Below are 57,671 nucleotides of genomic sequence, written 5' to 3'. Positions count from 1 at the left end.
GCATCATCGAAGGCATTCCGGGGTCACCACGCATCGGTACGGAAAGGCGAGGCAGGCAAGCCCGCCGCGTTGATCAGGTCGGCGTCGGTCGGATTGTCGGACCAGCCATAGCGCAGGGCCACCGGCGTCTTCACGGCATCGCTGCGCACGACGACACGACCGTCGACGAGCGAGGCCTCGGCCGGATGGAAGACGCGATCGGCACCGGCCAGCGCGAAGCCATGCACGCGCGTGCCGCCTCCGCGCACGGCGAGCGCGCTGCCGCCGCCGTCGAAGACGAGGGTCGCGGTGCCGGCCGAGAACTGCGCCTGCGAATGGACTGGCCCGTGGTAGACCAGCGACTCGCCGTACGCGACGTGCCGCGCCGCCAGCGCAAGCCGCTTGCCCACATCCTGCTTGTTGAGCGGATGGATGTCGGCCGGATTGCCGATATCGATGGTCACCACCTGTGCGGTGGCCGGCACCGACAGCGTGGCCGATTGCGATTCGCGCAGCACCGCCCACGGGCTCTGGTCGCCCTGGTCGACGCCGGAAGAGAAATTCGCCAGCTGCACCCACAGGAACGGCAAGTCGGGGGCCTGCCACTGGCGGCGCCACTGCTGGATCATTGCCGGGAACTGGGTGCGGTACTTGCGCGCATCCGCAACCGTGTTCGCATTCGATTCGCCCTGGTACCAGATCACGCCGCGGATGGCATACGGCTGCAGCGGATGGATCATGCGGTTGTAGAGGAGCGTGGGATGTTGGTTCTTGTCGTCGACCAGCGCCACGGTCACGCGCGACGGGCGGAACGACCAATCCGCCAGCGCGCGCGTGTCGCCGCCCGATGGCTGTACGAAGACCTCCGCGGGCTCACCGTGGATGCCGCCGCCGCCGCCGAAGTCCGACACGCGCACCGCCACCTGGTTCACGCCAGCGCGCAGCGCGGAGGCAGGCACGCGATAGCGGCGTGGCTGGTTGTACTGCATGCGCGTTTCGCCCACCTGCACACCGTTGACCCAGGTGATGTCGGAATCGTCGATGCGCCCTACGCCCAGCGTCACGCCGGCGGCGGCTTCCTCCGCGCTCAGCGTGAACGTGGTGCGGTACCACGCCACCCCATCCAGGCCATTCCAGCCCGTCTTCTCCCACAGCGCGGGAACCGTGATCGGCACCCAGTCACGGATATCGAGGTCACGCTTCTCCCAACCCGTGTCGTCCGCCGGCCAGGACGTCCAGCGCGCCAGATGGGCGTGCGTCTGTTCCAGCGCGCGCGCATCGGCCTCACGCAGCTGTTCGGACTGCGCCCTCAATGCCACCGCATCCACGCCTTGCGTGGGAGCGTCCATCCAGGCCTCGATACGGCTGCCACCCCACGTACTGTCGATGATGCCGATCGGCACGCCGGTGACCTTGCGCAGCTCGCGCGCGAAGAAGTGCGCAGCAGCCGAGAACTTCGGCGCGGCCTGCGGCGACGATGCGATCCATTCGCCGCCTTCGAGCTGCGCCTGCGGTTCGCCGGCCCACGATTTGGGGATCTTGAAATGGCGGATCTGCGGGTCGGTCGCGCGTGCGGCTTCGATCTCGGGATCCGCGGACTGCGCGATCGGCCACTCCATGTTCGACTGCCCGCTGGCCAGCCACACGTCACCGACCAGCACGTCGCGCAGCACGCGCGGTTGCGTGCCATCGTCGATGCGCATCACGTGCGGACCGCCCGCCGTCTGCGCGGGCAGCGCCAGCGACCAGCGTCCATCGGCTGCAGCCTGCGCTGTGGCCTCGCGGCCGGCGAAGGTCACGTGCACGCGCGCGCCTGGCGCGGCCTCACCCCAGACGCGCACCGGTTGGTCGCGCTGCACGACCATGCCGTCGGCGAAGATGCGCGGCAGCTCGACCGCCTGCACGGCAGGGATGGCCAACAGGCCCAACAACAGCGGGACAGCTCGAATCATTCCGGATCTCCGTACCAGATGCCGCGTCCTTCGGTGCCGAAGTAAACGCGGCCGTGCAGGCGGGGATCGCCTGTCACATGGCGGATGATGCCGCCGAATCGCAGTGCGTCACTATCGATGCGGCGCCAGCGGCGCCCACCATCGTCCGAACGGAACAGGCCACGCTGCCCACGCACTTCGCCGAACACGAACAGCACGGGCGCGTCGCCCTCCTTCGCCGGCTTGCCCAGGCCCACGGACATGACGTTGTCTACACCGGGCACGCGCTCCAGCTTGCCAGGCGCGAGGTGCAGCAGGCCGCGCCACGATGCGGCGATCCAGGCTTCGCCCGTCTTCTCCGGGTGTGGCCGGATCTCGGCGCGATACCAGTCGCCGATCTCGCCGACCGGCGCGCGCACTTCCTCGAAGGCGACGCCGCCGTTACCGCTGACGTAGAGCTTGCCGCTGATCGCATCGAAGCCGTAGTAGATCCCTTCATCGACGCGGTCGGCTTCCACCACCGCGGTTTTCGGCAGGCCTTTCACCGGTTGCCAGCGCCCTCCCATGTCGGCGGTGATCCAATGGCGCTCACCGTTGCGCGGAAGCCAGATCGCGCGCTTGCCATCGGCTGCGAGCGTGATCTTCCCCGCGCCTTCGCCATCGGCCGGCTCGGTCGCGAAGGCGGTCCACGTACGCCCGCCATCGTTCGACCATGCACCACGCACCGCGCCTTCCGGCCGGTTGTGGAAGTAGCCCGTGCGCACCATCACCTGCGGGGCGCGGCCGGCGAAGGCCAGGCTTTCCGTGTTGGAGAAGCGCACACCGGCGAAGCGCTGTTGCGAGACATCGAGATTGTCGTGGACGAAGCCGTCGACGTCGCCGAGGCCGCTCACCAGGTGCGCGCCTTGCGGTGGACTTGTCAGCGCCAGCGGCACCGTTTCCTCGAAGCCCGTCTGTTCGAAACGCCACGCCATCTCGGCGCCCGCATCGAAGGCCTTCGCATTGGTGGACGCCCACACGCCGTAGCCAGTGACGAACAGCAGGCGGTTGGCATCGAAGGGATCGATCTCCAGGTCGGCCATCCAGTGCGGCTTGGCGTCCTGCGTCCACGGTGCCGACGCATGGTCGAACCCGGACCGCGGGAACAGCGCCGCCCACGTGCGTCCGCCATCGAGGCTGCGATAGATGTCGTCGTGCGGTTGGTACCGACGGAACGTACTGGCGATGATGATGTCGGGATTCGTCGCATCCACCGCCACGGCCCCCCAGCCAAAGCCGGCATCGGCCTTCGAGCGGCGCACGGGCGTGATGTCTTCCCAGCGATCGCCGGCGGGGTCGAGGCGCCAGACGGCGCCGTCAGCCATGTTGTTCGGCCCGGGCTCGTCGCCGTAACTCAACAGCCAGCGGCCACGCGCATCGCGCACCATGTGGCTCGGGCGCAGTCCGACCGGCTGGCCGGGCACGGCCTGCCACGTCGCGCCACCATCGCGCGAACGATAGAGGCTGGTTTCGTTCGTCGAGACGCCGGCGTAGATCGTCTTCGACGGCACGCCTTTCGTGCCATCCACCGGATCGAACACGACGAACGCGATGCCCATCGGACGCAGCTCGCGCCACCCCATCGCCCAGGCCGACCGATCCTTCGCGATCGCGGGAAAGCCGGCGCTCTCGCGCCACGTCGCGCCAGCATCGTCGCTCCGCCACAGGCCGTTGGCACGCGTGCCGAACAGCAGCACGCGGCCGTCGTTCGGATCCACCGCGAGGCGCTCCCCGTTGCCGCGCCCCTGCTCGTTGCCACCGAGCTTGAACGGCAGCGATGTCCGCTGGAACGTCGCCCCGCGATCGGTCGAACGCAGGATCACGCCATCCTGTCCACGCTCGTGCAGATAGGTGCCAACGGCAAGATAGAGGCGATTCGGATCGGACGGATCCAGCGCCAGGCTCTCCACGCCGAAGCGGCCGCTGTCGTCATGGCCCATCCAGTCCATCAGGGGTTGCCAGCGCTGTTCGCGCGGCTGCCAGCGGTACGCGCCACCGATGTCGGTACGGGCGTACAGCAAGCCTTTCTCGTGCGGATGGAAGACCAGGCCGCTGACGAAACCGCCGCCACCGATGGCGACATTGCGCCAGCGGTAGCCGGTGACGTCGTCCTTCGCCGCCGCGCCGGGCACCAGCAGGAAAACGAACAGCGCGAGGGTCAGGCGAAGCGTGAGCACGGAATCTCCTGTCGGGGAACAGCGGTGCGCCGGCAGGAAGCACACCTCGGGCGCCGCATCGGGCGTGCGCCGGTCCATCGAAGGAACGGCCGGCGACACCGGCCGTTCCTGGTACCGCGTCAGAATGTGAAGCGAAGCGTCGCGGCGTAACGGCGGTCGTTGACGTACCACGACGTGGTGCGCTTGCCGGCGCCGTTCTGGTCCATCAGCGTGCGCTGCTCGGCGTTGTTGAGGTTGTTCATCTCAAGGCCGAACTGCACGTTGTCCGAGAACTTGTAGAAGATCGACCCATCCAACTGACCGAAGCTGTCGCTGTACACCGGCAGCTTCCACGGGATGCCGCCGTCGCCGCCGTTGTAGCCGTTCGGGCCGATCGACAGCAGATATTCGCTGCGCCAGTTGTAGGCCAGGCGAACCTGCCACGGGCCCTTTTCGTAGAACGCCGCGACGTTGTACGAGTTCTTCGACAGGCCATCGGCCGGCAGGTCGTCGAACAGCGATCCGTCGGTATCGACGGGCACGGCATTGGAGGCCGCCGGGATTCGCGTCGAGCTATCGATGTAGGTGTAGTTGGCGGACATGCCGAGCCCATCGAACGGCGCGGGGAGGAAATCGAAGAACTGGTTCCAGCCGATCTCCGCACCCTGGATCTTCGCCTTGCCGACGTTCACCAGACGGGACACGCGATAGTCGTAGTCGTTGCCGTCGACGCCCGGATAGGCGAGCAGCTCGGTCTGTTGGCGGAAGTAGTCCTTGATGTCCTTGTAGAAGAAGTTCACCCAGGCCATGCCGCCGCTTTCCGGCGCGAAGTACCACTCCAGCGACAGGTCGAACTGATTGGCCTTCATCGGCGTCAGGTACGGGTTGTCGGTGGAACTGCCGGTGAGTTCCAGGTCTTCCGGACCGAGCTCGTCGCCCGGCTGTGGGTTGACGCCGTCGCGGACGGCCACGCTGAGCACCTGGTAGGCCTGCATGTCGCTGAAGGCAGGCCGTGCGATGGCCTTCGATGCGGCGAAGCGGACGATCCAGTTTTCGGCCGGTTCCCACTTCACGTTCGCACTGGGCAACACATCGGTGTACGAGTTCTCCGCAGAGATCGGCTCCGACTGGCCCGTGCCCAGGTACGGCGCGAACGCATTGTTCGGATAGACCAGGTAGCCCTTCGCGCTGTTCTCCGTACGGACCACGCGTACGCCGACGTTGCCGTCGATGCGCGCCTCGTCCATCGCGAAGTTCAGCATCGCGTAGGCGGCGTAGGTGCGCTCGGTCTGCACGTTGCCCCACTGCGGGTCGGCGAGGTTGCGCGGCGTGATCTGGCCGTAGCAACAGGTGTAGTACGGGATCGCCGCGCCGTGGATGTCGAGGTAACTGTTCGGGAAATTGAGCGCGGTAGACAGCACCGGCGAGTAGAACGAGCCCGGCGTCGAAGCGCCGCCACGGTAGAAGTTGTCGAAGGTGATCAGGTTGGTCAGGCTGGAGTTGACCGTGCCGTTGAGGTCTAGGCCCGGCAGCGGCACGCCGCCCGGCAGCGCCCACCACTGCATCCAGGGCTGGAACACCGGCTGCCAGTCGTAGCCGGTATCGATGCTGTGCGCATCGCGGTCGGTGACGCGCACGCCGACCTTGAAGGAATCGAAGAAATTGCTGTCGAAGCTGTGCTTCAGGTCCGCGCGCCAGGCGACTTCGTCGGCGGTGTTGTCATCCTGGTGGTCCATCGTGAACCCCCAGTAGTAGTTCGCAGGGTTGGCGGTGAACTGGTTGTCCACGCCGATCCGCGGCACGCCATGGCCCAGGTCGATGTCGATGTAGGGCACGTTGAGGCCGAGCGACACCGTGGAATCCAGCGCCTCGGTATTCGCCTTGATGTACTGCAGGTCGGTGGAGAACTCGGTTCGATCGCTGAACAGCCACTTCAGGCCGAACGAGTAGTCGGTGGTGTCGGACTTGCGGTGCGAGGCACGGATGTCCGTGCCCATCGGGATGTCGCCATTCGACCGCAGTCGGCCCGAAACGAACACGTTGCCATCGAGTTCGTACGGCTGACTGGCATCGACGCGCACTTGCAGCGGATCGTTGGAGACGAAGATCGCGTCTTCGTACCACAACTCGTCGTATCGGCTCTGGAAGGCGGTGGCGAACAGCTCCAGGTTGTCGTTCGGCCGCCATTGCAGCGCAACGTAGGCGCCCTGGCGTTCGCGCTCGTATTCCAGCGTGCGCCAGTCGGCGCCGCGCGGCAGCCACAGGCTTTCGTTGGTGCCGTCGTTGTTGAGGTCGGAGTTGGCGGTATTGAAGAACGGCCGCACGAACATGCCGTCGGTGCGGGTCGCCAGTTCGGAATGGGCCAGGTTGACCAGGATGCCGAACTCGCCCGCATCGGTGTCCCAGCGATTGCTGAAGAGCACCGAGCCCGAGGGCTTCAGCTGGTCGGCGAAGTCGCCCCTGTTGGCGCTGAACGACATGCCGAACCGGCTGCCTTCGATATCGAACGGCATGAAGGTGCGCAGGTCGACGGTGCCGCCGAGGCCGCCTTCGATCATGTCCGCCTTCTGGTTCTTGTAGACATCGACGCCGGCCATCAACTCCGCAGGCACGTCCTGGAAGCTGAGGCTGCGGCCGCCGGACGCGGAAAAGCTGTCGCGACCGTTCAATTCGGAGCGGACTTGGGTGAGGCCGCGCACCTGCACGCCACCGCCTTCTGCGGAGAAGTGCTCCGGATCGCCGACGGTCAGGAAACGGTCGATGGTCACGCCGGGAATGCGCGACAGCGTTTCCGTGACGCTGCGATCGGGCAAGGCGCCGATGTCGAGTGCGGTGACCGAATCGACGAACGTGTCGGCGTCGCGCTTGATGTCCTGCGCGCGATAGACGGAACCGCGGATACCGGTGACGACGACCGCATCGAGTTCGGTGGTCTTGTCGCCTTCCTTCGCCTCGGTCGTGGCCTCCTGCGCGAACGCAGGCGTCGACAGCAGCAACGCGATGCCGAGAGCGAGGACGGTGGGTTGAAGGTGGCGGCCGGCGGAACGGCCCGCACGGGGGCCAGCCGCGATGCGGCGCTGACGCGTTGACATGGATGTTCCCTCCCAGGACACATGGCAAACGATTGAGTTGTGGTCCTGCCCGGACGTCTTCGCGCCCCGTGGCCGGATGAAGCGGTGACGGCTGCGGCCCCCGGCCGCCGTCGTCGATGTTTCGGTCTTTCCCGTGGGGCGCCGCGATGCCCGGAACCTGCCGGCCACGGTGTCTGGCGCTCACCTGGCGGCCGTGGGACCGCCTTCCTGTGACTGCGGCGGGAGCATAGGCGGCGCTGACATGCCGTACCAATGAAATATTGATCGCCAGCTATACCGAACTCGAATAGGTCCTCGGACTCAACCGCCGCCGCCATCGCCTGAGGGCGGCACCGTGCCCGTCTGGGAGGGTTCCAGGTCGGTATAGAGGCGACGGGCCGTGCTGCGGAGGGCGTCCAAGACGCGCTCGGCGCCCGGGGACAGCAGCTGATCACGCCGGCGGATGATGCCGAAGAACTCCATGCGCACGCCCAGCTCGATCGGCAACACGCACATCTGCCCTGTCTGCAGGTACGGGCCGACCGACTCGGCCGGCAGCGCCGTCAACAGGTCGCTATGGCGCAGTAGATGGATGATCACCGGCAGCGACGCGGTTTCGACGATGTTCTGCGGTGGCGGCTGGCCGTGTTCGAGGAACACCGCATCCAGGCGCGACCGCAGCACGCTGGCGGCCGGGGGCATGATCCAGCCGTAGTCGGCCAGGTCGGCGTGGGTAATGCGCGGACGCCGGGTCAGCGGGTGGCCGGCGCGCACGATGACGGCGTGCGGCTCGTCGGCCAGCGGCTCGAAATCCAACTCGCCCGCGCCTTCGGGGCCCATGATGCGACCGACCACGATGTCGAGCTGCCCATCCAGCAGCTTGGCCACCAGCGGCCGGCTGTAATCCATCTCGACCTTGATGAGGATGTCGGGGAAATCGCGCTTCACCGCCGCGATGGCCTGCGGCACCAGGGTGGTACCGGGATTCACCACGGTACCGATCGCGGCCTGGCCCATGCGCCCACTGCGCAGCGCGGCGATCTCGTCGTGGGCGCGACCGATCTCCGACAGGGCCGAGCGCGCGCGGCGTATCAGCACCTGGCCGTACCAGGTGGGCTCCACGCCACGGGCATGGCGTTCGAACAGGGGCACGCCCAGCAGGCTCTCCATCTCCGCCAGCAGCTTGGACGCGGCGGGCTGGGTCATGTTGGCGGCCTCGGCGGCGCGCAGGACCGAGCGCTGTTCGTACAGGTGCAGCAGCAGGGAAAGATGGCGGGTCTTCAGGCGCGTGGCGCCGAACCAGCCGGTGGTGGGGTGGACCATGGTCGCCTCCGGGCACGAGCTATTCGTGTGCGGAATAGCCTATGACAAAAATTTCATTTGTCGTACATAGATGCCCACGCGAGGCTATGCCACGCTTCATGCGCGGGTCGGCAGCCATGCCTGACCGCCCGCGAGGGGAGGCCCCGGGGACGGCCGGCACAGGTCCGCCACGGGACATCCCCGCATCCGATCACCGCCGGGAGGAGGGCCCCATGGCGACATCGCAATCCGACGGCACGTCGCGTGCCGGCGCCATCGTCGCGTCCACGCCGGACGGAATCCGTCTCCCATGAGCGGCCGCCTGTCCGGGAAGGTCGCGCTGGTCACCGGTGCCGCCAGCGGCATCGGCGCGGCCACGGCGCACCTGTTCGCACGCGAGGGCGCCACCGTGGTCGGCCTCGACAAGCAGGCCGCACCTGCGGCCGATGACGGCGTGCAGCATCGCATCGCCGACATCACCGACGCCGGCGCCGTCGACGCAGCCGTGCAGGCGGTGCTCGCCGCGCATGGCCGCATCGATGTGCTCGTCAACAACGCCGGTGCGGATGTGTTCTCCGATCCGCTCACCCTGTCCGACGAGGATTGGGAACGCTGCCTGTCGCTCAACCTCAAGGGCGCCTGGCACCTCTGCCGCGCGGTGCTGCCGGCGATGCAGGCGCAGGGCGCGGGCAGCATCGTCAACATCGCGTCGGTGCATGGCCACAAGATCATCGCCGGCTGCTTCCCGTATCCGGTGGCCAAGCACGGCCTGGTCGGCCTGACCCGCGCGCTCGGCATCGAGTACGCCGCGCGCGGGATCCGGGTGAACTCGATCTCGCCGGGGCTGATCCTGGTGCCCCGCATCGAAGCCTGGTTCGCGCGCGAACCGGGCGCTCGCGAGAAGCAGGCGGCACTGCTGCCGCCCAAGCGCATCGGCACGCCCGAGGAAGTGGCGTTCACCGCGTTGTTCCTCGCCAGCGACGAAGCGCGCTTCATCAACGCCACCGACATCACCATCGATGGCGGCCGTTCGCAGCTCTACCACGACTGATCCGCATGGACGCGCCCGCCCTCCCCTTCGCCCTGCCGCTGATCGCGATCCTGCGCGGCATTACGCCGGCCGACGTGCCCGCGCACGTGGGCGCGCTGGTGGAGGAAGGCTACGACGCGATCGAGATCCCGACCAATTCGCTGGACTGGGCGCGCAGCGTGCGCATTGCCGCGGAGGCGTTCGGCGATCGCGCATGGATCGGAGCGGGCACCGTGCTGACGACGGCGGATGCGGATGCATTGCGCGCTGCCGGTGGACGCTGGATGGTCACGCCCAACACGCGCCCGCCGGTGATCCGTCACGCGGTCGAGCGCGGCCTGCAGGTCGCCGCCGGTGTCGCCACGGCGAGCGAAGCCTTCGACGCGCTCGATGCCGGCGCGCAGATGCTCAAGCTGTTCCCCGCATCCGTCTACGGACCGGCGATGGTGCGCGCCCTGCGCAGCGTGCTGCCGCCGGTTCCCCTATTCGCCGTCGGTGGCGTCACGCCCGACACCCTCTCCGGCTACCTCTCAGCCGGCTGTCAGGGCGCCGGCATCGGCGGCGAACTTTACAAGCCCGGCCAGCCGGTCGAGCGCACGCGCGAGCACGCGCGGCGCTTCCGTCAGGCCTACCTGGACCACGCCGCATGAAGATCGTCCGCGTCAGTACCTTCCACGCCGCACCGCGCTGGCTCTTCCTCAAGGTGGAGACCGACGAGGGCGTGACCGGCTGGGGCGAGCCGGTCATCGAAGGGCGCGCCAGCACCGTGGAAGCGGCCGTGCACGAACTGGCGGACTATCTCGTCGGCCAGGACCCTGCGCGCATCAATGATCTTTGGCAGGTGCTGTATCGCGGCGGCTTCTACCGCGGCGGCGCCATCCTGATGAGCGCGATCGCCGGCATCGATCAGGCGCTGTGGGACATCAAGGGCAAGGCGCTCGGCGTGCCCGTCTACCAACTGCTCGGCGGACGCGTGCGCGACCGCATGAAGACCTACCGCTGGGTCGGCGGCGACCGTCCTGCCGACATCGTCACGCAGATGCAGCGCTACCAGGCGCAGGGCTTCGACACGTTCAAGTTCAACGGCACCGAGGAACTGAAGCTGATCGACAGCCCGCGCGCGATCGATGCCGCTGTCGCCAAGGTCGCTGCGATCCGCGAAGCGATGGGCGACCGCGTCGATTTCGGCATCGACTTCCACGGCCGCGTCAGCGCGCCGATGGCACGCGTGCTGCTGCGCGAACTGGCGCCGTTCAAGCCGCTGTTCGTCGAAGAACCGGTGTTGCCCGAACAGTGGGAGTACTACCGCCCATTGTCCGATGCGACCTCGATCCCGCTCGCCGCCGGCGAACGCATGTACTCGCGCGCCGAGTTCAAGCCGGTGCTCGCGGCAGGCGGCCTGGCGATCCTGCAGCCCGACCTGTCGCACGCCGGCGGCATCACCGAGTGCGTGAAGATCGCGGCGATAGCCGAGGCGCACGACGTGGCGCTGGCGCCGCATTGCCCGCTGGGCCCCGTTGCGCTGGCCGCGTGCCTGCAGGTGGATTTCGTGTCGCACAACGCGATGCTGCAGGAGCAGAGCATCGGCATCCACTACAACACCGGCGCGGACCTGCTGGACTACGTGCTCAACAAAGAGGATTTCCGCTGCGACGACACCGGCAGCATCGCCGCACTGCCCAAGCCCGGCCTGGGCGTGGAGATCGACGAGGACCGTTTGGTGGAAGCGCACCGGCAGCCGCCGCGCTGGCGCAACCCGTTGTGGCGGCATGCCGATGGCAGCGTGGCCGAGTGGTGATGCGGTGACGACGGCGCTGGCGACCCTGGCCGTCGACAGCCGCTGCGCGCTGGGCGAAGGCATCCTGTGGTGCGACCGCCGTCGCGTGCTGTACTGGACCGACATCCTCGCCGCCGAATTGTGGCGGCACGACCCCGACAGCGGCCACACGCATACGTGGTCGCTCCCCTCGCCGCTCGGTTGCCTCGCACTCGGCGAGGATGGGCGCCTGCTGCTGGGCCTGGCGAAGGGGCTCCATGCGAGCGATGTGGAAGCGCAATTGTCCGCGCGCGACCTCGCCCTGGAGCCGCTGACCGATGTCGAGGCCGGCGACCCGATGACCCGCATCAACGACGGCCGCGCGGATCGTGAAGGCGGCTTCGTGTTCGGCACCAAGAGCGAACACGCCGATCTGCGTCCGGTGGGCCGCTTCTACCAGTACACCGCGACGCACGGCCTGCGTGAACTGGCCTTGCCGCACGCCGCCATCCCGAATTCGATCTGCTTCGACGCCACCGGCACGCGGATGTACTTCTGCGATTCGGTGACGCCGCGGATCCTGCATTGCCGTTACGACGCGGCGACCGCGGCCGTGTCCGACATCGCGGTGTTCGTCGACCTCGACCTGCCCGGCGCCGAACCCGACGGTTCCATCATCGACGCCGAAGGCGCGCTGTGGAACGCGCAGTGGGGCGCTGGGCGCGTGGTGCGCTACCTCCCGGATGGCCGCATCGACCGGATCGTACGCGTCCCGGCGCCACAGCCTTCGTGCAGCGTGTTGCGCGAGGACACGCTGTACGTGACCAGCGCACGCGTCGGACTCGACGCCGCCGCGCTCGCCGCCTCGCCGTTGTCGGGCGGCGTGTTCGCGCATCGCACCGGGCGCGTGCTGGCGCGCGGCGTGGACCGGGTGCGCCTGCCATGATCGCCGTCGACTGGGGCACCAGCAGCCTGCGCCTGTACCGGATGGCCGACGACGGCCAGGTCCGCGAGCGCCGCCGCAGCGACCAGGGCGTGCTGGCGTGCGCAGGTCGTTTCGGCGACGTACTCGCGCAGGAAATCGCCGGCTGGGACGACACCGACATCCTGCTGTGCGGCATGGTGGGCGGACGTGGCGGCTGGCATGAGATGCCGTACCTGTCCTGCCCGGCCGGCAACCAAGCGCTGGCGCTCGGCATGCAACGCTTCCATCCGCCGGGCTTCGATGGCCGCGCGCTGTGGCTGGTTCCGGGCCTGCGCGACAGCGACTCGGACAGCGTGCCCGACGTGATGCGCGGCGAAGAAACGCAGCTCGCCGCATTGCTCGATGCCTTGCCGGGCGGAACGCACGTCGTCTGCCTGCCCGGCACCCACAGCAAGTGGGTCACGGTGCGCGACGGCCAGGTGCACCGCATCGCCACCGCGATGACCGGCGAACTCTTCGCGCTGCTGCGCCAGCACAGCATCCTCGGCCGGTTGATGCCGGCCGGCGATGTGCGCTTCGATGGTTACGCGTTCGACGCCGGGCTGAAGCGCAGCGCCGACGCCGGCGGCTTGCTGCACCACTTGTTCGGCGTGCGCACGACGGGCCTGTTCCAGCAATTCGCCGAACCAGCGCTGCCTTCGTATCTCTCCGGCCTGCTGATCGGCCACGAGTTGCGCGCCTCGGGCTTGCTCTCGCATGCGCCACGCCCGGCGCAGGTGCACCTGATCGGCAACGACCGCCTGCTGGCCTCCTACGCGCACGCACTGACGACGCTGGGCGTCGGCGTGCAGCGCCATCCCGAAGACCTGTCCGCGCGCGGCCTGCATGCGCTGTGGGCACGGCGGACCGCGACCGCCCCCTACTAGAGGAAGACCGGATGCTGAAGCACTGCGCATGGATCCTGGCGGCATCGTTGCTGATCGGTCCCGCATGGGCGGGCGATGCGGTCTTCAGCGAAGTGCGCTACCACGGCGACGATGGCGGTCCATCGGTGGGTGCGGACGAGTACCGCAATCCGGTCGTCGCGGGCTTCTACCCCGACCCGTCCGCGATCCGCGTCGGCGACGATTTCTATCTGGTGAACTCCACGTTCGGCTACTTCCCGGGCCTGCCGGTCTTCCACAGCACCGACCTGGTGTCATGGACGCAGGTCGGCAACGCGATCCATCGCCCCGGGCAGATCAACTACGGCGAGAAGGAAGAACTGACCCGCGGCCTGTTCGCCGCCACCCTCGCCCACCACGACGGCACCTTCTACATCGCCAACACCTGCTTCTACTGCGACCGCGGCAACTTCGTGGTGACGGCCAAGAATCCCGCGGGCCCGTGGTCGGACCCGATTTGGCTCGGTGTCAGCGGCATCGATCCTTCGCTGTTCTTCGACGAAGACGGCAGCGCGTGGGTGGTCCACAACGATGTTCCCGATGGGAAGCTCCGTTACGACGGCCATCGCGCCATCTGGCTGCAGCGCTTCGACTTCGGCACGCGCGAACGTGTCGGCAAGCGCATCCTGCTGGTAGACGGCGGCGCCGATCCGGCGACGAATCCCGAACACGTCGAAGGCCCCCACGTCTTCAAGCACGACGGCTGGTACTACCTGACGGCGGCCGAGGGCGGCACCGGCGAGCAGCACGCGCAGATGGTATGGCGCAGCCGCGCGCTCACCGGTCCGTATCAACCCTCGCCATCGAATCCCGCGTTGACCCAGCGCGACCTCGACCCGAAACGCGCCGATCCGGTGACGTCCACCGGCCACGCGCAGTTCGTGAAGCTCAAGGACGGCACGTGGTGGGCGGTGTTCCTCGCCACCCGTCCGTACCGCGGCAACCAGTACAACCTCGGCCGCGAAACCTTCCTGCTGCCGGTGACGTGGAAGGACGGCTGGCCGGTGGTCCTGCCCCGCGGCGAACGCGTGCCGATGGTCGCGAAGCGCCCGGACTTGCCACGCAATGCGCAACCGTTGCCCACCAGCGGGCCGATGACGTGGACCGAGCGCTTCGACGCGCCCGCGCTGCCACTGTCGTGGATGACCCTGCATCCGCCACAGAGCCGCTGGTACACCACCGGCGTGCGTGGCCTGACGATCACGCCGGGCACGATGCCGCTGGGCGCCTTCGGCACGGTGCCGGGCCAGCCGTCGTACATCGCCCACCGCGTGCAGCATCACGTGGCCACGCTGGACACCACGCTCGCCTCGTTCGAGCCCGCTGTCGGTGAACTGGCAGGACTCGTGCTGCTGCAGAACGAGTACGGCCACTACGTGCTCGGCGTCGAACGCGATGCGCGCGGACTGGCGGTGTCGCTGTACCGGCGCAGCGGCCGCGAGGGCGGGAAGGAAGGCGATCGTCTGGCGCGCATTCCGCTGGACGAAGGACACGGCCCCGTGTCGCTGCGCTTCCGGGTCGACGGCCCGCGCCTGGACGCGTCGTACTCGCTGACCGCTGGCGACTGGAAGAGCGTCGCCACCGGCCTGGACGCCAGCCTGCTGAGCGTGGAGACGGCGGGTGGCTTCATCGGCAATACGTTCGGCCTCTACGCCGTGCGTCGCTGACCGCGAGATCACGGAGTCCGCATGCCAGGCACCTCGCGTCGCGCATTGTTCAAGGCCGGACTCGCCGGCCTGGCCACCTGGCCGCTGTCGTCGCGCGTGGCGGCAGCCACGCCGTGCGCACCGGCGTCGCCGGCGCACGCCACCGGCGTCGAAGGCCAGCGCAAGGCCGACCTCGGCGACGGCACCTATCTCAATCCCATCGTCGCCGGCGATCGTCCCGATCCCACGATCCTCAAGGACGGCGGCGACTACTACATGACGTTCTCGTCGTTCGACGCCTATCCCGGCCTGGTGATCTGGCACTCGACCGACCTCGTCACCTGGACGCCGCTCGGCCCTGCGCTGCGCACGCACGTGGGTACGGTGTGGGCCGTCGATCTCTGCAAGCATGGCGACCGCTACTTCATCTACCTGCCGGCGCTGGCGAAGGACGAGGCGTGGAAGATCCACGCGATCTGGGCCGACGACATCCGCGGACCGTGGAGCGAACCGGTGGACCTGCACATCGATGGCTGCATCGATCCGGGCCACGCGGTCGGCGAAGACGGACGGCGTTACCTGTTCGTCAACGGCATCCGCAAGGTGCGCCTCTCCGACGACGGCTTGGCGACCGACGGCACGCTCGAAACCGCCTACCAGCCTTGGCGCTATCCGGAACACTGGATTACCGAGAACTTCGCGCCCGAAGGCCCCAAGCTGACGCGGCGTGGCGACTGGTTCTACCTGGTCACCGCCGTCGGCGGTACGGCCGGCCCGGTCACCGGCCACATGGTGATCGCCGCGCGTTCGCGTTCGATCGACGGGCCGTGGGAACACTGCCCGCACAATCCGCTGGTGCGCACGCTGGGCGAAGCCGAGCCCTGGTGGTCGCGCGGCCACGCGACGCTGGTCGATGGACCGGCCGGCGACAGCTGGATGGTCTACCACGGCTACGAGAACGGCTATCGCACGCTCGGCCGGCAGACGCTGCTGGAGCCGATCGAATGGACGGACGATGGTTGGTTCCGTGCGCGCGGTGGCGATCTGTCGGCCCCGTTGCCGGTGCCGCGCGGCGGCAAGGCGGGGATCGCCGGCGTCGCGCTGTCGGACGATTTCTCGAGCGATCGCCTCGGCACGCAGTGGGCCTTCCACGCGCCGCGACCGGACGAGATGCGACGCGTACGGTACGGCACGAAATCCCTCCGCCTCACTGGCGCAGGCCGGTCGCCTGCGGATGGCAGCCCCCTCGCCTGCATCGTCGGCGACCGTGCCTACCAGGCCGAGGTCACGCTGACCCTGGTCGATGGCGGCGAAGGCGGTTTGCTGCTGTTCTACAACCCGAAGGCCTTCGTCGGCCTGGGCTTCGCGGCGGACGGGCTGCGCGTGTTCCAGTACGCGGAGGAACAGACGTGGGCGCGGCAAGCGATGCCGACCCGGCGCGTGCGCATCCGACTGACCTACGACCACCACGTGGTGACCTGGCACCACTCTCACGACGATGGCCGCACCTGGACGCGGTTGGACACGCGGATGGAAGTGTCCGGCCTGCACCACAACGTGTTCGGCGGCTTCCTCAGCCTGCGCGTCGCGTTGTACAGCGCCGGCCCGGGCGCGGTGGAGTTCAGCGACTTCCGCTACCGCGCGCTCGCCTGAGCATCACGCCATCGGCATGTCGTGATGGAAGTGCCGCTTGAACGGCACCTCGCCGTCGCGCGGCGCGTCCAGTTCCTGCGCATATCGATGGCCGGCGTACACCGCGTGCGCGATCAGCCCCGGCGCCAGCGCATCGCCGATGCAGGCCACGCTGCGGATGCCTGCATCCGCCCACTCAGTCTCGCGCGCCTTCAATGCCTGGTAGAGCGCATCGTCGGGCAGACGGGCCGTCACCACCACGACCGCGTCGCAGTCGAGCGAAGAAGCCGCGCCGCTCCATGCGTGCTCCAGCGCAAGCGTGGTTCCCGTATAGCCGGTGACCAGGTGCGATACGCGCTGCACGACGCCCAGTTCGGCCATGCGCCACTGGATATGGCGGTAGTCCAGCGTGTTCGCGCTCCATGAGGCGATGGTGTCGTCCGGGGTGAGGTACGTGACCTCGCAACCGCGCAGGCGCAGCGCCTCGGCGACGACGCTAGCGGTGTAGAAGTAGTCGTCGTCGTAGACCACCACGCGGCCTTCGGGCCAGCGCCCGTCCATCAGGTCGTCCGGCGTGAACACATGCGCGTTGTCGGCGAAGTCGGCGATGCCCAGCCCATGGCTGCGCCCGAATCCGTCCCGCCGCCAGTGGCATCCCGTGGCGATGACGACGTGGTCCGCACCGAAGTCGAGCACATCCTGGTCCGTCAGCGCGGAGTCGAGGTAAGTGCTGACGTTCGCCAGCTTGCCGATCTGCCCGAGCCGCCAGTCGCGCACCCGCGCCCATTCGGCCAGACCCGGCAGGCGCGCCTCACGCGTGACCCGCCCGCCCAGTTCGCGTCGCGCGTCGGCCAGGTGCACCTCGTAGCCGCGCTGACCCAGCGCGCGTGCAGCTTCCAGGCCGGCCGGCCCGCCGCCGACCACCAGCACGCGCGCATCGCTCGCCTTCGGCGCGATCCGCTCCGGATGCCAGCCCTTGCGCCATTCCTCGCCCATGCTGGGGTTCTGCGTGCAGCGGATCGGCGAGATCGTCATGTCGCCGGACACGCAGATGTTGCATCCGATGCATTCGCGGATGTCGTCAACGCGGCCTTCTTCGATCTTGCGCGGCAGGTACGGGTCGGCGATCGAGGGCCGCGCGGCGCCGATCAGGTCGATCACGCCGCGGCGGATCTGCGAGACCATCGTGTCGGGCGAGGTGAAACGGCCCACGCCGACCACCGGCTTGGTCGTCGCCTTGCGGACGAAATCGACGAAGGGCTCCTGCGCGCCTTCGCGGGCGAAGCGCGAGGGCACCGAATCGTTGTACCAGGCGGCCACGTTGACGTCCCATAGGTCGGGAAGCTCGGCCAGCATCCCGACGATGTCCTGCGCCTCGGCCAGTTCCACACCGCCCGGCCCCAACAGTTCCTCGGTAGCGAAACGCAACGCGACGGCGCAGCGATGGCCGACCGCCTCACGCGTGTCCTGCAGCACTTCGCGCAGCAGGCGGATGCGGTTCTCCAGCGAGCCGCCATAGGCGTCGCTACGCTGGTTGCGGCGACGCTGCAGGAAATGCATCGGCAGCGACAGGTCGTGCGCAGCATAGACGTAGATGATGTCCATGCCCGCCTTCATGCCGCGCACCGCCGCCTCGCGGTGCCAGCGACGGTACTCGGCGATGTCGCGCAGGTCCATCGCGCGGGCCTGCGAGGGATAGCCGTACTTGGAGGGCTGGTGCGACGGCGCCAGCAGCACTTCGCGCGAGTACAGGTTGGAGGCGGTCGGTCCGTTGTGCGACAGCTCCAGCGCGGCCAGCGCGCCGTGCGCATGCACCTTCTCGCACATCAGCGCGAGCGCGGGGATGTCGCGGTCGTCCCACAGGCGGGCTTCGACGTAAGGCGTGAGATCGCTGCTGGGATGGATCTCGCACTCTTCCGTCGAGATCACGCCCCACCCACCTTCGGCCTTCACTTCGCGCATGGCCGCGTGCGCAAGCGGCATCGCATGGCCCATGCCGTTGCAGTGCGGCACCTGGAAGAAACGGTTCTTGGTCGTCACCGGGCCGATGCGCACCGGCTCGAAGAGGATGTCGTAGCGCGGATCACGCATGCGGCACCGCGTTGCCCGGGCGACGGCGCAGGAAGAAGTACAGCGGCAGTCCGGCGACCATCAACGCCAGCGCCAGCCAGAAGGGCTGTGCGCCCATGCCGATGAAGGCGAACACCGTGTACGCCGTGCCGATGACGGCAGCGACCAGCAGGTCGCGTCCCGCATCGCGCTGGCCGCGCCACCAGAGCACGCCCAATGCAAGCGAGCACCCCAGGTAAAGCGGCAGATTGGCTGCCGTCACCACGGTACTGAGGAAGGTGAAGCCCGCCACCGCGGATTCGCTGTAGTTCATCAGCACCATCGCGCTGGCGAGCAGGGCCGTCAGCACCAGGGCGCCGATGGGCGCGCCGAAGCGATTGGTCCGCGCGAATACCTTCGGCATCGTGCCGTTGTCGGCCATCGTGCGCATCATCTCGCCACTCAACAGCGTCCAGCCGTTCAAGGCACCCAGGCCACTGACGACGACGAACAACGCGATCCACCGCCCGGTTCCCTCGCCGGCGAAACGCTCCATCACCAGCGCGAACGGTGCGCTGGATTGCGCGAGTTCGGCATGCGGCAGCAGCAGCAACGGCACGGCGGACACCACGAGATAGATCGCTGCGGTGATGCCGGTGCCGGTCATCGTCGCGCGCGGGATGGTGCGCCCGGGGTCCTCGACCTTCGCGGCGGGAATCGTCGCCGATTCGATGCCCAGCATCGCGAACAACGCCAGCGTCGATGCCGCCATCGCATCACCGAGGCTGATCGGCTTCGCCGGCGGATGCGCACCGAACGATGCCGGCGATTCGATCAACGTCCACGCGCCAAGCGCCGCCACGGCCAGCATCGGCATCAGCTTCATCACCGTGGTCACCACCTGTACGCGCCCGCCACTGCGCACGCCCAGCAGGTTGATGCCCACGAACAGCCACAGCACGCCCAGGCACACCACGGCCGGCTGCACGCGCGCCAACGGCGGGAAGATGGCGGCTGCGTACCCGGCCACGCCGGTGGCCAGGGCGGCGAGGGTGATCCAGTTCGATACCCAGTACGACCACAGCACCGCATACGCCGGCAAGTCGCCCAGCGTGTGCCGCACATACCCATAAGGGCCGTCCGCGTCCGGCAGCAGGCGTGCCAGCCGCGCGAACACGCGCGCCAGCGCCAGGCAACCCAGCACCGTGATGCCCCAGCCCAGCAGCGCGTTGTAGCCGAATGGCGCCAGCGAGGCGGGTAGCACGAAGATGCCCATGCCGATGGTGTTGCCCACCACCAGCGCGGTGCACGTCCAGAAGCCGATCTTCCTGCGGTCGTGTGGTTGCATGGGCGGTCAGTCCCGCGCCACCTGCACGCCGCCCTTCACCACGCCGCGTACCTGCTGCAGGCAGGCGATGTCGGCCAGCGGATCGCAGGCCAGGGCGACGAGATCGGCGAATTTGCCCGGGGTGATCGAGCCCAGCTCCTTTTCCTTGCGCAGCAGGCGCGCCGACTCCAGCGTCGCCGCGCGAATCGCCTGCAGCGGTGTCATGCCGTAGCGGACCATGTAGGCGAACTGGCGCGCATTATCGCCATGCGGATACACGCCGCTGTCGGTGCCGTAGGCGATGTTGACACCCGCGGCGACGGCCTTGCGGAAGCCCTCGCGCTGCGCCTCGGTCGTGTCCAGGTTCTTGCGCAGGATCTCCGCGGACCAACCGTCGCGCCGGCCGACCGTATCGATGTAGTCGCCGTTGTAGATGTCGGCGACCAAGAAGGTGCCGTGCTGCTTCATCAAGGCGATGGCTTCGTCGTCCATCAGCGAGCCATGCTCGATCGACCGCACGCCTGCACGTACCGCGCGCTTGATGCCTTCCGCACCGTGCGCGTGGGCGGCGACGAAACTGCCGCGACGCCCGGCCTCTTCCACCGCTGCGCGGATCTCGGCCTCGGTGTACTCGGATTGTCCCGGCTCGGTGCCGTCGGCGAGCACAGCGCCCGTGGCGATCAACTTGATGAAGTCGGCGCCCGCGTCGAGGATCTCGTTCACCCGTTGGCGCACCTCCGCTTCGTTGTCCGCGACGCCACGACGGAAGATCGCCGGCAACTCCGTCCCCGCAGGCAATCCGGTGATCTCGCCGCCACCGCCGGTGACCGTGACGTAGGTGCCGGCAACGAACATGCGCGGCCCGGGCACGAGGTCGGCGTTGATCGCATCGCGCAACTGCACGTCGGCGAAACCGCGATAGACCCCGACATCGCGCACCGTGGTGAAGCCGGCCTGTAGGGTCGCTCGCGCATTGCGCGCGCCGATGAAGGCATCGCGCGCGGCATTGCTCCTCAGCGGTGTCGCGGGATCGCCGTAGGGCCCTTCGTCGGCCAGGTGCGTGTGCATGTCCATCAGGCCGGGCACGACGGTCAGCGCGGACCAGTCGAGGACCCGAACGCGGGGATCCACACCCTTCGTAGCTGGCGCGATCGACACGATGCGTCCGTCGCGCACCAGGATGTCGCGACCCTCGAGCATCCGACCCGCTTCAACGTCGAGCACGCGGCCGGCCTGGATCAGCAGGTCCTGCGCGCCGGCGGACGAGGCGATGAAGGCGAGCGAGAACAGGAGTGCGGGCAGGAAGCGGTCACGCATCGCCATACGCCGCCCTCAACAGATTGTGGAAATGCCACACACCGCTCTCGCGCTTCGGGCACAACCGGCCCGCCTCGTAGAAGCCGGACGCCAAGCCCTGCTGTACCGCTTCGCAAATGCGGATGTCCTCGTCCTGCACTTCGTCGCTGAAGGCCTGGTCGTTGGCGATGCGCGCCAGCGCGGCATCGTCCTGCGTGTAGTAGTAGTCGAACTCTACGCGGCAGCGATCCGGCCCGAGCGGCAGGATGCGATTGGTCTGCAGTCGCCCCGGCATGATGTTGAGCATCACGTTCGGGTAGACGAAGTAGTAGAACGCGTCGCCATCGCCGTAAATGTCGCCGCTGTTACGCAGCGGTGAATGCTGCAGCGAATGCCAGGGGAAGAGTTCGGTGTCGTAGGCGCGGTAATCCAGCACCTTCGACAACCCGGGATGCACGTGCGGCAGATGGTAGCCCTCGAGGAAGTTGTCCACGTAGACCTTCCAGTTGCACCCGATGTCGTAGCTGTCGCGGCGGTGGAAGCGCATCGCGGCCAGGTCGATCGGGGCGATGCGCTCGGCGATACCGGCGTAGACCTCTTCGAACGGCGGCACGTCCTCGTGCAGCGCGACGAACACCAGTCCCTGCCAGGCGTGCACGCGCAGCGGCGGCAGGTGGATGTCCTTGACGTCGAAATCCGCGGCGCCCTGCATTTCGGGCGCGCTGCGCAGCTGGCCTTCCAGCGTGTACGTCCAGCCGTGGTACTTGCAGTGCAGCGCGCGTGCGCCCTTGCCGTTGCACAGCGCCAGCGGACCGGCGCGATGCCGGCACACATTGGGGAAAGCGCGCAGCACGCCATCCTGTCCTCGCACCACCAGCACCGGTACGCCGCCGATCCGTTCCACCACATGGTCGCCCGGCTCGGTGAGCTGCCCTTGGTAGGCGACCAGCTGCCAGCTGCGCTGGAAGACGGCGGCCTGCTCCATCGCCAGCATCGCCTCGCCGGCGTAGTAACGGGCGGGAAGCGCGAGTGCGCGCTCCAAGGGAAGGGGGCTGGCAGTGCTTGGCATGGCGGTCCCGTCGATGGTGGCGCGCCGCACCCGGTGCCGGCGGACAGCGCCGCCCAAGCCTACGCGGAGGCGGGGGGTGCGGCACAGCCCCCCGCACCGGAACGCGGCACGCGCCGACTTCGGGCGCACCGGTCTGGTGCACATCGGCGTGACGAAAGTTGGATTACTTTTTGCCGGTTCGTTTTTCGTGCATGAGGCGTATTTCTGCCCTATCCAATCGCCCCGGTTCGCCTATAGATTGGGGGCGAGGGGCCACCACCGCGGGGAATCGGATTGGAACGACCGATGGACGATCGTGGACGCATCACCGACCTGTTGCACAGGGACGGTGCATGACCGCCGCCGCTTCGCCCACCGGCACCCTCGACACCGCGCTGGATCATGCCCGCCACCTGCTGGCGAACGATCCGGCGATGGCCGCCCAGCAGGCCAGCGAGATCATCCGCGTGGTCGGCCGCCACCCGATGGCGCTGCTGATCCTGGCCGCCTCGCACCGGGTCCGCGGCCAGGCCTCCCATGCGCTCGACGTGCTGGAGTCGCTGGTGCGCGAACACCCGCAGTGGGCACTGGCCCATCTCGAACACGGGCTGGCGCTCGGCCGAGCCGGCCGCGGCGATGACGCCGTGCCCGCGCTGCGGCGCGCCGTCGCCCTGAAGGCCGACCTGCCGCAGGCCTGGCGCGAACTGGGCGACCACCTCGCCGCGATGGAGGATGCCGACGGCGCCGCCGCGGCCTACCTGCAGCACACGCGCTATTCGACGCGCGACCCCGAACTGATGCAGGCCGCCGGCGCGCTCGCCGACAACCGCATTCCCGAGGCCGAGGCGCTGTTGCGCGCACGCCTGAAGCGCACGCCCACCGACGTCGCCGCGATCCGCATGCTGGCCGAAGTCGCCGCACGCGTCGGCCGTATCGACGATGCAGAGGCCCTGCTCGCGCGATGCCTGGAACTCGCGCCCGACTTCCATGCCGCCCGGCAGAACCATGCGCTGGTGCTGCATCGTGCCAACCGTCCGCAGGAGGCCCTGCAGGCCATCGATGCGCTGCTGGCGCACGACCCCGACAACCCCGCGCACCTCAACCTCAAGGCGGTCGTACTCTGCCGCGTCGGCGATTACGAACCTGCGCTGGCGCTGTACGAACGCGTGCTGGCGTCCTACCCGGACCAGGCGAAGATCTGGATGAGCTACGGCCACGCGCTGAAGACGGCCGGCCACGCCGCGCGCGCGATCGAGGCGTACCGTCGTGCGCTCGCGCGGGAGCCCGGCTTCGGTGAAGTGTGGTGGAGCCTGGCCAACCTGAAGACGTTCCGCTTCAGCGACGACGACGTTGCGGTCATGCGCGCTCAGCGCGCGCGCGACGACCTGGCCGACGACCATCGCCTGCACCTGGACTTCGCGCTCGGCAAAGCGCTCGAAGATGCGGCCGAGTACGCGCCCTCGTTCGCGCACTACCGCGACGGCAATGCGTTACGCCGCACGCAGCTCGCCTACAGCGCCGACGACACGCATGCGCGCACCGAACGCCTGAAGGCTGCGCACACCGCCACGTTCTTCGCGGGACGGACGGGACTCGGCTGCGATGCGCCCGACCCGATCTTCATCGTCGGCATGCCGCGCGCGGGCTCCACGCTGCTGGAGCAGATCCTGGCCAGTCACTCGGCGGTGGAAGGCACGATGGAACTTCCCGAGATCACCTCCATCACGCGCGACCTCCGCACGCAGGCACGGGCGGACGGCGCAGAGACGTACCACGATCTGCTGGCGGATCTGGACGGCGATGCGCTGCGCGCGCTTGGCGAGCGGTACCTCGAGGCGACCCGCATCCATCGCAAGTCCGGCCGCCCGTTCTTCATCGACAAGATGCCGAACAACTTCGCCCACACCGGCCTGATCCACCTCATGCTGCCGAACGCAAAGATCATCGATGCCCGCCGGCACCCGCTGGCCTGCTGCCTGTCCGGTTACAAGCAGCATTTCGCGCGCGGACAGGGCTTCAGCTACGGGCTGGAGGACATCGGGCGCTACTACCGCGACTACGTGGCGCTGATGGCGCACTACGATGCCGCGCTTCCCGGGCGCGTGCACCGGGTGATCTACGAACAGCTGGTGGACGACACCGAGGCGGAGGTGCGCCGCCTGCTGGATTATTGCGGGCTGCCGTTCGAGGACGGCTGCCTGCGCTTCTTCGAGAACGCGCGGCCCGTCAGGACCGCCAGTTCCGAACAGGTCCGCCAGCCGATCTACCGCGAAGGCGTGGATCACTGGCGGCACTACGAACCGTGGCTGGAGCCGTTGAAGAACGCCTTGGGGCCTGTGTTGGGCGCCTATCCGGCGGTTCCGGATTCCATGGAGGGCAGTTCCATCCCCGATTGACCGTCATCACTGGAGAGAGGTGAGCTGGATGAGTACCCGCAGCAGAAGAAAACCGGGGCGGCGCGATCCGTCGACCCTGGCGAGGTTCCCGTTGACCGCCGCGATCTACCTCGCGTTCGGTGCCACCGCGATGGCCCAGGACGCACCCGCCACGCCGCCCGCCGAGGGCGAGCGCGCCGCGGCCACGCTGGACACCATCACGGTGACCGCGCAGAAGCGCGTGGAGAACCTGCAGGAAGTGCCGATCAGCATCCAGGTGCTGGGCACGGAGCAGTTGAAGAACCTCAACGTCACCGATTTCGATGACTACGTGAAGTACCTGCCCAGCGTGTCGTACCAGTCGGCCGGTCCGGGCTTCGCGCAAATCTACATGCGCGGCGTCGCCAGCGGCGGCGATGGCAACCACTCCGGTTCGCTGCCCAGCGTGGGCGTGTACCTGGACGAACAGCCGGTCACCACCATCCAGGGCCCGCTGGACATCCACATCTACGACATCGACCGCGTCGAGTCGCTGGCCGGTCCGCAGGGCACGCTGTACGGCGCCAGTTCGCAGGCGGGCACGCTGCGCATCATCACCAATAAGCCCGACCCGACCGGCTTCGCTGCCGGTTACGGGCTGGAAGTGAACAGCGTCAGCAACGGCGGCATCGGCCACGTCGCCGAGGGCTTCCTCAACCTGCCGATGAGCGACCGCGCGGCGATCCGCCTGGTCGCCTGGAACAAGCACGATGCCGGCTACATCGACAACGTGTACGGCACGCGCACGTTCCCTTCGTGGGACGCCGATTCCGGCGGCAACGGCACCATCGACAATGCCGACCGCGTGAAGAAGGACTACAACGAAGTCGACACCACCGGCGCGCGCCTGGCGTTGAAGGTGGATCTCAACGACACGTGGTCGATCACGCCGACCATCATGGGCCAACAGCAGAAGTCCAAGGGCGGCTTCGCGGTCGACCCGCAGGTGGGCGAACTGGCGCTGACCCATTTCTATCCGGAGAGTTCCGACGACCGCTGGTGGCAGGCCGCGCTGACGGTGGAAGGCAAGATCGGCAACTTCGACCTGACCTACGCGTTCGCACGCCTGGATCGCGACGTCGATGTCGAGCAGGACTACAACGACTACGCCTTCTGGTACGACACGCTGGCGGCGTACGGCGCGTACACCTGCTCGGATTTCGATCCCGATACGTTCACCTGCGCGCCCGGCTCGCTGGTCAATCCGTCGCAGTACATCCAGGGCGTGGACGGCTACAAGAAGACCAGCCACGAGCTGCGCATCGCCTCGCCGACCGAGAACCGTTTCCGTTTCGTCGCCGGCGTGTTCATGCAGGACCAGGAACACGACATCGAGCAGCGCTACAAGATCGATGGCTTGTCGCCGGTGCAGTCGGTCACGGGCTGGCCGGACACGATCTGGCTGACCAAGCAGCTGCGCCAGGACAAGGACAAGGCCGTGTTCGGCGAACTCAGCTTCGACATCACCGAAGACCTGACCGCCACCGCCGGCGCACGCTGGTTCGAGGTCGACAACAGCCTGAAGGGCTTCTTCGGTTTCGCCGACTGGGGCTGGGTATCCAGCTACGGCGAAGTGGCCTGTCCGGACGGCGCGCCGACCTTCAATGGCGCGCCCTGCAGCTTCTTCGACAAGCGGGTGAAGGAGAACGGCCACATCGGTCGCTTCAACCTGACCTGGCGGATCGACGACACGAAGATGATCTACGGCACGTGGTCGGAAGGCTTCCGCCCCGGCGGCATCAATCGCCGCGGCACGCTGCCACCCTATCTGTCGGATTACCTGACCAACTACGAGTTCGGCTGGAAGACCACCTGGCTGGAGAACCGCCTCTCGTTCAACGGCTCGGTGTTCCGCCAGGATTGGGAGGACTTCCAGTTCTCCATCCTGGGTGCCAACGGCCTGACCGAGATCAAGAACGCCAACCAGGCGCGCATCAACGGCGCCGAGTTCTCGCTGGCGTTCGCGGCCACCTACAACCTGCAACTGACGGCCGGCGCCGCGTTCTACGACGCGGAACTGACCGAGAACTACTGCGGCTTTACCGACGACGACGGCAACCCGGTCACGGAGTGCGCGGATCCCGAGGCGCCGGAGGGCACGCAGCTGCCGGTCACGCCGAAGGTCAAGGGCAACCTGACCGCGCGCTACACCTTCGACATGGCGGGCGGCGAGGCGTTCCTGCAGGGTGCGGTGGTGCACGTGGGCGATCGCAAGTCCGACCTGCGCCTTGCCGAACGCGAGATCCTCGGCGATCTGGATGCGTACACCACGGTCGACGTGTCGGCCGGCTACCGTCGCAACAACTGGAAAGTGGACGTGTACGTCAACAACCTGTTCGACGAGCGCGGCGAGCTGAGCCGCTTCACCCAGTGCGCCGAAGCCGTCTGCGGTGCCGCGGGCGTGGTGCCGGAGTATCCGAACGGCCAGGTCTACACGGTCGTCTCGCAGCCCCGCACGATAGGCCTGCGCTTCTCGCAGGAGTTCTGACGCAGCACGCGCCGGAATGCGGCAACGAAAAGCCCCGGTGCGAACCGGGGCTTTTTTTTTGAAGAGCCGGGGCGGTCAGGAATCGCGCGCGGCCGCCTCGCGGTCGTTCTCGCGCATCTCGTACCACATGCCGTTGAGGATGGCGAAGCTCGCCGCCAGGCCGGCGCCCAGGATCCAGCTGAAGTACCACATGCGGAAGCCTCCTCAGTACGCGTTGGGGTTGCGCCCCATCCCGTCCTGGTCGACCTTGCCGCGCAGCACGCGGAAGACCCAGGCGGTATAGAGCAGGATGATGGGCAGGAAGAACGCCGTCGCCAGCAGCATGATGAACAGCGTCATGTGGCTGGACGACGCGTCCCACAGGGTCAGGCTGGAGCCGGCCTGCGTGGACGACGGCAGCAGGAACGGGAACGTCGCCACGCCTTCGGTCAGGATGATGCCGACGATGCTGATCGACGACGCCAGGAACGCCAGCCCCGCGCGTCCGATGCGCAACAACACGGCGCTCAGCAGCGCGCCCGTCACACCCAGCACCGGCAACAGCCAGGTGATCGGCCAGCGTGCATAGTTGTCCATCCATGCACCGGGCTGCGCCACCGCGATCTTGGCGAGCGGGTTCGACGGACCGGCGGTATCCATCGCGACCTGCAGCGCGTAGCCATCGATGCGCGCGACCCAGAGGCCGCCGATCACGAACAGCACCGCCGTCGCCACGGCGGCGATGCTGCCGTAGCGCCGTGCGCGCTCGGCGATGGCGCCGGAGGTCTTCATCGCCAGCATGCCCGCGCCATGCATCACCAGCATCGCCACGCTGACTAGGCCGCATAGCAACGCGAACGGCGTCAGCAGGCCGAACAGTCCGCCTTCGTAGAACACCCGCAAGGTGTCGTCGAAATGGAAGGGCACGCCGAGCAGCACGTTGCCCATCGCCACGCCGAACACCAGCGCCGGCACCAGCCCGCTGACAAACAGCGCCCAGTCCCACGCGGCGCGCCAGCGCGGATCGGGCACCTTGCTGCGGAACTTGAACCCGACCGGCCGCAGGATCAGCGCGAACAGGATCAGGAACATCGCGAGGTAGAACCCCGAGAAACTCACCGCATACAGCGGCGGGAATGCCGCGAAGATCGCACCGCCGCCGAGGATCAACCAGACCTGGTTGCCCTCCCACACCGGGCCGATGACGTTGAGCACGATGCGGCGCTCTTCGTCGGTGCGCGCCACCGCGGGTAGCAGCGTGGCCACGCCCAGGTCGAAGCCGTCCATCACCGCGAAGCCGATCAGCAGGATGCCCAGCAGCAGCCACCAGATCAGGCGCAGCGTCGCGTAGTCGAGAGGAATGGTGTCCATGCGTGGTCTCCCGTCAGCCCGGGAGGGCCGGTTGTGGCGCGGGGGCGTCCAGTGCGGGCGCGGACAGGTGCTCGGGTCCCTTCAGGATCAGCTTGCGCATCAGCCAGACCTCGATGACGGCCAGCACCGTGTAGATCAGCACGAAGCCGCTGAGCGTGATGATGATCTGGTGCAGCTTCAGCCCCGACGCGGCCAGGAAGGTCGGCAGCACACCGTCGATGATCCAGGGTTGGCGGCCGTATTCGGCGATCAGCCACCCGGCCTCGATCGCCAGCCATGGCAGCGGCAGGCTCCAGAACGCCACCTTGAGAAACCAACGGTACCGGTCCAGCCGTTGTCGGCTGGCGAGGTAGAACGCGACTGCGAAGAACGCGATGAAGTAGAAGCCCAGCCCAGCCATCAGGCGGAAACTCCAGAACAGCGGCGCGACGTGCGGGATGGTGTCGTGCGCGGCCTGCGCGATCTCTTCTTCGGTCGCGTTGCCGATGTCCTCGCGGTAGCGCTTGAGTAGCAGGGCATGGCCGATGTCGCGCCAGTGCGCCTCGAAGATATAGCGCGCGGTGCCATCGTTGCGGTTGGCGCGCAGCTTCTGCAGCGCCTCGTAGCCCATCATGCCGTTGCGGATGCGGCCCTCGGCGCGCTCCACCAGGTCCAGGATGCCGGGCATCTCGGTGTTGAACGAACGCGTGCCGATCAGCCCCATCACGTACGGGATGTGCAAGGCGTAGTGGTTGGTCTGGTTCTTCTGGTCGGGGATGGCGAAGGCATTGAAGCCGGCCGGCGCGGGCTCGGTCTCCCACATCGCCTCGATGGCGGCGAGCTTCATCTTCTGATGCTCGCTGGTGGCGTAACCGCTCTCATCGCCCAGCACGACGACCGACAGCGCCGCCGCCAACCCGAAGCTGGCGGCGACCGCCATCGAACGCTTGGCGAAGTCCGCGTTGCGCCCGCGCAGCAGATAGAACGCGCTGATCGCCATCACGAACATCGCGCCGGTGACATAACCGGCAGACACCGTATGGACGAACTTGGCCTGCGCCACCGGATTGAAGATCACCGCCATGAAGTCGGTGATCTCCATGCGCATGGTCTCGGGGTTGAAGACCGCACCGACCGGGTTCTGCATCCAGCCGTTGGCCACCAGGATCCACAGCGCCGAGAAGTTCGACCCCAGCGCGACCAGCCAGGTGACTACGAGGTGCTGCACCTTGCTCAGCTTGTCCCAGCCGAAGAAGAACAGGCCGATGAAGGTCGCTTCCAGGAAGAACGCCATCAGGCCTTCGATAGCCAGCGGCGCGCCGAAGATATCGCCGACGTAATGGCTGTAGTACGACCAGTTCATGCCGAACTGGAACTCCATCACGATGCCGGTGGCCACGCCCATCGCGAAATTGACGCCGAACAGCGTGCCCCAGAACAGGGTCATGCGCCGCCAGATGTCGCGCCCCGTCATGACGTAGACGCTCTCCATGATGGCGATCATGAAGGACAGCCCCAGGGTCAGGGGCACGAAGAGGAAGTGGTACATCGCCGTCAGCGCGAATTGCAGACGGGACAGTTCGACGACGGTCATGTCCGGCATGGCGACGTGGCTCCCGGTTGTCTGGCGAGGATTCTAGCCCTCCCCCCTTCGTGGACGGGGGCGACCATCTGTCGCACCCCCCGCCCTCCCGACCTGCGGCATCCTGCGCGCCCCGCGGCTCCGGCCGACGGGAGGGGTTGATCCTGATCAATGCGGCCCGGCTGGCCGGGCCCGAGAATCCACCGTACCAGAATAGGAGAGGCCGCATGCAAGGCGTCCAGGGGACTTACAACGACAAGGTGGTGCGCCAGTTCACGGTGATGACCGTGGTCTGGGGCATCGTGGGGATGCTGGTGGGGGTGCTGATCGCCGCGCAGCTGTATTGGCCGGCGCTGAATTTCGACCTGCCGTGGCTGAGCTACGGCCGGCTGCGCCCACTGCACACCAACGCGGTGATCTTCGCGTTCGGCGGCTGCGCGCTGTTCGCCACCAGCCTGCACGTGGTGCAGCGGACCAGCCACGTGCGGCTGATCTCGGACAAGCTGGCGGCGTTCGTGTTCTGGGGCTGGCAGCTGGTCATCGTGGCCGCGGCGGTGTCGCTGCCGCTGGGCCTGACCCAGGGCAAGGAATACGCCGAGCTGATCTGGCCGATCGACGTGCTGATCGCGGTAGTCTGGGTGTCCTACGCCGTGCTGTTCTTCGGCACCATCGCCAAGCGCGCGGTGAAGCACATCTACGTGGCGAACTGGTTCTTCGGCGCCTACATCATCGCCGTGGCGCTGCTGCACATCGTCAACAGCCTGGCCCTGCCCAGCGGCCTGCTGCACTCCTACCCGATATACAGCGGCGCCGTCGACGCGATGGTGCAGTGGTGGTACGGCCACAACGCGGTGGGCTTCTTCCTGACCGCCGGCTTCCTCGGGATGATGTACTACTTCGTGCCGAAGCAGGCCGGACGCCCGGTCTACTCCTACCGCCTGTCGATCGTGCACTTCTGGGCGCTGATCGCCATCTACATGTGGGCCGGCCCGCACCACCTGCATTACACGGCGCTGCCGGACTGGGCGCAGAGCCTGGGCATGGTGTTCTCGCTGATCCTGCTGGCGCCCAGCTGGGGTGGCGCCATCAACGGCGTGCTGACGCTCTCCGGCGTGTGGCACAAGCTGCGCACCGACCCGATCCTGAAGTTCCTGATCGTCTCGCTGTCGTTCTACATGATGTCGACCTTCGAAGGTCCCATGATGTCGATCAAGACGGTCAACTCGCTGAGCCACTACACCGACTGGACGATCGGCCACGTGCACGCCGGCGCCCTGGGCTGGGTGGCGATGATCACCATCGGCTCGGTCTACGCGATGCTGCCCAAGCTGCTGGGCCGCGAGCAGATGCATTCGGTCAAGGCCATCGACACGCACTTCTGGCTGCACACGCTGGGCGTGGTGTTCTACATCGCCTCGATGTGGATCGCCGGCGTCATGCAGGGCCTGATGTGGCGCGCCACCAACGCCGACGGCACGCTGACCTACAGCTTCGTCGAAGCGTTGAACGCCACCTACCCCTACTACCTGGTCCGCCTGGGCGGTGGCCTGCTGGTGTTCACCGGCATGTTGCTGATGGCCTGGAACACCTGGAAGACCTTCCAGGCAGCCAAGTCCGTCGCGCCGCAGCCGATCCTGCAGCCCGATGCCAGCCAAGTGCGCGCCTGAGGAGCCGACGACATGAGTAACGGAAATTCGCACGAGAAAGTCGAGAAGAACGTCGGCCTGATGGCGGTGCTGATCGCGGTGGCGGTGTCCTTCGGCGGCCTGGCCGAAATCGTCCCGCTGATGTTCCAGGCCGAGGCCATCAAGCCACTGGAAGGCGTGAAGCCCTACCCGGCGCTGCAACTGGCCGGCCGCGACATCTACATCCGCGAGGGCTGCTACAACTGCCATTCGCAGATGGTCCGCACGCTGCGTTTCGAATCCGAGCGCTACGGCCACTACTCGCTGGCCGGCGAATCGGTCTACGACCGCCCGTTCCAGTGGGGCAGCAAGCGCACCGGACCGGACCTGGCGCGCGTCGGCGGTCGCTACTCCGACGACTGGCACCGCGTGCACCTGCTGAACCCGCGCGACGTGGTGCCGGAATCGAACATGCCGTCCTTCCCCTGGCTGGAGAACGCCAAGGTCGACGGCGCCGAAGTAGCCCAGCGCATGAAGACGCTGCAGCGCATCGGCGACCCGTACACGGACGAAGAGATCAACAACGCCGCCTCCGATGTCGAAGGCCGCACAGAACTGGACGCCGTGGTCGCCTACCTGCAAGGGCTGGGCAAGGCCGCGCCGAGGGGAGGCTGAGCCATGGTTTCGGGGATCGTGACAGGGGCACTGATCGTGCTGTTCATCGCCGGCTGGGCGTGGGCGTGGAGCCCGCGCCGCAAGGCGGATTTCGAGAATGCGGCACGCATGCCGCTGGGTGAGGAAGGGGAGAACAACCCATGAGCGCAGGCTGGATCTGGTTCATCGTCGCGCTGGTCGTCCTGAACATCCTGGGCTGCGTGTGGCTGCTGTGGTGGACCGGACGCCGTCGTCCCGGCGACCCCGCACCCGAAGACACCTCGCACGTGTGGGACGGCGACCTCACCGAGTACAACAAGCCGCTGCCGAAGTGGTGGATCAACCTCTTCTACATCACCATCGTCTTCAGCATCGGCTACATCGCCTGGTACGGCGGCCTGGGCGTGGTGCCCGGCTACGCGAAGTGGTCCTCCACCGGCGAGCACGACGAAGTGAAGGCGGTGCAGGACAAGAAACTGGAAGCGACCTTCGCGCCTTTCGCCGGACAGTCGATCGATCAGCTCGCCCAGGATCCGAAGGCGCTGGCACTGGGCCGCTCGATCTTCAACAACACCTGCGCCACCTGCCATGGCTCGTCGGGCCAGGGCGCCATCGGCTATCCCAACCTCACCGACACCATCTGGCATTGGGGCGGCACGCCGGACCTCGTGCTGCAGACGGTGCTGGACGGTCGCGAAGGCGTGATGCCGGAATGGGGCACCGCGCTGACCAACATGGGCGGCGAAAACGCGGTCGACTACGTCGTCGCCTACGTCAACGTGTTGAACAACCCGCAGGAAGGCATGAGCAACAACTTCATGGCCGCCCAGGGCAAGCCGCTGTACGATGGCCTCTGCGTGGCGTGCCACGGCGTGGATGGCAAGGGCAACCAGGAATTGGGTGCCCCCGACCTGACCGACGACTATTGGTTGTACGGGAACAGCAAGGACAGCATGCGCACCACCATCACCAAGGGTCGCCATGGCGTGATGCCCGCCCATCGCGAGCTACTGGGCGAAACCCGCGCACGTCTCGTGGCGTCGTACGTCTGGTCGCTCTCGCACAAGGACGGTCAGGCGGCAGCCGGCGCGAAATGACCGATTTCACCGAGCCCCGCCTCGACCACCCGCCCCGACCGCTCGCGCAGCGTGTCGGGGCGGTGCTCTGGCCCAGCTTCTTCGCCGCCGGCGTGGCGACGACGGTGTTCTTCGCCTTCGTCGACCCGCTGACGCTGCGCGACATGACCTTCCCCGACCTGGCGATCAGCCGCGAACTCGGCTACACGCTGGGTTTCTTCACGTTCTGGCTCGCCACGGCCGCCAGCAGTCTGTTCACCTGGATCCTGCTGCGCCCCGCGAGTCGCTTCAACCGCGCGCTGCCGCCGGACTGAGCAAGCGCTGCCTGCGACAAACCGTCGCTCCCTCGCGCGCCCGCGCGGCGCGAGCATGATGCCAGCCAAGACAGACACTGCCATGTCCACGCCAGCCTCGCCTCCCTCCCCTGCCTCCGACAGCACGCGCCGCATCCCGCTGGATGTGGTCGATGCGCAGGGCAACTCGTTCTACGTCAGCGAACGCAAGGTGTATCCGCGCGACGTGGCGGGCACGCTCAACCGCCTGCGCGTGGCGGCCGTCTGGTGGCTGCTGGGCATGTACTACGTGTTCCCGTGGCTGAAGTGGGACGACCGCCAGGCGGTACTGTTCGACCTGCCCGCGCGCAAGTTCTACGTCTTCGGGTTGGTGTTCTGGCCGCAGGATTTCCTGCTGCTGGCGGTACTGCTGATCATCGCGGCCATGGCGCTGTTCTTCTTCACCGCGCTCGCCGGCCGCCTGTGGTGCGGCTACGCGTGCCCGCAGACGGTATGGACGGAAGTGTTCCTGTGGATGGAACGCTGGACCGAAGGCGACCGCAGCGCGCGCATGAAGCTGGATGCGGCGCCCTGGAGCGCGAACAAGCTGCTGCGCAAGGGCGGCAAGCACGTGGTGTGGGCCGTGTTCGCGCTGTGGACGGGCTTCACCTTCGTCGGATTCTTCACCCCCATCACCGACCTGGGCGCGCGCCTGTGGCCGTTCGCCTGGGGCGGCTGGGAAACCTTCTGGGTGTTCTTCTACGCGCTGGCCACGTGGGGTTTCGCCGGCTTCCTGCGCGAGCAGGTCTGCAAGTACATGTGCCCCTACGCGCGCTTCCAGGCGGCGATGTTCGACCGCAACACCCTGATCATCGCCTACGACCCGATGCGCGGCGAACCGCGCGGCCCGCGCAAGCGCGGCCTGGGCAGCGTGCTGGAACGCGCGCGCGGCCTGCTGCAGAACACCACCGCCTACGACTACGTGATGCGCGCCGCCGCGCATCCCAGCGTCGCCGACCAGCGCCTCGGTGCGCACGGCACCATCACCTTCGCCGGTGCCGGCGCGGTGATCGAGCCGCTGCCGAAGTTCGTCCCCGAACAACTGGGTGACTGCATCGACTGCACGATCTGCGTGCAGGTGTGCCCGACCGGCATCGATATCCGCAACGGCCTGCAGTACGAATGCATCGCCTGCGGTGCATGCATCGACGCCTGCGACGACGTGATGGACAAGATGGGCTACCCGAAGGGGTTGATCCGCTACACCACCCAGAACGCCATCGACGGCAAACCGTCGAAGGTGCTGCGGCCGCGCATCTTCGTTTATGGCGCCATCCTGCTGGCGCTGGTGGCGGCGTGGGGTTGGGGCGTGTTCAACCGCGACGTCCTGATCGCGGAAGTCCTGCGCGATCGCAACGCGCTGTATCGCGAAGTCGCCGGTGGCCAGGTCGAGAACAGCTACACCCTCAAGTTGGTGAACAAGGACCAGCGGGCGCATACCTACCGGGTGACGCTGGCCTCCGCCGCCGCCGGCATCGTCTTGCGCGATGGCGACCTGACCGTGAAGGCCGCACCGGAAGAAGTACTGTCGCTGGCCGTCACCGCGACTGCGACAGACGACGTGCGCGGACGCCATCCGGTGACCTTCACCGTGCGCGACCTCGATACCGGCATCGAGAAGACCGTGGAAAGCAGCTACTTCGGACCTATCCAATGACAACGCAAACATCTTCCTCCGCCGACGCCGGCCGCCCCTTCTGGAAAGAGCCGATGGTGTGGCTGGTCTGGGGCCTGCCCCTGGCGTCGGTCGTTGCCGGCATCTGGCTGGTCGTCACCGCCGTGCGCGCCGGTGGCGCCGATCCCGTCATCGACGACGTGCAGCGCGTCTCGCAGATCCAGACCACCGACCTCGGCCCCGACGACAACGCCGCACGGCGCAAGCTGAGCGCGATCGTGCAGGTGCGCGGCGACCACGTCGAGCTGACCGCGGTGACCGGCGATTTCGCCGGCACGTCGCCGCTGGTGCTGACGCTGGCCCATCCCACCGAGGCAGCGCAGGACGTGAGCCTGCCGCTGGCCCGCGACACCACCGGCTGGCGCGCACCGGCCGAGGTCGACACCGCGCACGACTGGAACGTGCAGCTCTCGCCGCAGGACGGCAGCTGGCGCATCCGTGGCCGGCTGCAGAAGGACACGCAGGCCGTCCGCCTGGCTCCCTCGCACGGGGGCGGTTGAGCGCCCGCGCATGGACATGTCGGTCGCGCGGTGCCATCACTGTGGCGAACCCGTCGCCGACGGCACGACGGCGCGGATCGAAGGCGGCCATGCGTTCTGTTGCGACGGCTGTGCCGCCGCCGCCGCGTGGATCGAAGATGCCGATCTCGGCAGCTACTACCGCTTGCGCAGCGCAGCCGCCAACCGCGTGCAGGCCACCCGCAGCGACCTGGACAGCTGGGACCGGCCCGAACTGCTCGAGGAACACAGCCGCGCGATCGACGGCGGCCGCGAGATCGTGCTGCTCACCGACGGCATGCGCTGCGCCGCCTGCGCCTGGCTGATCGACCGCGCCCTCGCCCGCGAAGCCGGCGTGCTCGACACCACCGCGAACGCCGTCACCGGGCGCATCCGGATCGGTTGGGATCCTGCGCGCACGACGTTGTCCACGCTGCTCGAGCGTCTGGCGATGCTTGGCTACCGGCCCTACCTCGCCACGGGCGATGCGCGCGAACAGGCGCGCCTGTCCGAACGCCGGCGCTGGCTGTTGCGTCTGGGCGTCGCCGGCCTGGGTTCGCTGCAGGCGATGATGCTGGCCGAGGCGTTGTACCTGGACGTCAATGCGACGATGCCGCTGCCCACGCGCGACATGTTCCGCTGGCTGACCTTCCTGGTCAGCACGCCGGTGGTGTTCTACAGCGGCTGGCCGTTCCTCGCCGGCATGGCGCGCGAACTGCGCGCCCGCCACCTCGGCATGGACACGCTGATCGCCGGCTCCACGCTGCTGGCCTACTTCGCCAGCCTGGCGGAAACGATCCGCGGCGGCACCCATGTCTGGTACGACGCGGCGGTGATGTTCGTCTTCCTGCTGCTGGCCGCGCGCATGCTGGAACAGCGCGCGCGCAACGTCGCTACCGCGCAGGTAGACGCGCTGGCGCGGGCGCAGCCGGTCTTCGCCACCCGCGAACGCGCGGACGGCACGCGCGAATCCGTACCGCCTTCCGCATTGCGCATCGGCGACACCGTCTGCGTGGCCGCCGGCGACGGCGTACCGGCCGACGGCGTGCTGCTGGACCAGGACGCGGACTTCGAAGAAGCGCTGCTGACCGGCGAATCGCGCCCGGTGCGACGACGCGTCGGCGACACCGTGTATGCGGGCACCACCTGCCGCGAGCGTCCCGCCCGGTTGCGCGCCACCGCCACCGGCACCGCCACGCGGTTGTCGCAGCTCGCCGAGCTGGTGGATCGCGCGCAGGGGCATCGTCCCCCGATGGCGCACCTGGCCGACCGCGTCGGCCGCCATTTCGTGGTCAGCCTGTTGGTGCTCGCCGTGTGCGTCTACGCGGGCTGGCGCATGTACCAGCCCGAGCGCGCGTTCGAAGTCACGCTGGCGCTGCTCGTGATCAGCTGCCCCTGCGCCCTGTCGCTGTCGGTGCCGGCCGTACTGGCCGCGGCGCATGGTGCGCTGGCGCGCTGCGGCGTGCTGGCGACAAAGCCTGAGGCGCTCGACACGCTGGCGCGCGCCACCGACATGGTGTTCGACAAGACCGGGACCCTCAGCGATGGTCGCCCGGCGCGCGTGGCGGTCGAAGTCTTCAACGGCGTGGATGCCGATGCGGCAACCCGTATCGCCGCGGCACTCGAGAAGGACAGCGGCCACCCGATCGCGTCGGCGTTCGCGGATGTCGACCGCCACGCGGCGGCACAGGCGGTCGTCGCGCATCCGGGAAACGGTGTGGAAGGCGAGGTGGATGGCCGTCGCTGGCGCTTCGGCCGGGCCGACTGGGCGGCGGGACGCGCGGACGACGGCGGGCTCTGGCTGGGCGATGGCAGGCACGGCGTGGCGCGCTTCACCTTGAACGAACGTCCCCGCGAGGACGCAGCCGCCGCCCTCGACGCATTGCGCGCGCAGGGCTTGCAGCTGCACCTGGCCAGCGGCGACAGTGACGGTGCCGTGCAGCGCCTGGCGCATGCGCTCGGCATCGCGTCGCCGCTCGCGCGCCAGTCGCCTGAGGACAAGCTGGCGCGCGTGCGCCAGCTGCAACAGGAAGGGCGCATCGTCGCGATGGTCGGCGACGGCCTCAACGACGCGCCGGTGCTGGCGGGCGCGGATGTGTCCATCGCGATGGGCGAAGGCGCACCGCTCGCGCAACAGGCGGCGGACCTCGTCGCCACCGGCCCCTCGCTGCTGCGCATCGCCGACGCGGTGCGCGTGGCGCGCCTGGCGCGCAAGCTGGTGAAGCAGAATCTGGCTTGGTCGGCCGGCTACAACCTGCTCGCCGTGCCCCTGGCGGCGGCCGGCCTGGTCACGCCGTGGATCGCTGCACTCGGCATGGCGGTATCCTCGCTGGCAGTGACCGTCAATGCGCTGCGCTTGGCGCGCGACGACCGGAGACTCGCCGCATGAACATCCTGCTGATGCTGTTGCCGATCAGCCTGCTCCTGTTGGGGCTGGCCATCGCCGCGTTCGCCTGGGCCGTGCGCAAGGGCCAGTTCGACGACCTCGATACGCCGGCGCTCGACATCCTCGACGACGCACCGCCACGCCCGGTCGCGCCCGCTGTTCCATCCCCGCGCGAAGGCGACGATGGGGCCTGATGTTCCCGTCCTGCTCGCCGCGCTGCTCGCGGGGCTGGTGGGCAGCACGCACTGCGCGGTGATGTGCGGTGGCATCGCCACCGGGTTCTCGGCGATGGCGGCCCGCCAGGGCTGGCGCGAGGCGCTGCAGTTGAACCTGGGCCGCGTGGGCGGTTACGCGCTGGCCGGTGCACTGGTCGGCGCGTTCGGCGGCGGCTTGTTGTCGTTGGCGCGCCATGACACCGCCGTACTGGCGATGCGCATCGGGGTGGGCCTCGCGCTGGTGGTGCTGGCGCTGCGCTTGCTCGACCAGCGCGGGCGACTCGATGTCCTCGCACGTCCCGGCGCGAAGATCTGGCAGGTGTTGCGGCCGCTGCATGCGCGCGTGCTGCCTGCGGATACGCTGCCACGTCGCCTCGCCGCGGGTGCGCTGTGGGGCTGGCTGCCGTGCGGACTGAGCCTCAGCCTGCTGACGGTCGCGTGGCTGCAGGCGAATGCGCGCGATGCCGCGTTGACGATGGCGGCCTTCGGCCTCGGCACGCTGCCGATGATGGTGACGCTGACATGGTCCGGTGCACGCCTCGGCCGACGTTGGCAGCAACCGGCCTTCCGTCGCGTCGCCGCGGGCTTCGTGCTCGCCGCGGGCGTGCTGACCATCGCCTCGCCGTGGCTGATGCAGCATCCCGCGCTGCACGGCATCCTCGCCGCACTGGGCTGCCAGCCCTTGCCGGCATGACGGGGACTGCCACCGATCAGGCGCCGGCCGCCGCGCTGCGGCTGAAAGCGCTGGGCCGCGACGCCGCGCTGCCCTTGCGCGGCGCCAGCACCTGCGCCGTGCTGGCCGGCGTACTGCTGGTACCGCAGGCGGCCTTGATCGCCCTGTGCATCCAGCGCGTCTTCGTCGCCGGCGAATCGGTGGCGGCGCAGTCGCCGTTGCTCGCCGCGTTGCTCGCCGTGCTCGTCGCGCGCGCGCTGCTCGCCTGGGCAGGGCGGCGCTGGGCAGACCAGGCGGTGGAACGCATCCGCATCGCCCTGCGCACCCACCTCGCACGCGCCGTGGTGTCGCGCGGTCCGGCGTGGACGCGCACGCAGCAGAGCGGTGCGCTGGCCGAACACCTGGGCACGCACGTCGATGCCGTCGAGGGCTACTACGGCGGCTTCGTCCCGGTGCGGGCGGAAGTCGTCGGCGTTCCGCTGGCCATCCTGCTGGCCGTGTTCGCGGTGGATCGCACCGTCGGCCTGATCCTGCTGCTGACGATGCCGCTGGTGCCGGTCTTCATGATGCTGGTCGGTTGGGGCGCCGAAGCCGCCAGCCGTCGCCAGTTACAGGCATTGGCGCGGATGGGCGGCCACTTCGCCGACCGCCTGCGCGGGCTGGGGCTGATCCGCGTCTACGGGCAAGGCGAGGCGGAGCTGCAAGGTATCCGCGCGGCCGCCGAGGAATTGCGCGTGCGCAGCCTGCGCGTGCTGCGCATCGCCTTCCTGTCGTCGGCGGTGCTGGAATTCTTCGCCTCGCTCAGCGTAGCGATGATCGCGCTGTACCTGGGCCTGAGCTATCTCGGCATGCTCGACCTGCGCAGCGCGCCGCTCACGCTCGGCGCGGGCGTGTTCTGCCTGCTGCTCGCGCCGGAGTTCTACGCGCCGTTGCGCCGGCTCGCCACGCATTACCACGACCGCGCCGGTGCGCGCGCGACCATGGAGGAGCTCGCGACCCTGCTCGATACGCCGGCGCATTCGTCTTCCAAACCGATCCCGCCGCTCAACGCTCCTTTAGCACCGCTCGTCGTGGCACGCGGCGTGACGGTGCGGCACGCCGGTGCAACGCGCGATGCCGTGCAAGCCGCTGACATTGCCTTGCACCGCGGGCAGCGCGTGGCACTCATCGGCCCCAGCGGTGGCGGCAAGAGCACCTTGCTCGATGTCCTCGCGGATCTCATGCCGCCGACCGCAGGCGAGCTGATCCACACGAATGGCCTGCGCATCGGTTACGCGCCGCAGCGCCCGTTCCTGTTCGCCGGCAGCCTGCGCGACAACCTGCGGATGGCCAGGCCTGAGGCGAGCGACGAGGAACTGCGCGCCGCTGCGGATGCCGCCCAGGTGCTGCGCTTCGCCGACCGGCTGCCGGACGGACTGGACACCGTGATCGGCGAGCGTGGATTCGGATTGTCGGGAGGCGAAGCGAGGCGCGTGGCGTTGGCACGCGTGTTCCTTCGCTCACCGGACGTGCTGCTGCTCGACGAGCCCACCGCTTTCCTCGACCCGGACACCGAAGCGGCCGTGTTGCAGGCGATCGTGCGCTTCGCGGAAGGTCGCTGCGTGGTGATGGCGACGCACAGCGCGGCCGCGATGGCAGCCATGACGACGGTATGGCACTTGCGCGATGGCCGATTGAGCACGACGGAGGACGGCGCTTGAGCGCACAGGAGCCTCGCCTGCGTGATGTCCTTCGCGTCCATCGCCGTCTGGCGACGTTGGCCGTGGTCCTGCTGCTGCTGACGTTGCTGGCGGGCACTGCATTGCTTGCGGTCTCGGGGCATTTCCTGACCGCCGCTGCGTTGGCAGGTGTCGGCGCGCTCGGCTTCAACTTCTTCGGTCCGTCCGCCGGCATCCGCGCGCTGACCTTCGTGCGCATCCTGTCGCGGTATGCGGAAAAGCTGGTGGGCCACGACGCCACGTTGCGCATCGCGCGCGACCTGCGGGTGTGGTTCTTCCGACGCGCATTGCCGCGGGCGCCGCTGGGGCTCGGCCACCATCGCGTCGGCGAGCTGGTCACGCGATTGCTGGCCGACATCGAGGCGGTGGACGGACGGCTCGTCCGCGCCGTCGGCCCCCTGCTCGCCGTGCTGGCGCTGTGCGCGCTGGCGGTAGGCATCGCAGCAAGCATCCTTCCCTCGGCAGGTGGTGTGTTGCTGGTGGTGCTGTTGCTGCTCGGCGTGGCGGCGCCCTGGTGGTCGGTCCGTCGCGCGGCCGCACTCGAAGATGCCCGCGCCGACGCGCGCATGCGACTGCGGGCCGGCGTGCAGGAAGGCATCGAGGGCCAGGTGGATCTCGCAGCGATGGAGGCGACATCGGCTTGGCTGCAAGCGCTGGACGCGCGCGGTCGCGATGTCGCGCACTGGGACGGCCTGCGCCGTCGCCGGCTCGCCGATGCCACGCTGCTGCAGGCGCTGGTGGCCGCATGCGGGCTGCCCGCGATGTTGTGGTTGCTGCTGTCGGCGGTAGACGCGGGACGGCTCGATGCCGCGCTCGCCGGCGGCCTGTTCTTCATGACGGTCGCGGTCCTCGAGGCCTGCAGCGCCATCGCGCCCGCCTGGCAGGCATGGCATGCAGCCGCCATCGCCGCGCGACGACTGGAAGAGGTGGTCGAAGCACCGGGAACGCACGTCGGTGTCGGCACGCAACGGGCTGCGGCACACGGCGCGCTCGTGCTGCACGAGGTGACGTTCGCCTGGCCGGGCACGTCGCGCCACGTACTCGACCACGCGACCTTGCGCGTCGAACCCGGCGAGCACGTGCTCATCGCCGGCGACAGCGGCGCGGGGAAATCGTCGCTCGTGGCGCTGGTGCTCGGGCTGTGCGAACCGCAGAACGGCGAGGTCTCGTTCGGCGGCATCGACCTGCGCGCGCTGGCATCCGCGGACTGGCATGCGCGCATCGCATGGCTGCCGCAGGACGCGCCAGTGTTCTCGGGCACCGTGCGCGAGAACCTCCGGCTCGGTGATCCGCACGCCGACGACGCGCGCATGTGGTCCGTCCTCACCCAGGTGCATCTGGATACGCACGTCCGCGGCCTGACCGATGGACTCGACGCGTGGGTCGGCGAGAACGGGGCCACGCTGTCCGTCGGACAGGCGCGCCGGCTGGCGCTGGCGCGCGCGCTGTTGCGTGACGCGCCGCTACTGCTGCTCGATGAACCCACCGAAGGCCTGGACCAGGACACCGCCGACGCGCTGATGCGCGATTTCGCGGATGCCGCGCATGGACGCAGCGCGCTGATCATCAGCCATGCCGTGTTACCGGACGGCGTGGCGGATGCACGCTACAGGTTGCAGGACGGGAAGCTGCTCAGGGAGGCCGGACCCTTGTAGGAGCGACGTCAGTCGCGACCGCAAGAATGAAGTACCTTTGCACGGACGGATCGCGCGATGAAGGTATGAGTTCCGCGTGCGCGATGCATGTCTTTGCAAGTGCGGCGTGCGGTCGCGACTGACGTCGCTCCTACAAAAAGCAGAGTCTCAGGCCCGTGCTTCGGCCAAGGCGTCCAGGCGCGCGCGGTTGAGCAGGCGTACATGGTGCGGATCGTCGGTGGCGATGCTGCCTTCCTGGCGCAGGCGGGTGAAGCTGCGGCTGACGGTTTCCACGGTCAGGCCCAGGTAGTCCGCGATGTCGGTGCGCGTCATCGGCAGGATCACTTCGGTGTCGTCCTGGCCCTGGCGGCGGCGGCGCTGTGCCATGTCGACGAGGAAGCCGGCCAACCGCTCCATCGGGTTCAGGCGCGCGAGCGACATCAGATTGCTGCGGGTGGCGTCCAGTTCCACGCAGGCCCGCTCGAGCAGTTCGCGCTCGAGTTCGGGATGGTCGTTGCACAGGCTGCGCATGTCGGCCATCGAGAACTCGCACAGGGTACTGTCGGTGATCGACTCGATGGTGTGCCGGTAGTGCGAGGTGCCACTGAAACCAATGAAATCGCCCGGCATCAGGAAGCCGGCGACCAGGCGACGACCATCCGGCAGCAGGCGGATCCGGCGCAGGGCGCCCTTGGTCACCGTGAACACGCCACGGCGGGGTTCGCCTTCGCGCACCAGCGCCTCGCCGGCCACCAGGCGGACGTCATCGGCCAGCGATTCCATGACCTGGGCCTTCTGCACCGGCAGCGCCGCACAGACAGCCAGATGCCGGACCAGGCAGCCGCTGCAGCCGCGCGCGGCCTGGCAGACCACGGCGTCGCCGGTCCCTGAACCGGGCACCGGGGCGTCGTTCTGGCGGAGGATGCGAAGGCTCATGGCGGTCGGCTACGTGGGTCTTCACGGGCCATGATACGCCCGCAAACCCTTGATTTCCGTACTGCGACAATCGGTCGCAGCACCCTCTTTCAGCGTGGATTCCCCCATTCAGGCGCGGATTCGGGTACAGTGCGCGCCGCTTGCCTGCGGCCGTTCGTTTCCCCGATGGTCCGCCGGCGCAGGGAATTCCCCGCGAATTCCCGCGCCCGCCCCGCTCCGACTTCTTTCGTTGCGCAAGCTCGGTAGCGCCGTTTTGGCGCCTCCGCACCCCTTCTCGCAGCGCGGTTTCAGGGAACGCTTCGAGTCACGATCTTGCCGCATTCCGCGCGTTCCATGCCGCCGCACGCTCTCGTGCCGGTGTTGCGCGCGCGTCCGGCCGACCGGCTTTGGAGCTTCGACAATGACGTTTGAAACCTTGGGCCTGGCGCCCGCCCTGCTGCGCGCGCTGGACGAACAGGGCTACACCCAGCCCACTCCCATCCAGGAACAGGCTATTCCGCTGGCCCTCGCCGGCCACGATCTGCTGGCGGGCGCCCAGACCGGCACCGGCAAGACCGCCGCGTTCGGCCTGCCGCTCATCCAGTACCTGGCCACCACCCCGCAGGAAGTCCAGCGGGGCGGCCCGCGCAAGCCGCGCGCCCTGGTGCTGACCCCCACCCGCGAGCTGGCCGTGCAGGTGCACGACAGCCTGCGTGGCTACGGCAAGTACCTGCGCATCCCCAGCACCACCATCTACGGCGGCGTTGGCATGGGCAACCAGCTGGACGCGCTGCGCCGTGGCGTGGATCTCGTGATCGCCTGCCCGGGTCGCCTGATCGACCACCTTGAGCGCCGCAGCGTGGACCTGTCGGGCATCGAGGTGCTGGTGCTGGACGAGGCCGACCGCATGCTCGACATGGGCTTCCTGCCGTCGATCAAGCGCATCCTCGCCAAGCTGCCCCGCCAGAACCGCCAGACCATGCTGTTCTCCGCGACCTTCGCCGATCCGATCCGCGAGTTGGCGCTGGAGTTCATGCACGACCCGAAGCAGATCCAGGTCACGCCGAAGAACACGGTGGCCGAGACCATCACCCACCGCGTGCATCCGGTCGATGGCAGCCGCAAGCGCGACCTGCTGCTGCACCTGCTGGCCAAGGACAGCCGCGTGCAGACGCTGGTGTTCGCCCGCACCAAGCACGGCAGCGACAAGCTGGCCACGTTCCTGGACAAGAGCGGCATCAAGACCGCGGCGATCCACGGCAACAAGTCGCAGGGTGCACGCCAGCGCGCGCTCAGCGACTTCAAGGCCGGCCGCATCAACGTGTTGGTCGCCACCGATATCGCCGCCCGCGGCATCGACATCGACCAGCTGCCGCAGGTGATCAACTTCGACCTGCCGATGGTGGCCGAGGACTACGTGCACCGCATCGGCCGTACCGGCCGCAACGGCTCGACCGGCGAAGCGATCTCGCTGGTGGCACAGGATGAAGCGAAGTACCTGCGCGCCATCGTGCGCATGCTGGGCCGCGACGTGGACCTGCGCGACGTGCCGGGCTTCGAGCCGCAGACGCCGATCCGCTGGGGCAACAGCGCGCCGGGCAAGGCCGACCTGCCGGGCGGCGAGCGCACCCCACGCCGCAACGGTCCGCAGAAGCACGCGCGTCGCCCGCACGGCGATGCGCCGCGGCACGCGCATGCCGGCCCGAAGAAGCACGGCGGCCAGCGTCGCGACGGTCGCCCCGGTGGCGCCCGCCAGGGCCAGTCGCGCCCGGCCCGCTAAGCTGCACCCTGCGCGCGGCACCCTCGCCGGTGCCGCGCGCTTCCACGCTCCAGGATCCGCCGCATGGACATCTTCAAGGTCTTCACCGTCGAAGCCGCACACCGCCTGCCGCACGTACCGGACGGCCACAAGTGCGCGCGCCTGCATGGCCATTCGTTCCGCATCGAGCTGCACCTGTCCGGGCCGATCGACCCGCGCGCCGGCTGGGTGATGGACTTCGCTGACGTGAAGGCGGCCTTCAAGCCGATCTACGACCGGCTGGACCATCACTACCTCAACGACATCCCGGGCTTGGACAACCCCACCAGCGAGCAGCTGGCCACGTGGATCTGGGACCAGACCAAGCCGGCGCTGCCGCTGCTGAGCGCCGTCGTGGTGCATGAAACCTGCACCTCCGGCTGCCGCTATACCGGCCCCTGAGCGCTGGAACCGGTTCCAGACCACTCCATACAAGCGTTTGATTTTTAACGGCTCCTGACCGTTCGTCGGATTTCCATACGCCGGTTATTGCGCTGCAACATAGATCCCTCTATGCTGCGGCGCAACAGATGGAAATCCCCTTTTAGGAGCACGCCATGACCACGCAATTCAACGAAAGCTTCAGCCAGTTCACGCACCAGTTCGCGGCCGCTGCGGCCCGTGCGAACCGCCTGGCCCTGGAAAGCGCCGAGACGGTGTTCGGCGTGCAGCTGAAGACCTTCGAAAAGAACGTCGACGCCACCACCGCCTTCTTTGGCGAGCTGGCCGAGACCCGTGACCTCGACGGTTACAAGAACCTGTGGCCGAAGGGCCTGCAGGTCGCCAAGGACAACGCCGAGCGCGTCGTCGCCGCCAGCCAGGAAGTGTTCGGCCTGAGCCTGAAGACCGGCGAAGCCTTTGGCCAGCTGGTGAAGACCCAGTTCGAAACCGCGACCGACAACGTCCAGGCCTCCGTGGCCAAGGCGACCAAGGCCGCGAAGGCCAAGTAAGCCCGCTTCAACCGGTTATTGCGCGGCCCTCCCCTCCCTCCGCGCAAACCCGACCCGGCAGCCCCCACGCTGCCGGGTTTTTTATTGCCCGAGATCAGGGCAACGCGAGGGACGCCGCCAGCGCCTGGGCCTGCGCGCCCGGGGCATGCGGCAACCGTCCCCAGCACGGCACGGGCATGCGCGCCGACAGCAGGGCGAAGTTTTCATCGCGGCGCGCCATGTCGGGGTCTACTTCGTTCGCGATCCAACCCACCAGCCGCGCGCCGTCGTCCTGGATCGCGCGCGCGCTGAGCCGCGCATGGTTGATGCAACCCAGGCGCATGCCGACCACCAGCACCACCGGCAGGCGTAGCTGTTCGACCAGGTGCCGCTGGTCGAGCGTGGCGGTCAGCGGTGCGGCCCAACCGCCGACACCTTCCACCAGCACCATGTCGGCCAGCGGATGCAGCCGTTCGAACGCGGACACCAGCACACCCAGTTGCACGTCCACGCCGGCATCGCGTGCGGCGATCTCCGGTGCCAGCGGCGCGGGCAAGGCATAGGGATTGACGTCCTCGTACGGCGGTACTGGATCGCTGGCCGCCTGCAGCGCCAGCGCATCTTCATTGCGCCAGCCTTCGGGGGTGCGTTCGCAGCCGCTGGCGACTGGCTTCATGCCCACCGCACGCAGGCCACGCGCACGGAACGCATGCAGCAGCGCGGCGCTGGCGACGGTCTTGCCCACGCCGGTATCGGTGCCGGTGACGAACAGCCTGTCCATCGCCTCAATCCTCCGCGCGCGCCGGCCAGCGGCGTGCGCCCCAGCGCTGTCCCGCCACGTGGAGCAGGCCGGTGAACGAGAGCAGGAAGTACACGCTGCCTGGCAGCGCGACCTGCCACGAGCGCGAGTCTTCGGTCAGCAGGCTGGCGATCAGCACCGACAGCAGCCCGACCAGGACGAAATACGCATGCGAGGCGAACTCGCCCGCGGCGTTGGCGGCGGCCTCGCCATCCAGTCCCTGGCGCGCGCGCGCGCGCCAGGCCAACGCGTACAAGCCGCCGATGCACGCCGACATCGACGCGAACGCCAATCCGTAAAAGGTGAACATGAAGGCGAGCGGACGCGCCCCGTTGGCGTCGTTCAGCGGCATCGGCAGCCAGCCGCCGGTGATCCACGCGAAGAAGGTGCCCAGCAGCAGGCGCAGCGGATATACGTAGACCAGCACCAGGAACACCAGCAGCAGGCTGAGCAAGGTGGCCGGCACGCTACCGAGGCGGTAGCGCCGGCTCCAGCGCACGTGCGCGTACCAGAACATCGCCACCATCGCGAAGCTGGCAGCGAACGCCGGCACGTTCTTCAGCGCCTGCAGCAGCGCGCCGATGCTGTCCGGGATGCGATCCACCGAGATCACCAGCAGCGTGACCGCGAATGCGAAGGCCGCATCCACGAACGCCTCAAGCCTCGTCACCCCATGGCCGCGCCAGCTGGCCTCGTCGTCACCTGCGCTCATGCCCACCCGTCTCCCCGTCAGGCCTGCCGATGGAATGCATCATATCGGGCCGTCGCGAGGGGCCGGGGGTAGAATCGACCGCATGTCATTCGCCTCCCAAACGCTCACCGGCAGCAAGCCGGAACAATACGCGCAGCTGGTCGAACAGGCGCGCGCCCTGCTGGCCGGCGAACCGGACCGGATCGCCAATGCCGCCAACCTGGCCGCGCTGGTCTACCACGCCCTTCCGGACTTCAACTGGGTGGGCTTTTACTTCTTCGATGGCCGGGAATTGGTGGTCGGTCCGTTCCAAGGCTTACCAGCCTGCGTGCGGATCCCGTTGGACAAGGGGGTCTGCGGAGCCGCCGCACGCACCCGCCAGACCCAGCGCGTGGACGATGTGGACGCCTTCCCGGGCCACATCGCCTGCGATTCCGCATCGCGCTCGGAATTGGTGGTCCCGCTGGTGAAAGGGGGCGAACTCGTCGGCGTGCTCGACCTGGACAGCCCTCGCCTGGCCCGGTTCGATGCGGACGACCAGGAAGGCATGGAACGCATCGCCGCCATTTTCCTGGATTCACTGACATGACAGGCACCAAGCTGCGCAACATCGGCCCCAAGTCCGCCGCCTGGCTCCGCCAGGTCGGCCTGCGCACGCAGGAGGACCTGGAGTCGGTCGGCGCGGTCGAGGCCTTCATCCGGGTCAAGCGTGCGGGGTTCCGCCCCAGCCTCAACCTGCTGTACGCGCTGGAAGGCGCGCTGCTGGATTGCCACTGGCAGCAGTTGCCGGAAGCACGCCGCGGCGAACTGCTGGTGGCCTACGACGCGGCCGCGGCCCTGCTGCCGCCGCCACGTGGCCGCCCCGCGGCTGGCCCGGTGACGACGACCCACACCGAGCAGGAAGAAGACACGGGCCCGTCCCTGAACCTGTTTGACTCGCGCGGCGACGACTGATCGCCTGGAGTGACCGCGTGGCCTGACGGCGACGCGAGCGCTTCCCGTATACTGCGCGCGCTTTCAGGTGACCCGCGCCTCGTGCCGGGTTGAAACGGGAAGCCGGTGACCCGCCCCACGGCGGCATTCCGGCGCTGCCCCCGCAACGGTAGGCGAAGACAGCCGCGGCATCGGCCACTGTGCGTCCACGACGCATGGGAAGGCGCCACGGCGGAGTGCCCTGCACTCGTTCGCAAGCCCGGAGACCGGCCTGGGAGTCCACTGGTTGCGATGCGGAGGGCGTCGCGGCGTGCCGCGCCGCTTCGCCTGCGCTGTCCGCTCCGCACCCCTTTCCATCGCGACTCCACGCCGAAGAATGCGCGCGGGGCGCGCGATGGAGTTGTTCCGATGCAGAGCCGTACTTTTTCCTCCCCTTCCCTGCTGGCCCTCGCGGTCGCGATGGCGCTGCCGATCGCGGCGCAGGCGCAGGACGCCACCAACCTCGACGAAATCGTCGTCTCGGGCACGCGTACCGAGGTGTCCATCGAAGACAGCCTGGTCCCAGCAGAGGTGATTGGCCGCGACGCAATCCAGCGCAGCCAGGCGCGCTCGCTGGGCGAACTCCTGCAGGGACGCGCCGGCATCTCGATCGCCAACCAGGGCGGTGCAGGCAAGATCACCACGCTCAATCTGCGCGGCGCCGAATCCGACCACGTGCTGGTGCTCGTGGATGGCGTGCGCATGGGCTCGGCGACCGCCGGCCTGCCGGCATTGCAGGACCTGCCGATCGACCAGATCGATCGCGTCGAAATCGTGCGCGGTCCGCGCTCGAGCCTGTGGGGCTCCGAAGCCATCGGCGGCGTGATCCAGGTGTTCACCCGCCGCAACACCGGCAAGGTGCGGCCGAACTTCCGCATCGGCGTGGGGAGCGATAGCACGCGTGAAGCCAGTGCCGGTATCGGCGGCGGCATCGGCCGCGGCTGGTTCGGCGCCGACGTGGCGTACACGCGCACCGACGGCTTCAATGCCTGCCGCGGCACCAGCGGGGATGCCGCGAACCCGTTCGGCGCCGGCTGCTTCGCCGACGAACCCGACCGCGACGGCTACCGCAACACTTCGGCCAACCTGCGCGGCGGTTACTCGTTCACCGATACGCTGACGCTGGAAGCCAACGCGCTGCGCGCCGATGGCGAGAGCGAGTTCGACGGCAGCTTCACCAACCGCTCCGAAACCGTGCAGCAGGTGTTGGGCACCAAGCTGCGCTACGCGCCGAGCGACAAGGTCAACCTGCTGCTGAGCCTGGGCCGCAACGACGACAAGTCCGACGACTTCCACGATGACGTGCCGTCCGGTTACTTCGAGACGCGTCGCTACGTGGCGTCGGCGCAGGGCGACTTCGCCGTGGCCGCCAACCAGCTGCTGACCGCCGGCATCGACTGGCAGGACGACAACGTGGAAAGCGCCACCGCCTTCGACATCACCCAGCGCGACAACCTGGCCGGCTTCGTCGAATACCAGGGCCGCTTCGGCGCGCACCAGCTGCAGGCCAGCGTCCGCAACGACGACAACGAGCAGTTCGGCAACCACACCACCGGTAGCCTGGGCTACGGGTTCGGCTTCGGTAACGGCCTGAAGCTGACCGCCAGCGTGGCCACCGGCTTCAAGGCGCCGAGCTTCAACGACCTTTACTACCCGTTCTTCGGCAATCCGGACCTGAAGCCGGAAGAGTCCGAGAGCGTCAACCTCGGCATCGCGCAGTACGCGGACACCTGGAACTGGACGTTCAACGTCTACCAGAACAAAGTTGACCAGCTGATCTCCTACGACGCGGCGATCTTCCTGCCCAACAACATCGACGAAGCCCGCATCCGCGGCGCGGAGTTCACCGTCGACTTCGCGGTCGCAGGCTTCGACGTCGCCACCCAGCTGAGCCACACCGATCCACGCAATCGGTCGGCCGGCTTCAACGACGACAACCTGCTGGCACGCCGTCCGCGCAACACCGCGCGCATCGACGTGGACCGCGCGTTCGGCGCGTTCCGTACCGGCGTGACGTTCAACGCCGCGGGTGAGCGCTACGACAACCTGGCTAACACCGTCCGCCTGGGCGGCTACAGCACGCTGGATCTGCGCCTGGAGTACGCCATCGCACCGGCATGGACGCTGCAGGCGAAGGTGGGCAACGTATTCGATCGCGAGTACGAAACCGTCGCCTGGTACAACCAGGCCGGCCGCACCTACGGCCTGAGCTTGCGCTACCAGCCGGCCGAGTGATTCGACGGCGGCACGCAACAGGAAGAAGCCCGGCATTGCCGGGCTTTTTTCTGGCTCAACCGGCAGCCAACTCCGCTCCGTCGAACAAGCCCGGTTGGGTCGCCATCTCATCCCGATCCCGGAAGCCCGACAGCCCCACGCCCACCAGCCGGTAGCGGGTGGCGCCCGGCAGGTCGACGCGTTCGCGCAGCGCCAGGGCGATATCGATGAATTCCTGCGCGGAGGATGGCGGCGATTCCGGCGTGAAGCTGCGGGTGAGGATGCGGAACTGTGCGGTCTTCAGCTTCAGCACCACCGTGCGGCCCACGCGCTCGGTCTTGCGGCTGGCCTGCCACGCCTTTTCCGCGATGCGGACGATGTGCGGCTCCAGTTCCGACAACAGCAGGTCGGTGGCGAAGGTGTCTTCGGAGGAGATCGATTGCACGGGCTGGTCGGGCTCCACGGGCCGTTCGTCGATACCGCGCGCGCGCCGGTACAGGCTGCCGCCGAAGCTGCCGTAGCGCGCTTCCAGTTCGTGCTGCGCGTGCAGGCGCAGGTCGCCGACGGTGTGGATGCCATCCGCATTCAAGCGCCCCTGCATCACCTTGCCGACGCCCGGGATGCGCTCCACCGGCAGCGGCGTCAGGAATGCTTCCACCTGGTGCGGGCGCAGGACGAACTGGCCATCCGGCTTGCGCCAGTCCGAGGCGATCTTGGCAAGGAACTTGTTGGGTGCCACGCCGGCCGACGCGGTGAGCTGCGTTTCTTCGCGGATCTGCGCGCGGATGGTTTCCGCCACGGCGGTGGCTGTCGGCAGGTCGGTCTTCGGCGCGGTGACGTCGAGGTAGGCCTCGTCCAGCGAGAGCGGTTCGACCAGGTCGGTGTGACGAAAGAAGATCTCGCGCACCTGCCGCGACACCGCTTTGTAGCGGATGAAATCGGGCGGCACGAACACCGCCTGCGGGCACAAACGCTCCGCTCGCACCGCCGGCATCGCCGAGCGCACGCCGAACACGCGCGCTTCGTAGGACGCCGCGCACACCACCGAGCGCTCGCCGCGCCACGCCACGACCACCGGTCGCCCGCGCAGCGACGGATCGTCGCGCTGCTCCACCGACGCGTAGAAGGCGTCCATGTCGATGTGGATGATCTTGCGCATCACGCGATGATATCGGCGGCCGTACGCGATCGCATGGATGCGTGCACGTTGGATACGCACGCGTGTGGAGATGCGGGCGGATCGCGTGAAACCCTTGCCGCAATTGCACTTCCGCAATGGTACGCCGGCGTATGGAAAAACCTGGTTGATTTGCATCAAGACAAGCGTATGCACATGTGTGCATTATTTGCGCCTTCGCAGAACGGACGACGCAATGAACGCCCCCGCTTCCTTCTCGCGCGAACAGCTGCTGGCCAGCGCGCGCGGTGAACTCTTCGGCCCCGACAGCGGCCGTCTCCCGAACGACCCGATGCTGATGTTCGACCGCATCACCGAGATCCGCCAGGACGGCGGTACGCATGGCAAGGGCATGGTGCGCGCCGAACTCGATATCCATCCGGACCTGTGGTTTTTCCAGTGCCACTTCCTCGGCGATCCGGTGATGCCCGGCTGCCTGGGCCTGGATGCGATGTGGCAGCTGACCGGCTTCTTCCTGACGTGGATCGGCGCGCCCGGCCGCGGCCGCGCACTGGGTTCCGGCGAAGTGAAGTTCACCGGCCAGGTACTCCCCACGGCCAAGCGCGTGAGCTACGAGATCGACATCAGCCGCGTGGTCAATCGCAAGCTGGTGCTGGCGGTGGCCGATGGCCGCATGCTGGTCGATGGCCGCGAGATCTACACCGCGCGCGATCTGCGCGTGGGCTTGTTCACGTCGACGGAGAGCTTCTGATGCGCCGTGTCGTCATCACCGGCCTGGGCATCACGTCCTGCCTGGGCAACGACGCGGACACCGTGTCGGCCGCGTTGCGCGAAGGCCGCTCCGGCATCCGCCATATCCCGCAGTACGCCGAGCTCGGCTTCCGCAGCCAGGTCGGCGGTGCGCCCGAGATCGACCTCGATGCGCAGATCGACCGCAAGCAGAAGCGCTTCATGGGCGACGCCGCGGCGTTCGCGCACATCGCGCTGCGCGATGCGATCGCCGATGCCGGCCTGGACGAGGCCCTGGTCAGCCAGCCGCGTACCGGTCTGATCGCCGGTTCCGGCGGCGGTTCGGCCGAGTGGCAAATCGAAGCGGCCGACCTGCTGCGTGCGCGCGGCATTCGCAAGGTCGGCCCGTACATGGTCCCGCGCACGATGTGCTCGACGGTATCGGCGACGCTGGCCACCGCCTTCAAGATCAAGGGCGTCAGCTATTCGATCTCCGCGGCCTGCGCGACCTCCGCGCACTGCATCGGCGCGGCGGCGGACCTGATTCGCGCCGGCCGCCAGGACATCGTCTTCGCCGGCGGTGGCGAGGAACTGCACTGGGCGCTGACGATGATGTTCGACGCCATGGGCGCGCTGTCGAGCAAGCGCAACGACGACCCGACCCACGCGTCGCGTCCTTACGACGCGGACCGCGACGGCTTCGTCATCGCCGGTGGCGGCGGCATGCTGGTGCTCGAGGACTACGACCATGCGGTCAAGCGCGGCGCGCGCATCCATGCCGAACTGCTCGGCTACGGCGTGACCTCCGACGGCGCCGACATGGTGGCGCCATCCGGCGAAGGCGCGGTGCGCTGCATGCAGATGGCGCTGGAAGGCGTCACCGCGCCGCTGGACTACCTCAACACCCATGGCACCTCGACGCCGCTGGGCGACGTGATCGAACTCGACGCGATCCGCACCGCGCTCGGCGACACCCTGCCGCCGATCTCCTCGACCAAGGCGTTGTCCGGTCACTCACTCGGCGCGGCCAGCGTGCACGAGGCCATCTATTGCCTGCTGATGATGCGCGACGGCTTCATCGCGGGCTCGGCCAACATCGAAACGCTCGATGAAGGTGCGTCGGGCTTCCCCATCGTGCAGGCGAGCCGCGACGCGACGCTGGATACGGTGATGTCCAACAGCTTCGGCTTCGGCGGCACCAACGCGAGCCTGGTGTTCGGGCGCGTCTGACCGGGCGTCCGGTCCTGCCCGCGGTCGCCTCGGCGGCGGCCGCGGCGCTCAAGTTCAAAGCGTAGCGGCCGATACGGTTCCGACAGCCCTCACTGGGCATCGGTGCGTCCCCCATGTCCGGAACCTACAACGAGGTCCTCGTCCTCTTTTCGCTGCTGGTCGCCATCCTGGCGTCCTACACCGCGCTGGACATGGCCGGCCGCGTCACGACCACGCAAGGCACCTCCGCAGCGCGCTGGTGGCTGGCGGGCGGCGCGATGGCGATGGGCCTGGGCATCTGGTCGATGCATTTCGTCGGCATGCTCGCGTTCGACCTGCCGATCCCGCTCGGCTACGACCTCGCCATCACTCTCTACTCGATGCTTGCGGCGGTAGGCGTCTCCGCCTTCGCCCTGTGGCTGGTGTCGCGACCGGACCTGCCCGTGCGCCTGCTGTGTCTCGGCGCCGTGCTGATGGGCGCGGGCATCGCGGTGATGCACTACATCGGCATGGCGGCGCTGCGCATGCAACCCGGCATCGACTACGACCCGCTGTGGTTCGCGCTTTCCATCGTGATCGCGGTGGTCGCCTCCGGTGCCGCACTGTGGATCGCCTTCCATCTGCGTCGTGGCCATCGCCGGCACGGCATGCGCCTGATCGCCGCGGTGGTGATGGGCTTCGCCATCGTCGGCATGCACTACACCGGCATGGCCGCCGCCCGCTTCCCGGCCGACAGTTGGTGCGGCGCGGCGCGCGATGGTGGTGTGCCGACGCAGTGGCTGGCCGTGCTGGTGGTGGTGGCCACCGTGGCGATCATGGGCATCGCGTTGATCGTGTCCGTGCTGGACCGGCAGATGCACCTGCGCACCCGCCACCTCGCGATCTCGCTGGCGCGCGCCAATGAGGAACTGGTGCAGGCCGCGCTGCACGACCCGCTCACGAAGCTGCCGAACCGCGTGCTGCTGCAGGACCGCATCGAACAGGCCATCGAGAAAGCCAAGCGCAAGCAGGAGTCGCTGGCGGTGATGTTCCTGGACCTCGACGGCTTCAAGAGCGTCAACGATGCCTACGGCCACCAGGCCGGCGACCTGCTGCTCGCCGACGTCGCCACCCGCGTCCGCGGCCTGCTGCGCAGCCAGGACACGCTGTCGCGGCTCGGCGGCGATGAGTTCGTGCTGGTCGCCCCCACCACCGACCCGGACGATGCCGCGGTGGTCGCACAACGCATCCTCGATGCGGTGGCGCTGCCGATCCAGGCGCAGGGGATCGACGTGCAGGTCACCGCTAGCATCGGCATCGCCATGTATCCCTCCGACGGCATGACCGAGCGCGACCTGATGGCGCACGCCGATGCCGCGATGTACCACACCAAGGACAACGGCCGGAACGGCTACACGTTCTTCGCGCCGTCGATGAACATCAGCGCGCACCAGCAGCTGAAGCTGCTGAACGACCTGCGTCGCGCAGTGGAGCGCAACGAGCTCGTGCTGCATTACCAGCCCAAGTTTGCCGCACCCGACTACCGCATGGCGGGCGTGGAAGCCCTGCTGCGCTGGCAGCATCCGGACATGGGGCTGCTGCCGCCGGGGGCATTCATCGCCGCGGCCGAGCGCAGCGGGCTGATCCTGAGTCTGGGCGAATGGGTGCTGGACGAAGCCTGCCGGCAACTGCACGCCTGGGACAACGCCGGCCACGATGTGCCCACCATCGCGGTGAACCTGTCGCCGCTGCAGTTCTCCTCGCCATCGCTGGTGGAAACGGTACGCGATACGTTGGCGCGGCATGCGCTGGACCCGACGCGCCTGACCCTGGAGATCACCGAGACCACCGCCATGCGCGATGCCGACGCCAGCGTCGGCATCCTCGACGAACTGACGCGCATGGGCGTGCGGATCTCCATCGACGATTTCGGTACCGGCTACTCCAGCCTGCTGTATCTCAAGCGCTTGCCGGCCACCGAGCTGAAGATCGACCGCGCCTTCGTCCGCGAGTTGGAATCCAACGCCGACGACGCGGCGATCGTGGCGTCGATCGTGGCACTGGGCCGCACGCTAAACCTCAAGGTCGTCGCCGAAGGGGTCGAAACGCCCGGCCAGCAACAGCAGCTGCGGCAGCTGGGCTGCGACTTCTACCAGGGCTACCTGCTCGGCGAACCCGTGGCGGCGGACCGCCTCGTACATACCCGCCACGCCGCACCCGCACCCTGCCTGACGGACTGAAACCAGAAAGCACAAAGCCCGGCAGAGACCGGGCTTTGGAGCAACGCGGGAGGAGAGAGGATCCTCGTTGCAGGCGCCATTGTCGGTGCCGACTGTTACAGCGGCGCGACAACCGTCATTCCACCGTCACCGATTTGGCGAGGTTGCGCGGCTTGTCCACGTCGGTGCCGCGCGCGAGCGCGGTGTGGTACGCCAGCAGCTGCACCGGAATGGTGTGCACGATGGGGCTGAGCACACCGACATGGCGCGGCGTGCGGATCACGTGCACGCCCTCGGATTCGCTGAAATGGCTGTCCTGGTCGGTGAACACGAACAGTTCGCCACCGCGCGCGCGCACTTCCTGCATGTTGGATTTCACTTTTTCCAGCAGGACATCGTTCGGTGCGATCACCACTACCGGCATGTCCGCATCCACCAGCGCCAGCGGCCCGTGCTTCAACTCACCCGCCGGATAGGCTTCCGCGTGGATGTAGGAGATTTCCTTCAGCTTGAGCGCGCCTTCCAGCGCGATCGGGTAATGCAGGCCGCGACCGAGGAACAACGCGTCGGACTTCGGCGCGAAACGCTCCGCCCACGCGGCGATCTGCGGCTCCAGGTTCAATGCGTGCTGCACGCTGCCCGGCAGGTGGCGCAGCTGTTCCAGGTAGTCGGCCTCCTGCTCCGGCGTGACCTTGCCGCGCAACTTGCCCAGCACGACGGTCAGCTGGAACAGCGCCGCCAGCTGGGTCGTGAAGGCCTTCGTCGACGCCACGCCGATCTCGGCGCCGGCGCGGGTGTAACAGACCAGTTCGCTGGCGCGCGGGATGGCGCTCTCGGGCACGTTGCAGATCGACAACGTGTGCTGGTGGCCCAACGACTTGGCGTACTTCAGCGCCTCCATCGTGTCCAGCGTTTCGCCCGACTGCGAAATGGTGACGATCAGGTGCTTGGGGTTCGCGTACGCGGCACGATAGCGGTATTCGCTGGCGATCTCGACGTTGCATGGCACGCCGGCGATGGCTTCCAGCCAATAGCGCGCGGTCATGCCGGCGTAGTAGCTGGTGCCGCAGGCGAGAATCTGCACGCCCTCGATGTCTTTCAACGCCGCTTCGGCGTTCGCGCCGAACAGGGTGGGCGAGAAGCCGCCGTCGATGACCGCCTCGATGGTGTCGGCGATCGCGCGCGGCTGTTCGTGGATTTCCTTCTGCATGAAGTGGCGGTACGGGCCCAGCTCCAGCGAGGCCAGCGACACGTCGGACACGTGCACGTCGCGCTCGATGGGCTGGTCCTTGCCGTCGAACACGCGTACCGACTGGCGGGTGACTTCGGCGGTATCGCCTTCCTCGAGGAAGATCACGCGGCGGGTGGCCTGGATGATCGCGGATACGTCGGAGGCGATGAAGTTCTCGCCCTCGCCCAGGCCGATGAGCAGCGGGCAGCCCATGCGCGCGCACACCATGCGCTCGGGTTCCTTGCGGCTCACCACGGCCAACGCGTAGGCGCCGGTCAGTTCCTTCACCGTGCGCTGCAGCGCGGTCAGCAGGTCGTCGCCGCCCTTGAGGTGGTGGTGCATCAGGTGCGCGATGACTTCGGTATCGGTTTGCGACTCGAACACATAGCCGAGCGCGCGCAACTTCTCGCGCTGCTCTT

The 57,671-nt window shown here is 68.1% G+C and carries 46 protein-coding genes, 1 pseudogene and 1 riboswitch (2 of these 48 cut by a window edge); of the genes and pseudogenes, 30 read left to right on the top strand and 17 right to left on the bottom strand.

Annotated features, from left to right (window positions below; genetic code table 11):
* The 5 genes from BM365_RS12600 to BM365_RS12580 all read right to left on the bottom strand — a co-directional run.
* Positions 1 to 16: the beginning of a GH35 family beta-galactosidase gene (locus BM365_RS12600; protein ID WP_093489906.1), read on the bottom strand. The gene continues 1,658 nt to the left of window position 1, outside the view; only the first 16 of its 1,674 coding nucleotides appear in the window; it begins with the start codon at positions 14 to 16; its stop codon lies off the left edge, out of view.
* 7 nt (positions 17 to 23) lie between these two features.
* Positions 24 to 1,931 (bottom strand): sialate O-acetylesterase, encoded by a 1,908-nt coding sequence (locus tag BM365_RS12595; RefSeq protein WP_093489905.1) that lies wholly within the window; start codon positions 1,929 to 1,931, stop codon positions 24 to 26.
* Positions 1,928 to 4,126 (bottom strand): sialidase family protein, encoded by a 2,199-nt coding sequence (locus BM365_RS12590; RefSeq protein ID WP_175502090.1) that lies wholly within the window; start codon positions 4,124 to 4,126, stop codon positions 1,928 to 1,930. The genes BM365_RS12595 and BM365_RS12590 overlap by 4 nt, the downstream gene beginning before the upstream one ends.
* Before the next feature lie 119 nt (positions 4,127 to 4,245).
* A complete protein-coding gene (locus BM365_RS12585; protein WP_093489904.1) occupies positions 4,246 to 7,197 on the bottom strand; it encodes a TonB-dependent receptor in 2,952 nt (983 codons plus the stop codon).
* A gap of 300 nt (positions 7,198 to 7,497) precedes the next feature.
* Positions 7,498 to 8,499 (bottom strand): LysR substrate-binding domain-containing protein, encoded by a 1,002-nt coding sequence (locus BM365_RS12580; RefSeq protein ID WP_093489903.1) that lies wholly within the window; start codon positions 8,497 to 8,499, stop codon positions 7,498 to 7,500.
* 289 nt (positions 8,500 to 8,788) lie between these two features.
* Here BM365_RS12580 and BM365_RS12575 point away from each other — a divergent pair, with 289 nt between their 5' ends.
* The 7 genes from BM365_RS12575 to BM365_RS12545 are packed head-to-tail and all read left to right on the top strand — an operon-like array spanning position 8,789 to position 16,432.
* Entirely contained in the window at positions 8,789 to 9,529 is a 741-nt protein-coding gene (locus tag BM365_RS12575; protein WP_093489902.1) for an SDR family oxidoreductase, read from the top strand.
* A 5-nt stretch (positions 9,530 to 9,534) separates the two neighbouring features.
* Positions 9,535 to 10,158: a 2-dehydro-3-deoxy-6-phosphogalactonate aldolase gene (locus BM365_RS12570; RefSeq protein ID WP_093489901.1), complete on the top strand. Its 624-nt coding sequence runs from the start codon at positions 9,535 to 9,537 to the stop codon at positions 10,156 to 10,158.
* The gene (gene dgoD, locus BM365_RS12565) at positions 10,155 to 11,306 is read left to right on the top strand and encodes a galactonate dehydratase (RefSeq protein ID WP_093489900.1); all 1,152 of its coding nucleotides are present in this window, start codon (positions 10,155 to 10,157) and stop codon (positions 11,304 to 11,306) included. The genes BM365_RS12570 and dgoD overlap by 4 nt, the downstream gene beginning before the upstream one ends.
* Positions 11,284 to 12,210, top strand: coding sequence for an SMP-30/gluconolactonase/LRE family protein (locus tag BM365_RS12560; protein ID WP_093489899.1), 927 nt, complete (start codon positions 11,284 to 11,286; stop codon positions 12,208 to 12,210). Before dgoD ends, BM365_RS12560 begins: the two co-directional genes overlap by 23 nt.
* Positions 12,207 to 13,115, top strand: coding sequence for a 2-dehydro-3-deoxygalactonokinase (locus BM365_RS12555; RefSeq protein ID WP_093489898.1), 909 nt, complete (start codon positions 12,207 to 12,209; stop codon positions 13,113 to 13,115). The genes BM365_RS12560 and BM365_RS12555 overlap by 4 nt, the downstream gene beginning before the upstream one ends.
* Before the next feature lie 11 nt (positions 13,116 to 13,126).
* Positions 13,127 to 14,800 carry a glycoside hydrolase family 43 protein gene (locus tag BM365_RS12550; RefSeq protein ID WP_093490768.1) on the top strand — a complete coding sequence of 558 codons (1,674 nt, stop codon included), beginning with the start codon at positions 13,127 to 13,129 and terminating at the stop codon, positions 14,798 to 14,800.
* A 21-nt stretch (positions 14,801 to 14,821) separates the two neighbouring features.
* Positions 14,822 to 16,432 (top strand): family 43 glycosylhydrolase, encoded by a 1,611-nt coding sequence (locus tag BM365_RS12545; RefSeq protein ID WP_093489897.1) that lies wholly within the window; start codon positions 14,822 to 14,824, stop codon positions 16,430 to 16,432.
* A 3-nt stretch (positions 16,433 to 16,435) separates the two neighbouring features.
* Here the strand turns inward: BM365_RS12545 and BM365_RS12540 are convergent, their stop codons facing one another.
* The 4 genes from BM365_RS12540 to BM365_RS12525 are packed head-to-tail and all read right to left on the bottom strand — an operon-like array spanning position 16,436 to position 22,152.
* Positions 16,436 to 18,502, bottom strand: coding sequence for an oxidoreductase (locus BM365_RS12540; RefSeq protein ID WP_093489896.1), 2,067 nt, complete (start codon positions 18,500 to 18,502; stop codon positions 16,436 to 16,438).
* Entirely contained in the window at positions 18,495 to 19,808 is a 1,314-nt protein-coding gene (locus BM365_RS12535) for an APC family permease (protein WP_093489895.1), read from the bottom strand. The genes BM365_RS12540 and BM365_RS12535 overlap by 8 nt, the downstream gene beginning before the upstream one ends.
* Before the next feature lie 6 nt (positions 19,809 to 19,814).
* Positions 19,815 to 21,104 carry a Xaa-Pro dipeptidase gene (locus BM365_RS12530; protein WP_093490766.1) on the bottom strand — a complete coding sequence of 430 codons (1,290 nt, stop codon included), beginning with the start codon at positions 21,102 to 21,104 and terminating at the stop codon, positions 19,815 to 19,817.
* The gene (locus BM365_RS12525; protein WP_093490767.1) at positions 21,097 to 22,152 is read right to left on the bottom strand and encodes an aromatic ring-hydroxylating oxygenase subunit alpha; all 1,056 of its coding nucleotides are present in this window, start codon (positions 22,150 to 22,152) and stop codon (positions 21,097 to 21,099) included. Before BM365_RS12525 ends, BM365_RS12530 begins: the two co-directional genes overlap by 8 nt.
* Positions 22,153 to 22,484: 332 nt before the next feature.
* On the opposite strand from BM365_RS12525, the gene BM365_RS12520 reads away from it, so the two are divergent.
* The gene (locus tag BM365_RS12520) at positions 22,485 to 24,527 is read left to right on the top strand and encodes a tetratricopeptide repeat-containing sulfotransferase family protein (protein ID WP_093489894.1); all 2,043 of its coding nucleotides are present in this window, start codon (positions 22,485 to 22,487) and stop codon (positions 24,525 to 24,527) included.
* A gap of 28 nt (positions 24,528 to 24,555) precedes the next feature.
* Positions 24,556 to 27,033: a TonB-dependent receptor gene (locus BM365_RS12515; RefSeq protein ID WP_175502089.1), complete on the top strand. Its 2,478-nt coding sequence runs from the start codon at positions 24,556 to 24,558 to the stop codon at positions 27,031 to 27,033.
* Positions 27,034 to 27,108: 75 nt separating this feature from the next.
* Here BM365_RS12515 and cydX read toward each other — a convergent pair whose 3' ends face one another.
* From cydX to BM365_RS12500, 3 genes are read right to left on the bottom strand one after another with little or no spacing between them, the layout of a single operon-like run.
* Positions 27,109 to 27,225 (bottom strand): cytochrome bd-I oxidase subunit CydX, encoded by a 117-nt coding sequence (gene cydX / locus BM365_RS12510; protein ID WP_093489893.1) that lies wholly within the window; start codon positions 27,223 to 27,225, stop codon positions 27,109 to 27,111.
* 12 nt (positions 27,226 to 27,237) lie between these two features.
* Complete coding sequence (gene cydB / locus BM365_RS12505; protein ID WP_093489892.1) at positions 27,238 to 28,383, bottom strand: cytochrome d ubiquinol oxidase subunit II; 1,146 nt, start codon at positions 28,381 to 28,383, stop codon at positions 27,238 to 27,240.
* Between the two features lie 13 nt (positions 28,384 to 28,396).
* Entirely contained in the window at positions 28,397 to 29,965 is a 1,569-nt protein-coding gene (locus tag BM365_RS12500; protein ID WP_093489891.1) for a cytochrome ubiquinol oxidase subunit I, read from the bottom strand.
* A gap of 206 nt (positions 29,966 to 30,171) precedes the next feature.
* On the opposite strand from BM365_RS12500, the gene ccoN reads away from it, so the two are divergent.
* The 12 genes from ccoN (at position 30,172) to cydC (ending at position 42,450) form a co-directional block, all read left to right on the top strand.
* Positions 30,172 to 31,611, top strand: coding sequence for a cytochrome-c oxidase, cbb3-type subunit I (gene ccoN, locus BM365_RS12495; RefSeq protein WP_093489890.1), 1,440 nt, complete (start codon positions 30,172 to 30,174; stop codon positions 31,609 to 31,611).
* Between the two features lie 12 nt (positions 31,612 to 31,623).
* Positions 31,624 to 32,244, top strand: coding sequence for a cytochrome-c oxidase, cbb3-type subunit II (gene ccoO, locus BM365_RS12490; protein WP_093489889.1), 621 nt, complete (start codon positions 31,624 to 31,626; stop codon positions 32,242 to 32,244).
* A gap of 3 nt (positions 32,245 to 32,247) precedes the next feature.
* Positions 32,248 to 32,388, top strand: coding sequence for a cbb3-type cytochrome oxidase subunit 3 (locus tag BM365_RS12485; protein WP_093489888.1), 141 nt, complete (start codon positions 32,248 to 32,250; stop codon positions 32,386 to 32,388).
* The gene (ccoP, locus tag BM365_RS12480; protein ID WP_093489887.1) at positions 32,385 to 33,320 is read left to right on the top strand and encodes a cytochrome-c oxidase, cbb3-type subunit III; all 936 of its coding nucleotides are present in this window, start codon (positions 32,385 to 32,387) and stop codon (positions 33,318 to 33,320) included. Before BM365_RS12485 ends, ccoP begins: the two co-directional genes overlap by 4 nt.
* Complete coding sequence (locus BM365_RS12475) at positions 33,317 to 33,613, top strand: hypothetical protein (RefSeq protein ID WP_093489886.1); 297 nt, start codon at positions 33,317 to 33,319, stop codon at positions 33,611 to 33,613. The genes ccoP and BM365_RS12475 overlap by 4 nt, the downstream gene beginning before the upstream one ends.
* An 82-nt stretch (positions 33,614 to 33,695) precedes the next feature.
* A complete protein-coding gene (locus BM365_RS12470) occupies positions 33,696 to 35,288 on the top strand; it encodes a 4Fe-4S dicluster domain-containing protein (protein WP_093489885.1) in 1,593 nt (530 codons plus the stop codon).
* A complete protein-coding gene (locus tag BM365_RS12465; protein ID WP_093489884.1) occupies positions 35,285 to 35,806 on the top strand; it encodes a FixH family protein in 522 nt (173 codons plus the stop codon). The genes BM365_RS12470 and BM365_RS12465 overlap by 4 nt, the downstream gene beginning before the upstream one ends.
* Before the next feature lie 10 nt (positions 35,807 to 35,816).
* On the top strand, positions 35,817 to 38,192 hold the full coding sequence (locus BM365_RS12460; RefSeq protein WP_093489883.1) for a heavy metal translocating P-type ATPase: 2,376 nt from the start codon (positions 35,817 to 35,819) through the stop codon (positions 38,190 to 38,192).
* Positions 38,189 to 38,383 carry a cbb3-type cytochrome oxidase assembly protein CcoS gene (ccoS, locus tag BM365_RS12455; protein ID WP_093489882.1) on the top strand — a complete coding sequence of 65 codons (195 nt, stop codon included), beginning with the start codon at positions 38,189 to 38,191 and terminating at the stop codon, positions 38,381 to 38,383. The genes BM365_RS12460 and ccoS overlap by 4 nt, the downstream gene beginning before the upstream one ends.
* A complete protein-coding gene (locus BM365_RS12450; protein ID WP_093489881.1) occupies positions 38,373 to 39,098 on the top strand; it encodes a sulfite exporter TauE/SafE family protein in 726 nt (241 codons plus the stop codon). Before ccoS ends, BM365_RS12450 begins: the two co-directional genes overlap by 11 nt.
* Positions 39,095 to 40,777 (top strand): thiol reductant ABC exporter subunit CydD, encoded by a 1,683-nt coding sequence (cydD, locus tag BM365_RS12445; protein ID WP_093489880.1) that lies wholly within the window; start codon positions 39,095 to 39,097, stop codon positions 40,775 to 40,777. Before BM365_RS12450 ends, cydD begins: the two co-directional genes overlap by 4 nt.
* Positions 40,774 to 42,450: a thiol reductant ABC exporter subunit CydC gene (gene cydC, locus BM365_RS12440; protein ID WP_093489879.1), complete on the top strand. Its 1,677-nt coding sequence runs from the start codon at positions 40,774 to 40,776 to the stop codon at positions 42,448 to 42,450. The genes cydD and cydC overlap by 4 nt, the downstream gene beginning before the upstream one ends.
* 147 nt (positions 42,451 to 42,597) lie before the next feature.
* Here cydC and BM365_RS12435 read toward each other — a convergent pair whose 3' ends face one another.
* Positions 42,598 to 43,365, bottom strand: coding sequence for a Crp/Fnr family transcriptional regulator (locus tag BM365_RS12435; RefSeq protein ID WP_093489878.1), 768 nt, complete (start codon positions 43,363 to 43,365; stop codon positions 42,598 to 42,600).
* A gap of 400 nt (positions 43,366 to 43,765) precedes the next feature.
* Between BM365_RS12435 and BM365_RS12430 the strand changes: the two are divergent.
* The 3 genes and pseudogenes from BM365_RS12430 to BM365_RS12420 all read left to right on the top strand — a co-directional run.
* A pseudogene (locus tag BM365_RS12430) lies at positions 43,766 to 45,070 on the top strand (DEAD/DEAH box helicase); the annotation flags it as partial.
* Between the two features lie 117 nt (positions 45,071 to 45,187).
* The gene (gene queD / locus BM365_RS12425) at positions 45,188 to 45,544 is read left to right on the top strand and encodes a 6-carboxytetrahydropterin synthase QueD (protein ID WP_093489876.1); all 357 of its coding nucleotides are present in this window, start codon (positions 45,188 to 45,190) and stop codon (positions 45,542 to 45,544) included.
* Between the two features lie 155 nt (positions 45,545 to 45,699).
* A complete protein-coding gene (locus BM365_RS12420) occupies positions 45,700 to 46,092 on the top strand; it encodes a phasin family protein (protein ID WP_093489875.1) in 393 nt (130 codons plus the stop codon).
* 94 nt (positions 46,093 to 46,186) lie between these two features.
* On the opposite strand, the gene bioD is transcribed toward BM365_RS12420, so the two are convergent.
* On the bottom strand, positions 46,187 to 46,852 hold the full coding sequence (bioD, locus tag BM365_RS12415) for a dethiobiotin synthase (protein ID WP_093489874.1): 666 nt from the start codon (positions 46,850 to 46,852) through the stop codon (positions 46,187 to 46,189).
* Positions 46,853 to 46,856: 4 nt separating this feature from the next.
* The gene (locus BM365_RS12410) at positions 46,857 to 47,582 is read right to left on the bottom strand and encodes a TMEM175 family protein (RefSeq protein WP_093489873.1); all 726 of its coding nucleotides are present in this window, start codon (positions 47,580 to 47,582) and stop codon (positions 46,857 to 46,859) included.
* An 82-nt stretch (positions 47,583 to 47,664) separates the two neighbouring features.
* Between BM365_RS12410 and BM365_RS12405 the strand changes: the two genes are divergently transcribed.
* The 3 genes from BM365_RS12405 (at position 47,665) to btuB (ending at position 50,768) form a co-directional block, all read left to right on the top strand.
* The gene (locus BM365_RS12405; RefSeq protein ID WP_093489872.1) at positions 47,665 to 48,150 is read left to right on the top strand and encodes a GAF domain-containing protein; all 486 of its coding nucleotides are present in this window, start codon (positions 47,665 to 47,667) and stop codon (positions 48,148 to 48,150) included.
* Positions 48,147 to 48,515 carry a TfoX/Sxy family protein gene (locus tag BM365_RS12400; RefSeq protein WP_093489871.1) on the top strand — a complete coding sequence of 123 codons (369 nt, stop codon included), beginning with the start codon at positions 48,147 to 48,149 and terminating at the stop codon, positions 48,513 to 48,515. Before BM365_RS12405 ends, BM365_RS12400 begins: the two co-directional genes overlap by 4 nt.
* A gap of 48 nt (positions 48,516 to 48,563) precedes the next feature.
* Positions 48,564 to 48,784: riboswitch (cobalamin riboswitch) on the top strand.
* 118 nt (positions 48,785 to 48,902) lie between these two features.
* Positions 48,903 to 50,768 carry a TonB-dependent vitamin B12 receptor gene (gene btuB / locus BM365_RS12395; protein ID WP_093489870.1) on the top strand — a complete coding sequence of 622 codons (1,866 nt, stop codon included), beginning with the start codon at positions 48,903 to 48,905 and terminating at the stop codon, positions 50,766 to 50,768.
* Between the two features lie 55 nt (positions 50,769 to 50,823).
* On the opposite strand, the gene dinB is transcribed toward btuB, so the two are convergent.
* On the bottom strand, positions 50,824 to 51,906 hold the full coding sequence (gene dinB / locus BM365_RS12390; RefSeq protein ID WP_093490764.1) for a DNA polymerase IV: 1,083 nt from the start codon (positions 51,904 to 51,906) through the stop codon (positions 50,824 to 50,826).
* Between the two features lie 214 nt (positions 51,907 to 52,120).
* Between dinB and fabA the strand changes: the two genes are divergently transcribed.
* The 3 genes from fabA to BM365_RS12375 all read left to right on the top strand — a co-directional run bounded on the left by fabA (position 52,121) and on the right by BM365_RS12375 (position 56,042).
* Positions 52,121 to 52,636 (top strand): 3-hydroxyacyl-[acyl-carrier-protein] dehydratase FabA, encoded by a 516-nt coding sequence (gene fabA, locus BM365_RS12385; RefSeq protein ID WP_056880816.1) that lies wholly within the window; start codon positions 52,121 to 52,123, stop codon positions 52,634 to 52,636.
* Positions 52,636 to 53,844: a beta-ketoacyl-ACP synthase I gene (gene fabB, locus BM365_RS12380; protein ID WP_093489869.1), complete on the top strand. Its 1,209-nt coding sequence runs from the start codon at positions 52,636 to 52,638 to the stop codon at positions 53,842 to 53,844. The genes fabA and fabB overlap by 1 nt, the downstream gene beginning before the upstream one ends.
* 113 nt (positions 53,845 to 53,957) lie before the next feature.
* Positions 53,958 to 56,042: a putative bifunctional diguanylate cyclase/phosphodiesterase gene (locus BM365_RS12375; RefSeq protein WP_093489868.1), complete on the top strand. Its 2,085-nt coding sequence runs from the start codon at positions 53,958 to 53,960 to the stop codon at positions 56,040 to 56,042.
* Between the two features lie 115 nt (positions 56,043 to 56,157).
* Here BM365_RS12375 and glmS read toward each other — a convergent pair whose 3' ends face one another.
* Positions 56,158 to 57,671, bottom strand: partial view of a glutamine--fructose-6-phosphate transaminase (isomerizing) gene (gene glmS, locus BM365_RS12370; protein WP_093489867.1) — the 3' portion only. 313 nt of this gene lie beyond the right edge of the window; only the last 1,514 of its 1,827 coding nucleotides appear in the window; its start codon lies off the right edge, out of view; the stop codon is at positions 56,158 to 56,160.

It is taken from the genome of Pseudoxanthomonas sp. YR558, assembly GCF_900116385.1.
Classification (GTDB): domain Bacteria; phylum Pseudomonadota; class Gammaproteobacteria; order Xanthomonadales; family Xanthomonadaceae; genus Pseudoxanthomonas_A.
This window is presented reverse-complemented; position numbering and strand designations above follow the sequence as displayed.

Bases quoted from the DNA above. Each gene is read 5' to 3' on its own strand.
- BM365_RS12595 (WP_093489905.1), bottom strand. From the start codon at position 1,931: ATGATTCGAGCTGTCCCGCTGTTGTTGGGCCTGTTGGCCATCCCTGCC.
- BM365_RS12585 (WP_093489904.1), bottom strand. From the start codon at position 7,197: ATGTCAACGCGTCAGCGCCGCATCGCGGCTGGCCCCCGTGCGGGCCGT.
- BM365_RS12580 (WP_093489903.1), bottom strand. From the start codon at position 8,499: ATGGTCCACCCCACCACCGGCTGGTTCGGCGCCACGCGCCTGAAGACC.
- BM365_RS12575 (WP_093489902.1), top strand. From the start codon at position 8,789: ATGAGCGGCCGCCTGTCCGGGAAGGTCGCGCTGGTCACCGGTGCCGCC.
- BM365_RS12570 (WP_093489901.1), top strand. From the start codon at position 9,535: ATGGACGCGCCCGCCCTCCCCTTCGCCCTGCCGCTGATCGCGATCCTG.
- dgoD (WP_093489900.1), top strand. From the start codon at position 10,155: ATGAAGATCGTCCGCGTCAGTACCTTCCACGCCGCACCGCGCTGGCTC.
- BM365_RS12560 (WP_093489899.1), top strand. From the start codon at position 11,284: ATGGCAGCGTGGCCGAGTGGTGATGCGGTGACGACGGCGCTGGCGACC.
- BM365_RS12555 (WP_093489898.1), top strand. From the start codon at position 12,207: ATGATCGCCGTCGACTGGGGCACCAGCAGCCTGCGCCTGTACCGGATG.
- BM365_RS12550 (WP_093490768.1), top strand. From the start codon at position 13,127: ATGCTGAAGCACTGCGCATGGATCCTGGCGGCATCGTTGCTGATCGGT.
- BM365_RS12545 (WP_093489897.1), top strand. From the start codon at position 14,822: ATGCCAGGCACCTCGCGTCGCGCATTGTTCAAGGCCGGACTCGCCGGC.
- BM365_RS12540 (WP_093489896.1), bottom strand. From the start codon at position 18,502: ATGCGTGATCCGCGCTACGACATCCTCTTCGAGCCGGTGCGCATCGGC.
- BM365_RS12535 (WP_093489895.1), bottom strand. From the start codon at position 19,808: ATGCAACCACACGACCGCAGGAAGATCGGCTTCTGGACGTGCACCGCG.
- BM365_RS12530 (WP_093490766.1), bottom strand. From the start codon at position 21,104: ATGCGTGACCGCTTCCTGCCCGCACTCCTGTTCTCGCTCGCCTTCATC.
- BM365_RS12525 (WP_093490767.1), bottom strand. From the start codon at position 22,152: ATGCCAAGCACTGCCAGCCCCCTTCCCTTGGAGCGCGCACTCGCGCTT.
- BM365_RS12520 (WP_093489894.1), top strand. From the start codon at position 22,485: ATGACCGCCGCCGCTTCGCCCACCGGCACCCTCGACACCGCGCTGGAT.
- BM365_RS12515 (WP_175502089.1), top strand. From the start codon at position 24,556: ATGAGTACCCGCAGCAGAAGAAAACCGGGGCGGCGCGATCCGTCGACC.
- cydX (WP_093489893.1), bottom strand. From the start codon at position 27,225: ATGTGGTACTTCAGCTGGATCCTGGGCGCCGGCCTGGCGGCGAGCTTC.
- cydB (WP_093489892.1), bottom strand. From the start codon at position 28,383: ATGGACACCATTCCTCTCGACTACGCGACGCTGCGCCTGATCTGGTGG.
- BM365_RS12500 (WP_093489891.1), bottom strand. From the start codon at position 29,965: ATGCCGGACATGACCGTCGTCGAACTGTCCCGTCTGCAATTCGCGCTG.
- ccoN (WP_093489890.1), top strand. From the start codon at position 30,172: ATGCAAGGCGTCCAGGGGACTTACAACGACAAGGTGGTGCGCCAGTTC.
- ccoO (WP_093489889.1), top strand. From the start codon at position 31,624: ATGAGTAACGGAAATTCGCACGAGAAAGTCGAGAAGAACGTCGGCCTG.
- BM365_RS12485 (WP_093489888.1), top strand. From the start codon at position 32,248: ATGGTTTCGGGGATCGTGACAGGGGCACTGATCGTGCTGTTCATCGCC.
- ccoP (WP_093489887.1), top strand. From the start codon at position 32,385: ATGAGCGCAGGCTGGATCTGGTTCATCGTCGCGCTGGTCGTCCTGAAC.
- BM365_RS12475 (WP_093489886.1), top strand. From the start codon at position 33,317: ATGACCGATTTCACCGAGCCCCGCCTCGACCACCCGCCCCGACCGCTC.
- BM365_RS12470 (WP_093489885.1), top strand. From the start codon at position 33,696: ATGTCCACGCCAGCCTCGCCTCCCTCCCCTGCCTCCGACAGCACGCGC.
- BM365_RS12465 (WP_093489884.1), top strand. From the start codon at position 35,285: ATGACAACGCAAACATCTTCCTCCGCCGACGCCGGCCGCCCCTTCTGG.
- BM365_RS12460 (WP_093489883.1), top strand. From the start codon at position 35,817: ATGGACATGTCGGTCGCGCGGTGCCATCACTGTGGCGAACCCGTCGCC.
- ccoS (WP_093489882.1), top strand. From the start codon at position 38,189: ATGAACATCCTGCTGATGCTGTTGCCGATCAGCCTGCTCCTGTTGGGG.
- BM365_RS12450 (WP_093489881.1), top strand. From the start codon at position 38,373: ATGGGGCCTGATGTTCCCGTCCTGCTCGCCGCGCTGCTCGCGGGGCTG.
- cydD (WP_093489880.1), top strand. From the start codon at position 39,095: ATGACGGGGACTGCCACCGATCAGGCGCCGGCCGCCGCGCTGCGGCTG.
- BM365_RS12435 (WP_093489878.1), bottom strand. From the start codon at position 43,365: ATGAGCCTTCGCATCCTCCGCCAGAACGACGCCCCGGTGCCCGGTTCA.
- queD (WP_093489876.1), top strand. From the start codon at position 45,188: ATGGACATCTTCAAGGTCTTCACCGTCGAAGCCGCACACCGCCTGCCG.
- BM365_RS12420 (WP_093489875.1), top strand. From the start codon at position 45,700: ATGACCACGCAATTCAACGAAAGCTTCAGCCAGTTCACGCACCAGTTC.
- bioD (WP_093489874.1), bottom strand. From the start codon at position 46,852: ATGGACAGGCTGTTCGTCACCGGCACCGATACCGGCGTGGGCAAGACC.
- BM365_RS12410 (WP_093489873.1), bottom strand. From the start codon at position 47,582: ATGAGCGCAGGTGACGACGAGGCCAGCTGGCGCGGCCATGGGGTGACG.
- BM365_RS12405 (WP_093489872.1), top strand. From the start codon at position 47,665: ATGTCATTCGCCTCCCAAACGCTCACCGGCAGCAAGCCGGAACAATAC.
- BM365_RS12400 (WP_093489871.1), top strand. From the start codon at position 48,147: ATGACAGGCACCAAGCTGCGCAACATCGGCCCCAAGTCCGCCGCCTGG.
- btuB (WP_093489870.1), top strand. From the start codon at position 48,903: ATGCAGAGCCGTACTTTTTCCTCCCCTTCCCTGCTGGCCCTCGCGGTC.
- dinB (WP_093490764.1), bottom strand. From the start codon at position 51,906: ATGCGCAAGATCATCCACATCGACATGGACGCCTTCTACGCGTCGGTG.
- fabA (WP_056880816.1), top strand. From the start codon at position 52,121: ATGAACGCCCCCGCTTCCTTCTCGCGCGAACAGCTGCTGGCCAGCGCG.
- fabB (WP_093489869.1), top strand. From the start codon at position 52,636: ATGCGCCGTGTCGTCATCACCGGCCTGGGCATCACGTCCTGCCTGGGC.
- BM365_RS12375 (WP_093489868.1), top strand. From the start codon at position 53,958: ATGTCCGGAACCTACAACGAGGTCCTCGTCCTCTTTTCGCTGCTGGTC.